Below are 42,746 nucleotides of genomic sequence, written 5' to 3'. Positions count from 1 at the left end.
CCGGGATGGCTCGGTTCGCTCAGACGCCAAACGATCGCGATGCTTCGGAGGCGGTATCTCGTTCAATTTCGTAATTAGCACGCTCCGATTTTTTAACTGACTGTTGCACTTGCTCCTTGAGGCCGCCCTTTGTGCCAGGACGAATACCAAAGCCAAAGCCGTACAAAGAGCTTTTCAATTTTCAAATATTTAAGTGGGATTTTTAAAATTATTTCCTATTGCACATCTGTAGGTGGGGATCCATATCGCATTTGAACTGTCGTTCATGTGATGGGTCGGCTAGGTAGAAAGTTCCGTTGCTGCAACTGGCTAGCGTAACGGTAAAGACTATAACTATGCACTTCATGCTTGGTTTCCTTGTACCGAGAGATACGAGATTATCTCTCGGTACAATCGCTCTGTGTGTATTTGGCGTCCGATAGTCTTGTAGGATAATTATGGTCTGTGCGTGAGGTGCGACGTTCAGTGATTAATAATGCGATGAAGTTGATCCGATCTTTCGTTTCGGCTTTCAAATATGTTTTTCCGAAACCGGTATCACCCGTTTCTCCTTGACTGCCTTGAACGAGAAACTCGAGTAGATCTCCTTCACTCCCGGCAGTGTCTGCAGCACCTCCCTGGCGAACTCGCCGAACGACTCCAGGTCCCGTGCAAGAATTTCCAGCAAGAAGTCATAGCGCCCGGAAATGTTGTGGCAGGCGACGATTTCTGGAATCTCCATCAGCCGCTGCTCGAAGGCGCGCGCCATCTCCTTGGAGTGCGAGTCCATCATGATGCTGACGAACGCCGTTACGCCAAAGCCCAATGCCTTGGGTGAAAGGATGGCTTGATAGCCGGTGATGTAGCCATTCTCTTCGAGCAGTTTGACCCGCCGCCAACAGGGCGATGTGGTCAGCGCGACCTTGTCGGCCAGTTCGGAAACAGTCAGTCGAGCGTTGTCTTGCAAGGCGGCGAGTAATGCGCGGTCGGTACGGTCAATGGCGGTAGGCATAATTTGCCCTCCGTAGCCTGAATTCATTGTTTTTTTGTTAATAACCCTGCCTGGCAGTGGTCATATTTGGAAAAAAATCAGTACCTCAGTGGCATAAGCTTATAACAAATCACAAGAGGCTGTTGTCATGAGCGGCTCCACCAAATTCTCAGGTTTTGCCACCCGCGCCATCCATCACGGCTACGATCCATTGGCCCATCAGGGGTCTTTGGTTCCGCCTGTCTACCACACCGCCACCTTCGCCTTTCCTACCGTCGAATACGGCGCGGCGTGTTTTGCCGGGGAGCAGGGCGGGCACTTTTATACGCGTATTTCCAACCCTACCCTGGCCCTGCTGGAAGAGCGCATGGCTTCTCTGGAAGGGGCAGAGGCCGGGCTGGCACTGGCGTCGGGCATGGGCGCGATCACGGCCACGCTATGGACGCTGTTGCGCCCCGGTGATGAGGTGTTGGTCGGGCGTACCTTGTATGGCTGCACCTTTGCTTTTTTACATCACGGCATCGGCGAGTTTGGGGTCAAGGTCCGACATGTCGACATGACGGACCTGCAGGCAGTCGAGGCGGCGATCAGTGCGCAGACTAAAGTGATCTATTTTGAAACCCCGGCCAACCCGAACATGCAGATGGCCGACATTGCTGCAGTGGCGCAGTTGGCTCACCAACGCGATATCACTGTCGTGGTCGATAACACCTATTGCACACCGTACCTGCAGCGTCCGCTGGAGCTGGGTGCCGACCTGGTGGTGCATTCGGCCACCAAGTACCTCAGCGGCCATGGCGACATCACGGCCGGCCTGGTGGTCGGGCGCAAGGCGCTGGTCGACCGGGTTCGACTCGAAGGTCTCAAGGACATGACCGGTGCGGTGATGTCACCCCAGGATGCAGCCTTGCTGATGCGCGGGATGAAAACCCTGACTTTACGCATGGAGCGCCATTGCAGTAACGCCCAGGCAGTCGCGCAGTATCTGCAGGCGCATTGCGCCGTGGAACTGATCAACTATCCCGGCCTGCCCAACTTCGCGCAATACGAGTTGGCCAAGCGGCAGATGCGTTTGCCCGGCGGCATGATCGCGTTTGAGCTCAAGGGGGGGATCGATGCCGGACGTCGGTTCATGAATGCCCTGCAGCTGTTCAGCCGCGCCGTGAGCCTTGGCGATGCCGAATCCCTCGCCCAGCACCCGGCAAGCATGACTCACTCCAGCTATACCGCCCAAGAGCGTGCCCAGTACGGCATCTCTGAAGGACTGGTACGGCTTTCGGTAGGTCTTGAGGATATCGACGACCTGCTGGCCGATATAGAGCAGGCCCTGAAGGCCTGTGCCTGAGCTGCCAAGGATGAGGTCAATGCAATGGTGGCAATGATGAGCCTTGTACCCGGTGAAGGCGTGCAACGCCGTGGCAGTGATGCGCAGGCCGACAGCGACCCCGGCGAGACTGCCGAGTGGCTTGATGCTCTGGATTCGACCCTGCAGCACTGTGGCCCTGAACGCGCACGATTTTTACTCGAACAGCTTGAAGCGCATGCTCGTGAACTGGGGTTGGAACGTGGTGGCCAACCTTTTTCTGCATATCGCAACACGATATCGGTAGAACACCAGGGCGCCTATCCGGGTGATCTTGAGATGGATGAGCGCATCACCAGCATCCTGCGCTGGAACGCCCTGGCAATGGTGGTCCGGGCCAACCATGCCTACGGCGATCTTGGCGGGCATATTGCCAGTTATGCGTCCGCGGCTGAAATCTTCGAGGTGGGTTTTCAGCATTTCTTCCAAGGTGAATCCGCTGCGCAGCGGCGCAGTGCCGACCTGGTGTTCTTCCAGCCACATTCGGCACCTGGAATTTACGCGCGAGCTTTTCTTGAAGGTCGCTTGAGTGAGGAGCAGTTGGCCAACTACCGTCAGGAAGTGGCCGGCAAGGGCTTGTGTTCGTATCCACATCCCTGGCTCATGCCGGACTTCTGGCAGTTTCCCACAGGGTCCATGGGTATCGGCCCGCTCAATGCGATCTACCAGGCGCGATTCATGCGCTATCTGCATAACCGCCAACTTCTCGATACCAGCACCCGGCATGTCTGGGGTGTATTCGGCGATGGTGAAATGGACGAGCCGGAATCCATCGCTGGCCTGACCCTGGCTGCCCGCGAGCAACTGGATAACCTCACATTTGTAGTCAACTGCAACCTGCAGCGGCTGGACGGCCCGGTGCGTGGCAACGGGCAGATCATTCAGGAACTCGAATCCTTGTTCGCCGGGGCTGGGTGGAATGTGATCAAGGTGCTTTGGGGTACCGAGTGGGATGCGCTGTTTGCTCGCGACTCCCAGCATGTATTGCTGCGCCAGCTGGCAGCCACCCCGGATGGACAGTTCCAGAACCTGGGGGCCAAGGATGGGGTTTACAACGTAGAGCACTTTTTCAATCAGCACCCGGCCTTGCAGAAACTGGTCGAGCACATGAGTTCGGATGAAATCAATGCGCTCAAGCGGGGAGGTCATGATTTTCGCAAGCTGTATGCAGCGTTTGCCGCGGCCAAGGCTTGCAAGGGACGGCCAACCGTCATTCTGGCCAAGACCAAGAAGGGCTATGGCATGAGCACTGCCGGCGAGTCGAGGATGACCGCGCACCAGGCCAAGAAGCTCGATATCCAGGCCTTGCTGGCGTTTCGTGATCGTTTCCACCTGCCGCTCAGTGATAGCCAGGTAGAGCAGTTGCAGTTTTATCGCCCCGCCGATGACAGTGCCGAAATGCGTTACTTGCGCGAGCGTCGCGCTGCCCTCGGCGGGCCATTGCCCGCGCGCCGCAGTGATGTGCCTGCGGTGCCGGTGCCTGCGCTGCAGGCCATGGGTGGTTTCGCCTTGCAGGCCCAAGGCAAGGAAATGTCTACCACCATGGCGGCTGTGCGCATGCTCAGTGCCTGGCTCAAGGCGCCCGAACTGGGGCCGCGGGTCGTGCCTATCGTTGCCGACGAAGCGCGAACCTTTGGTATGGCCAGCCTGTTTCGCCAGATCGGCATCTATTCACCTCAGGGGCAGTGTTATGAGCCTGAAGACGCAGGCTCTCTGCTGTCTTACAAGGAGTCCAGGGACGGACAACTGCTGGAGGAGGGCATCACCGAAGCGGGCGCGATTTCCTCCTGGGTTGCGGCGGCAACTTCCTATGCGGTGCATGGCGAGCCGATGCTGCCGGTGTACATCTACTACTCGATGTTCGGTTTCCAGCGTGTTGGCGACCTGATCTGGGCTGCCGCCGACCAACGTGCCCGCGGCCTGTTGCTAGGAGCTACGGCCGGTCGTACAACCCTGGGCGGCGAAGGGTTGCAGCATCAGGACGGTTCGAGCCTGGTCATGGCTTCAATGGTGCCTAACTGTCGGGCCTGGGAGCCGTGCTTTGCCGGCGAGTTGGCGGTGATTCTCGAGTACGCCTCACGGCGCATGCTCACCGAGCAGCACGACGAGTTCCATTACGTTGCGCTGATGAACGAAAACTATCCACAGCCGTCCCTGCCCGAGCAGGTGCATCAAGAGGTGTTGCGCGGCATGTACCGTTATGTAGAGCAGCGCGTGACCGATGCCAAAGGACAGGTTCGCCTGCTGGGTTCCGGTGCGATTCTGCGCGAAGTGATCGCTGCCAGTGAGTTGCTGGCTGCTGATTGGCAGATAGCAAGTGAGGTGTTCAGCGTTACCAGCTTCAGTGAGCTGGCGCGGGAGGCGCGGGGTATCGAGCGCAGCAGCCGACTGGGGCAGGATGCGGAAAATACCAGCCATCTGCAGCGTTGCCTGCAAGGTAATGTGCCAATCATTGCTGCCACTGACTATGTGCGTGCCTGGCCACAGTTGATTGCCGAGTATGTGCAGGCCCCGTACGTTACCCTGGGCACTGATGGTTTTGGGCGCAGCGACACTCGCCAGCAGTTACGGCGCTTTTTCGAGGTAGATCGCTTCAGTATTGTCCTGGCCAGCCTGCATAGCCTGGTGCGTCAGGGTGGGGTGGAGCGCGGGGTTCTTGATCAGGCGTTGGAGCGCTATGGTCATCGGGACGCAGATGCCCCCTGGCACAGCTGAGGGGTAAACAAGTGTGGGAGCGGATTCATCCGCTCCCACACATTGTCGGTGCTTGGGCTTAGTTGCGCTTTAGCCCGTAGTGCTCATCGAGCATGCCCGGCGAGTTGGGTGCTTTTGGCGCGTAGTCTCGCGGTACTTCGGTATCCTTTGGTGGGGTCAGGCGGTCACGAGGGGCCTGCACCGCTTCAGAGTGCAAAGAGGCCAGCAGACGCTGGCGGGTCAATTCGTCCAGGGCCAGGCGGTTGGCGCCATCGGCCAGATGGTCCTGAACTTCCTGGTAACTTTGGGTCAGTTTCTTGACCAATGCAGCCGTGCTGTTGAAGTGGGTAACCACCTCATTCTGGTAGCTATCGAAACGTTCCTGAATATCATCCAGCTGCCGCTGAGTGCTGCTTGGCGCAGCATTGGGCAGCAAGCGCGCGACCAGGAAACCAACGACAACGCCCACGACGAGGGCCAGGGTCGGCAACAACCAAACTAAGAGCGAGAGTTCCACGAGTCCTTCCTCTATAAACGGCTTTGCTTTACGTTAACGGCTCGGACCTGCGCTGTATACCGCGAACCATCGCAAATATCTCAGACAGAATCATTCAGCTAGACGAGTCGACCCTTTCCGAGGTCACGGAGTTTATCCTTGCTTATCCGCGAAACCCCCGTATTCATCGATGGCCCAGTCGGTCAATTGGAAGCTTTGTATCTGGACGTTGTCGACGCCCGAGGTGTGGTGCTGCTGTGTCACCCGAACCCCGTTCAGGGCGGGACCATGACCAACAAGGTTGTGTCGATGCTCCAGCGTACCGCTCGCGATGCCGGCTATATTACCCTGCGTTTCAACTACCGGGGCGTAGGTGCCAGTGCTGGCAGCCACGACATGGGCAGTGGTGAGGTGGATGATGCCGAGGCGGCAGCAGCCTGGCTGCGGGAAAAACATCCTGATTTACCGCTCACCCTGATGGGGTTTTCCTTCGGTGGTTTTGTTGCGGCCAGCCTGGGCGGCCGTCTCGAAGCGCAAGGCGCACCGCTCAAGCGCCTGTTCATGGTTGCCCCGGCCGTGATGCGTTTGAAAGACCACGACGCTTTACCGCAGGCCTGCGCCTTGAGTGTGATACAGCCAGAAACCGACGAAGTGATCGACCCACAGATCGTCTATGACTGGTCCGCTGCACTGCCACGCCCCCATGAGCTGCTGAAAGTGGCAGAATGCGGACACTTTTTCCACGGCAAGCTCACCGACCTCAAGGATCTGGTGTTGCCGCGCCTTTCGAACTGAAACAAGCCTGATAAGCGATTACCCATGACTACGCGCATCCTTACCGGTATCACCACCACGGGCACGCCTCACCTGGGCAACTACGCCGGTGCCATCCGCCCGGCGATCCTCGCCAGCCGTGAGCCGGGTGTCGACTCGTTCTACTTCCTGGCCGACTACCACGCCTTGATCAAGTGCGATGACCCGCAGCGCATCCAGCGCTCGCGTCTGGAAATCGCCGCGACCTGGCTGGCCGGTGGCCTGGACCCGGAACGTGTGACCTTCTATCGCCAATCCGATATTCCTGAAATCCCTGAACTGACCTGGTTGCTGACTTGCGTCGCGGCCAAAGGCCTGCTCAATCGTGCGCACGCCTACAAGGCTTCGGTGGACAAGAACCTGGAGAGCGGTGAAGACCCGGATGCCGGTATCAGCATGGGCCTGTACAGCTACCCGGTACTGATGGCTGCCGACATCCTCATGTTCAACGCCAACAAGGTGCCGGTCGGTCGCGACCAGATCCAGCACGTGGAAATGGCGCGTGATATCGGCCAGCGCTTCAATCACCTGTTTGGCCAGGGCAAGGAATTCTTCGCCATGCCCGAAGCGCTGATCGAAGAAAGCGTGGCGACGTTGCCGGGCCTGGACGGGCGCAAGATGTCCAAGAGCTACGACAACACCATCCCCTTGTTCACCAGCGCCAAGGACATGAAGGATGCCATCTCGCGCATCGTCACCGATTCCCGCGCGCCGGGCGAAGCCAAGGATCCAGACAACTCGCACCTGTTCACGCTGTTCCAGGCATTCGCAACGCCGACCCAAGCCGACGAGTTCCGCAGCGAGTTGTTGCAGGGGCTGGGTTGGGGGGAAGCCAAGCAGCGTCTGTTCCAGTTGCTCGACAACCAGTTGAGCGAGCCCCGCGAGCGTTATCATCAGCTGATCAGCCGTCCGACAGATCTGGAAGATATTCTGCTGGCCGGCGCTCAGAAAGCCCGCAAGGTTGCCACACCATTCCTTGAGCAACTGCGCGAGGCCGTGGGTTTGCGCTCGTTCCGCAGCATCGAGCAGGGCGTTGCCCAGACCAAGAAAAAAGCCGTCAAGGCAGCGCGCTTTGTCAGCTTCCGTGAAGACGACGGCAGTTTCCGTTTCCGTCTGCTGGCGGCCGATGGTGAGCAACTGCTGCTGTCGCGCAATTTCGCCGATGGCAAAACCGCTGGCGCAATCAGCAAGCAACTGCAGCAGGGCGGCGAGTTGGACGTGCGTAGCGAAGGCCTGGGCTTCAGCCTGTGGCTGGAAGGCGAGTGTGTTGCCGAGGGGCCGCAACTGGCCGACGAAGCCGCTCGCGATGCTGCAATTGAGGGCCTGCGCGCTGCCTTGCAACCTCAGCAGGACTGAACAGTCTGACGCAAGTCTGATTGCCATTCTCCAGGGCCGTCGCTACAGTGACGGCCCGTTTTTGTTACCTTGCTAACGAATTATGACGCCCCTAGAACGATACCAAGCAGATCTGAAACGTCCCGAATTCTTCCATGACGCGGCGCAGGAAACTGCCGTGCGTCATTTGCAGCGCCTGTACGACGATCTGATCGCGGCGCAAAACAACAAGCCGGGCGTGCTCGGCAAGTTGTTTGGCAAGAAAGAGCAGGCACCGGTCAAGGGCTTGTACTTCTGGGGTGGGGTAGGGCGCGGTAAAACCTACCTGGTCGATACGTTCTTCGAAGCGCTGCCGTTCCAGCAGAAAGTGCGCACGCACTTCCACCGCTTCATGAAGCGCGTGCACGAAGAAATGAAAACCCTCAAGGGTGAGAAGAACCCGCTCACCATTATTGCCAAGCGCTTTTCCGATGAGGCGCGGGTGATCTGCTTTGACGAGTTCTTCGTTTCTGACATTACCGACGCGATGATCCTTGGCACCCTGATGGAGGAACTGTTCAAGAACGGCGTAACCCTGGTGGCCACCTCCAACATCGTGCCGGATGGTTTGTACAAGGACGGCCTGCAACGTGCGCGTTTCCTGCCTGCGATCGCCTTGATCAAGCAGAACACCGAAATCGTCAACGTCGATAGCGGCGTCGACTATCGCTTGCGCCACCTGGAGCAGGCCGAGCTGTTCCACTTTCCACTGGACGAAGCTGCCCACGAAAGCCTGCGCAAAAGCTTCCGCGCGCTGACACCAGAGTGCACCCAGGCGGTAGAGAACGACGTACTGATTATCGAGAATCGCGAGATTCGCGCGCTGCGTACCTGTGACGACGTGGCCTGGTTCGACTTCCGCGAATTGTGCGATGGCCCGCGTAGCCAGAACGACTACATCGAGCTAGGCAAGATTTTCCATGCCGTGTTGCTCAGCGACGTCGAGCAGATGAGTGTTGCGACCGACGACATTGCTCGGCGCTTCATCAACATGGTCGATGAATTCTATGACCGCAACGTCAAGCTGATCATCTCGGCTGAAGTAGAACTCAAGGACCTGTACACCGGTGGTCGCCTGACCTTCGAGTTCCAGCGTACCCTCAGCCGTCTGCTGGAAATGCAGTCCCACGAATTCCTCTCCCGCGCACACAAGCCCTGACGCTGCCAGTTATTCGCGGCAAGCGGCAAGTAAAAACGTTTCGCGCCAGGCGCTTGCTCTTACTTGCCGCTTTTACTGTGAAGCGAGCAGCTTTTATCCAGCTTCCTGGACGAACTGTTGCCGATACTGGTTCGGTGACAGTTCGGTGTGTTGCCTGAACAGTCGTGCAAAAAAGCTTGCATCGTCGTAGCCCACTTCATAGCTGATGGTCTTGATGCTTTTGCGCGAGCCCGACAGCAAACCCTTGGCCGTTTCGATCCGTAGCCGTTGCAGGTAGTGCAACGGTTTGTCACCGGTTGCGGTCTGGAAGCGGCGCATGAAGTTACGGATGCTCATGCCATGATTGCGCGCGACGTCTTCGAAGCGGAATTTGTCGGCGAAGTGTTCTTCCAGCCATTGCTGGATCTGCAGGATGATCAGGTCCTGGTGCAGCTTTTGTCCGCCGAAGCCCATGCGCCCTGGGGTGTAGTTGCGCTGCACTTCATAGAGGGTGTCGCGGGCAACCGCCTGGGCCACATTGGCGCCGCAGAATCGTTCGATCAAATAAATGTACAGATCGCAGGCCGAGGTCGTACCGCCAGCACAATAGAGATTGTCGGCGTCGGTCAGGTGCTTGTCCTGGTTCAGGGTGACCTTGGGGAAGCGCTCGGCAAATTGATTGAAGAACCGCCAGTAGGTGGTCGCTTCCTTACCGTCGAGCAGGCCTGACTCGGCCAGCCAGAACACACCACTCGCTTCGCCGCAGAGCACAGCGCCACGGGCGTGTTGTTCGCGCAGCCATGGCAATACCTGGGGGTACCGCTGACAAAGGGTTTCGAAATCGTCCCAGAAGGCCGGGAGGATGATCACGTCGGCTTGCTCCAGCGGGCCGTCAACAGGAATCAGCACATCACTGAAACTACGTGCCGGCAGGCCGTCGGGGCTCACCAGGCGGGTTTCGAATATCGGCTTCAGGCCCAGGCCCAGTTGCTTGCTATAACGCAGGCTGGCCAGGTGGAAGAAATCCTTGGCTTGCATGAGTGTTGCCGCGAAGACGTTGTCGATGGCCAGGATGCTGACGCGCCGCAAGGGCGTTGTAGGTTGGGTAAACATCATTTTCGTTATTCTTATAGGGTAGAGTGGTCAATCACCGGCTGGATCGTCTTATTTTTTGGCCGTTGTGTCTACCCCGGTTCCCGCGCGCTGCACGGGAACCCCTGAAGCGGCTTATGGAGCGGGGTTAGGATGATCCTGGTGAATGGCTTCTATACCTGCCAAAAGCTCATCGCCAAGTGTCAGCGCGAAGCTGTCCAGGTTGCTTTCCAGTTGCTCCAGGGTGGTCGCACCAATGATGTTGCTGGTGACGAATGGCTGGCGGGTAACAAAGGCCAGGGCCATTTGCGCCGGATCCAGGCCGTGGTCACGGGCAAGCTTCACGTAGCGGCTGCAGGCCGCCACCGTCTGCGGGTTGGAGTAGCGCGAGAAGCGACTGAATAGGGTCAGGCGGCTGTTTGCAGGTCGGGCACCGTTCTCGTACTTGCCTGAAAGCATGCCGAAAGCCAGTGGCGAGTAGGCCAGCAAGCCGCATTGCTCGCGAATGGCAATTTCTGCCAGGCCTATTTCGAAACTGCGGTTGAGCAGGTTGTAGGGGTTTTGAATCGACACCGCACGGCTCCAGCCACGGCTCTCGGCCAGTTGCAGGAATTTCATCGTGCCCCATGGCGTTTCGTTGGACAGGCCAATGTGGCGAATCTTGCCGGCTTTTACCTGCTCGTCGAGCACTTCCAGGGTTTCTTCCAGCGGCGTGAAGTGATCCTGGGGCAAGTGCTGGTAACCCAGCTTGCCGAAGAAGTTGGTGCTGCGCTCTGGCCAGTGCAATTGATACAGATCGATCCAGTCGGTTTGCAGGCGCTTGAGGCTGTCGTCCAGGGCCGCAACGATGTGCTGGCGGTTGTGTTTGAGCTGGCCATCACGAATATGACTGATGCCATTGCCGGGGCCTGCAACCTTGCTCGCCAGGATCCAGTCGGCACGATCGCCGCGCGTCTTGAACCAGTTGCCGATGAACTGTTCGGTGGCGGCGCAGGTTTCCGGGCGCGGTGGCACCGGATACATCTCGGCAGTATCGATGAAATTGATGCCGGCCGCCTTGGCGCGCTCGATCTGCAGGAAGGCCTGGGCCTGATCATTCTGCTCGCCCCAGGTCATGGTGCCCAGGCACAAAGCGCTGACATTGAGGTCGGTGCGACCCAGTTGGCGGTAGTCCATTGGCTTCTCCCTGGTAAAAGAAGCATAAAAGCAGGTTGAAATTTTTTCCGCAATCTGGATAATTCAGCCCCTCTCTGCGTGTGGGAGTGATGCCCCGCTCACAGAAGAACCCTGCCGAATATTGGACGCGCTGACCCGAGCCCCCGATAGCGTCCGTGTGCGGCTGTGTCCTTGACTTGTCAAGGTGCGCACTATCCAGTAAGATCTGCCGTCTTATTTTCGCTGGGCGGCCCCTGAGGCTATAAAGAATGAAAACTTTTACTGCTAAACCGGAAACAGTAAAGCGCGACTGGTTCGTAGTTGACGCCGCTGGTCAGACCCTGGGTCGTCTGGCTACCGAAATCGCTAGCCGTCTGCGTGGCAAGCACAAACCAGAATACACTCCTCACGTTGACACCGGCGACTACATCGTCGTCATCAATGCCGAGCAGATCCGTGTTACTGGCGCCAAAGCTTCGGACAAAATGTACTACTCCCACTCCGGCTTCCCGGGCGGTATCAAGGAAATCAACTTCGAGAAGTTGATCGCCAAGGCCCCAGAGCGCGTGATCGAGACCGCGGTTAAAGGCATGCTGCCTAAAAACCCACTGGGTCGCGACATGTACCGTAAGCTGAAAGTCTATGCGGGCGCTGCTCACCCTCATACTGCTCAGCAGCCCCAAGAACTGAAGATTTAACGGAATAGTTCATTATGTCGGCGACTCAAAATTACGGCACTGGCCGTCGCAAGACCGCAACCGCTCGCGTTTTCCTGCGTCCAGGTACCGGTAACATCTCCATCAACAACCGTTCTCTGGACGTGTTCTTCGGTCGTGAAACCGCGCGCATGGTAGTACGCCAGCCGCTGGAACTGACCGAGACCACCGAAAAGTTCGACATCTACGTCACCGTTATCGGTGGTGGTGTCAGCGGCCAGGCCGGTGCAATCCGTCACGGTATCACCCGTGCACTGATGCAATACGACGAAACCCTGCGTAGCGCTCTGCGCAAAGCTGGCTTCGTAACCCGTGACGCTCGTGAAGTCGAGCGTAAGAAAGTGGGTCTGCGTAAAGCACGTAAGCGTCCTCAGTACTCCAAGCGTTAATTCGCTTCGGCGTTCAAAAAAAGCCCGGTTCCTGGTGGAACCGGGCTTTTTTTATGTCTTGAATAAGTATGTTGGTCTTTACTGTGACAACTTGCCGCATAGACGCAAGTCAAGAGCTACAAGGGATTGCGCCTCGGACCCAGGCTAATCACCTTGTCAGAGAAGGGTCTTTTCATTACCATGCGGCAAATTTTTAGCAGTTCAGAAATTACATAGTAGATGCCTGTTGTAACAGGCCATAAAGCTGATGGGAGAGGACTGAATGAGCAATGACGGCGTCAATGCAGGCCGGCGTCGCTTCCTCGTAGCAGCCACATCCGTGGTGGGTGCTGCAGGAGCGGTGGGGGCTGCGGTCCCGTTTGTGGGGTCATGGTTCCCCAGTGCCAAGGCGAAAGCCGCAGGTGCACCGGTGAAGGTCAATATCGCCAAGGTTGAGCCAGGCCAGCAGATGATTGCTGAGTGGCGCGGTCAGCCGGTCTTCATCGTCCGCCGCACCGAAGAGATCCTTGGCAACCTCAAGAAGATCGCTGGTGACCTCTCCGATCCTGAATCCAAGGCATCGGTTCAACCTACCTATGTAAACCCGGAAAACCGCGCCATCAAGCCGGAAATCCTGGTACTGGTCGGTCTGTGCACTCACCTGGGCTGCTCGCCAACCTTCCGTCCCGAGGTCGCTCCGGTCGATCTGGGGCCCAAGTGGGTCGGCGGTTACTTCTGCCCATGCCACGGTTCTCACTACGACCTGGCTGGCCGCGTCTACAAATCCCAGCCGGCGCCGCTCAATCTGCCAGTGCCGCCGCACTCGTATGAGTCGGACGACATCATCATTGTCGGCGTCGATCAGGAGAACGCGTGATGAGTAAGTTCATGGATTGGGTTGACGCCCGCTTCCCCGCGACCAAGATGTGGGAAGACCATCTCAGCAAGTATTACGCTCCGAAGAATTTCAACTTCTTCTATTTTTTCGGCTCCCTGGCACTGCTGGTGCTGGTTAACCAGATCGTCACTGGCGTCTGGCTGACCATGAGCTTTACGCCTTCGGCCGAAGAGGCATTTGCCTCGGTCGAATACATCATGCGTGACGTCGAGTACGGCTGGATCCTGCGCTACCTGCACTCCACCGGCGCCTCTGCGTTCTTCATCGTCGTTTATCTGCACATGTTCCGCGGTCTGCTGTACGGCTCGTACCAGAAGCCACGTGAGCTGGTTTGGGTATTCGGCATGCTGATCTACCTGGCGCTGATGGCCGAAGCCTTCATGGGTTACCTGCTGCCTTGGGGCCAGATGTCCTACTGGGGCGCCCAGGTGATCATCTCGCTGTTCGGTGCGATCCCGGTAATCGGCGATGACCTGACCCAGTGGATCCGTGGTGACTACCTGATTTCCGGTATTACCCTGAACCGCTTCTTCGCCTTGCACGTTGTAGCCCTGCCGATCGTCATTCTTGGCTTGGTGGTGCTGCACATCCTGGCACTGCACGAAGTGGGTTCGAACAACCCTGATGGCGTCGATATCAAGAAGCACAAGGACGAGAACGGTGTGCCACTCGATGGCATCCCATTCCATCCGTACTACACCGTGAAGGACATTGTCGGTGTGGTCGTGTTCCTGTTCGTGTTCTGTGCCGTAGTGTTCTTCTTCCCGGAAATGGGCGGTTACTTCCTGGAGAAGCCTAACTTCGAACAGGCCAACGCCTTCAAGACCCCTGAGCACATTGCCCCGGTCTGGTACTTCACACCTTACTACGCAATTCTGCGCGCGATTCCGGACAAGCTCCTCGGCGTAATCGCCATGGGCGCTGCGATTGCCGTGCTGTTCGTCCTGCCTTGGCTCGACCGCAGCCCGGTCAAGTCCATGCGCTACAAGGGTTGGATGAGCAAGGCCTGGCTGGTGGTGTTCTGCATTTCGTTCGTGATCCTCGGCGTGCTGGGCGTATTGGCGCCTACCCCGGGCCGTACGTTGTTGTCGCAGGTATGCACCTTCCTGTATTTCGCCTACTTCATTCTGATGCCGTTCTACACCAGGCTTGAGAAGACCAAACCGGTTCCGGAAAGGGTGACTGGCTGATGAAAAAGCTATTTGCAGTATTGATTCTGGCAGTGATGCCTTCGTTGACCTTCGCGGCCGAGCACGGCCTGGAACTGGACAAGGTTGATATCGATCTGACCGACAAGGCCGCCATGCAGGACGGTGCGCGCACCTTTGCAAACTATTGCATGGGTTGCCACAGCGCCAAGTTCCAGCGTTACGAGCGGGTCGCGGACGACTTGGGTATTCCTCACGAGCTGATGCTCGAGAAGCTGGTATTCACCGGCGCCAAAATTGGCGACCACATGAAGATCGGCATGAAGCCTGACGACGCCAAGACCTGGTTCGGTGCTGCGCCGCCCGACCTGACCCTGGTTGCCCGCGTACGTGGCACCGACTGGCTGTACACCTACCTGCGCAGCTTCTACGAGGACAAGTCGCGTCCGTACGGGGTGAACAACAAGGTGTTCCCGAACGTCGGTATGCCTAACGTCCTGGTAGGCCTGCAAGGCAATCAGGTAATCGGCTGCAAGCAGGTGCAAACTGTGGTCGATGGCAAGAAGCAGTTCGATCCGTTGACGGGCTCGCCATTGACCCATGAAGCGTGTGACCAGCTGACCGTGGAGCCGAAATCCGGTACCCTGACCGCAGAGCAGTTCGACGAGAAGGTCAAGAACCTGGTGACCTTCCTGGCCTACTCGGCCAACCCGGTCAAACTGGAAAGTCAGCGCATTGGTACCTACGTGCTTCTGTACCTGGCCTTCTTCTTCATATTCGCTTACTTGCTCAAGCGCGAATACTGGAAGGACGTGCACTGATCACGCAGTAATTTCTGCTAGTTGAGCGCGCCCTGGGGGGCCTCTGGATAACAGAGGTTCCCGCAGGGCGCGTTTGCATTTGTAGCTTCTATAATTTCATCTGCGAGGAGGACCACTATGGGCGTGACCAACCGGTTAGCCTGCTACTCCGACCCCGCTGACCATTATTCTCATCGGGTGCGCATCGTTCTCGCCGAGAAGGGTGTCAGCGTCGAGATCATCAATGTCGATCCCGGACGCTTGCCGCCCAAGCTGGTCGAAGTGAACCCCTATGGCGGTGTACCGACCCTGGTCGATCGTGACCTGGCGTTGTACGAATCAACCGTGGTCATGGAGTACCTCGATGAGCGTTACCCGCATCCGCCACTGTTGCCGGTGTATCCAGTCGCACGGGCCAACAGTCGCCTGTTGATCCATCGCATCCAGCGTGATTGGTGCGCGTTGGTTGATTTGATCCTCGATCCGCGCAGCAAGGAAGCCGCTCGCACTCAGGCGCGCAAGGAGCTACGCGAAAGCCTGACGGGTGTGTCACCATTGTTCGCTGACAAGCCTTGTTTCCTCAGTGAGGAGCAAAGTCTGGTTGATTGTTGTCTACTGCCCATACTCTGGCGTTTGCCGGTGTTGGGAATTGAACTGCCGCGGCCGGCCAAGCCGTTGCTCGATTATATGGAGCGACAGTTTGCCCGTGAGGCTTTCCAGGCAAGCCTGTCCGCTGCTGAACGTGAAATGCGCTAGGTTTTAAGGAGCTGTCGATGAACTCCAGTCGCCCCTATTTGGTACGTGCACTCTATGAGTGGATCGTGGACAACGACTGCACCCCACATATGCTTGTCAATGCCGAGTACCCGGCGGTACAAGTGCCCCAGAGCTTCGCCAGTGATGGTCAGATCGTTTTGAACATCTCACCCAGTGCCGTACGTCACCTGCACATGGATAACGACGCTGTGAGCTTCGAGGGGCGTTTTGGCGGCGTTGCCCATACGCTGTTCGTGCCTGCGGGTGCGATCCTCGGTATATACGCCCGTGAGAATGGTCAGGGCATGGTCTTCGAGCTCGAGCCGCCATTGCTTGATGAAGACGAAGACGATGACACTGTCGAGCCGGATGACGATGGCCCACCTGCAGGTGGTCAGCCGCCGCGGCCAACCGGGCGTCCTAGCCTGAAGGTTGTGAAGTAAAAAAAAGGCGATCCAACCGGATCGCCTTTTTTCTGTCTGTTGCCTGCTTACAGGTCAGAGATGGTGCGGACCTGGTCCTTGTTGACGCGGGTCACTTTGCCGTCCAGCTGCTCGAACTCGTAAAAGCCCGAGCTGCGCTCGTAGCGTGGAGCGTCGACAGCCTGGAACTCGCGGCCATCGTTGAGGGTGATGAGGCTAGGGCTGGAGCAACCGGCCAAGGTAGCGAAAGCGCCGATCAGTAGGGTCGACAGCAGGCCGTTTTTCATGGGTTCTTCCTAAGCTAGGTGTAGATAAAAATGGGATCGCCGCGCAATCCTTCGCGAATAAATCCGCAGTGGCCTGTGTGGGCAGGCCACGGTGGTTAGTCGATGTACTCGAACAGCTTGACGATTTTCTGCACGCCCGAAACGCCCTGCACCAGGTTGGTGGCGCGGGTGGCTTCCTGCTGGGTCAGCAGGCCGAGCATGTAGACGATGCCGTTTTCGGTAATGACCTTGATGCGTGAACCGGGAATGTTGCCGTCGGTAAGCATCTGGGTCTTGATTTTAGTGGTCAGCCAAGCATCGTTATTGCGCGCCAGCAACGAGGAGGGCGGCAGGACCTGCAGTTCGTTGTGAACCTTTTTTACTCGCTGGACCTGGCCTGCGGCCTGTTCAGCGAGGCTCTTGAGGTCGGCGCGCGGCGTTTGCCCGGCCAGCAGAACGATGCCGTTGAAGCTGCTGACAACGATGTGCGAGTTTTTGTCCAGGTCAGGGCTGGCCTTGGCCACGTTGACCGCCACCTTGGTTTCGATCAGCGAGTCGTCGATCTTACTGCCGAAGGTGCGGGTGCCGCGATCATCTTCGATCGGTGTATCGCGAGTGGCAGTGAGGACCGAGCTGCAGCCAGTCAGGCTCAGGCACAGGGTCAGGGCCATCAGGCCGAGGCGGTTAGGGGTCATTCTTCACTCCCGAACAATTGGCTGTCGATCAGATCGCAAAGGCAGTGGATCGCCAGCAGGTGGACTTCTTGGATGCGTGCGGTGACGTTGGCCGGTACGCGAATCTCGACGTCTTCAGGCAGCAGCAACGAGGCCATGCCGCCGCCATCGCGTCCGGTCAAAGCTACGACAATCATTTCGCGATCATGTGCGGCCTGGATCGCCTGAATAATGTTCGCCGAGTTACCGCTGGTCGAAATCGCCAGCAGAACGTCACCTGGCTGGCCGAGGGCGCGAATCTGCTTGGAGAAAATTTCGTTGTAGCTGTAGTCGTTGGCAATCGAGGTGATGGTCGAGCTGTCGGTGGTCAGCGCAATCGCCGGCAGGCTCGGGCGCTCACGCTCAAAGCGGTTGAGCAGTTCGGAGGAAAAGTGCTGTGCGTCGCCGGCCGAGCCGCCGTTACCGCAGGCGAGCATCTTGCCCTCGTTGAGCAGGGCGTTGACCATCACCTGACTGGCTTGCTCGATGTGTGGTGCAAGGACTTCCATCGCCTGTTGCTTGGTGTTGATACTGGCCTGGAAAAGCTGGCGAATTCGGGATTGCATGTCCATCAATAAGACCTTAAGTAGGGCGGCTGGTCGGGCGTGTCGGGACGCTGCAAAAGATCCCGGCACATGACTGTGCGGCCCGCGAAGCAAAGAGCAAAAAAGTTGTAGGGGTAAACGTGCAGGGTCAGGGCGGGCTCAGCATTCGAAGGCGTTTTTCAGCCATTGAAGCGCTTGGCCCGAGTGGCCTCTGCCTTGCACGGCGATCACATCGAAACGGCAGGGGGAGTTGGTCCACTGGGTTTCCTTGTGCAGAAAAGACTCGGCGGCTAGCACCAGTTTGTCCTGCTTGCGCCCGTCGATACTGCCGAGCGCACCGCCGAAGTCCGCGTGCATCCGATAGCGAACCTCGACGAATACTACTGTATCGCTGTCGAGCATGACCAGATCAAGCTCGCCACGTTTGCATCGCCAGTTCTGTGCCAGCAGGCTCAGGCCTTGCCCTCGAAGGTACTCGAGGGCGTGTTGCTCGGCGGCCTGGCCTGCTTGTTGGCGTGAACTGTGAGGCATTAGCGTGGGGTGTCGGGCAGGCGTTTGATTTGTCCGCCGGAAAATTCGGCCCACGGCAGCTGACGCTCGATGCGCTGGTTGGGGTTCATGCTCAGGCTGCCGGAAAGGCCCTCGATGCGGTTATCCGGCAGTGCCTTGAGTTGGCCCAGGCGTGGCGCCAGGCTGTAGGCGTCGATGCCCATGGCATACAGGCGACCGAGGCTGCCGGCAGCTTGAGGCCACTGCGTGACCACTTGCTGGCGCAGGCTGTTGTTGGTATCGAGCAGCCAAGGGGTTTCGCAGAAGCGGACCCCGTTCATGTCGTTGTACTGGTTTACGTCACCGCTGGCGCTGTACAAGTGCGAGGTGGCATAAACCGGAACGTCACCGGCGTACTGGAAGTTGAGGGTTGGCTTGATTTGCTGGCCTTGCTGTGGGGTAGCGGCGAGGAAGAGGAAATCGATGTCCTGGCGGCGCGAAGGCTGGGCCGAAACAGTGCCACCGACAGTGCTCTGCAGGCTTTTTGCGCGGCCTTCGCTCTGGCGCAGTTGGAACAGATCTGCAATTTGCTGGGCCAGCTCTACAGGTTGGCCAATGTGCTCGGCGGCCAGCAGGGTGCCGCCGTTGGCTTCCCAGTCTTGACGGAATGCCTTGAGCACGCGATCACCCCATTCGCCACGCGGTACCAGGGCGACGGCGCGAACCATGCCATCGGCGCGAGCGCGGCGCGATACTTCGCGGGCTTCGTCCTCGGCAGCCAAGCCGAACTGGAACAGCTGTGCCGGGCCGGTCTGTCCGGCTTCGCTGTAGTTCAAGGCAAGCGTGGTGATTGGCAACTGTGGTCGTGCCGCAAGTTGCTTGACCAGGTTTTTTTCCAGTGGGCCTACGACCAATTGTGCGCCGGCTGCCTGTGCCTGACGGTAGAAGTCATCCAGAGAAGTCAGGCGCGAGCTGTCGAATACTTCGATTGCTGGGGGCTTCTGTCCGGCTTGTTGAGCTTGGAAGTGCGCAGCCATGAAACCATCACGCAGGGCGCGGGCCACGCCGGCCAACTGGCCTTCCTGTGGCAGCAGCAAGGCGATCTTGGTCAGGGGTTGGCTGGCCAGTTCCTTGAGCTTGACCAGCGGCAGAGGCAATTGCACTGCGGCTGGGTGCTCTGGATTCTGTTTGCGCCAGTTGTCGATGGCTGCTTGCTGCTGCTCCAGCGTGCCGGCACTTTTTACTGCCAGGGCCAGGCTGGCCCAGCCGGCGAGCGTACCGGTGCCAGTGCTGGCAGCCTGCAATTGATCGCTGGGCAGGGCGGCGACCAGATTCCAGATGGCGTCGTTATTGGCGCTGGCTGCGTCACCGCTGAGCAGTGGTGCCAGGTCGACGCGTGTCTGGGCGGCGGCGAGAGTCTGGCCGTTGGCTTCCAGGACGCTGGCCTGCACGCTGCGTGTGCGGCGTTGTTGTTCGTCCGGTAGCTCACCCAGGCGCCCAAGGCTTGGATGGCTCAGGGCGGTCAGGGCGGCCTTGGGCTGGTTGCGGCTCATGGCCAGCTCAGCGCTCAGTGTGCTGGCGAATATCTGCTGCGCCGGTTTGAGTTGTTCAACCGGCACCTGCTCGAGGATTCGCGCGGCACGTACGTTGTCTTTTTGCCGGTAGGCCAGGTCGGCGGCGCTCAGGCGCAGCAAGGCGGCTTCGTCCGGATTCTTGCTGGTGGCGGCCTGTTCAAGCAGTTGCTCGATGCTGGCGTCCGGGGTGCGTGGCAGTTCGCCGAGGCTCGACGAGGGCGAGCTGGCGCAGGCTGCCAGCAGGGCGGCGAGGCAAAGGGCTGTGAGCAGCCGCAGGCAAGCGATCATGTAATGGTCCTGTTACTCGATCAAATTAACTGGCAATTGTACCCAAGCGTTGGCCGGGGCGCGATGTTGCTGGCGTTAATCCTTCAATATAGGTCGTCACGGACAATGTGTAGGCCGCGCAGGTTACGCATTGTTGCCGTCAGTCGGGCTACAATGGCGCTTTGTTCAAGACGACAGGTATGTGCTGTGACTGATGCTCCAGGGGCTTCCCATTCCACTGCTGGCACGCTTTACGTGGTGGCCACGCCCATCGGCAACCTGGATGACATGAGTGCGCGAGCGCTGAAAGTACTCGGTAGCGTCGCGTTGATTGCGGCCGAAGACACGCGTCATTCCATTCGTTTGCTGCAACACTTTGGTATCAACACGCCGCTGGCAGCCTGCCATGAGCACAACGAGCGCGACGAGGGCAATCGCTTTCTGACGCGTTTGCTGGCCGGGGACAGCGTGGCATTGATCTCCGATGCCGGCACGCCGCTGATTTCTGATCCCGGCTACCACCTCGTGCGCCAGGCGCGTGCAGCGGGTATCGCTGTGGTGCCGGTACCTGGCGCTTGCGCACTGATTGCCGCGCTTTCGGCGGCGGGGCTGCCATCGGATCGCTTCATTTTCGAAGGTTTTCTGCCTGCCAAGGCGGTGGGGCGCCGCGCGCGTCTGACCCAGGTCAAGGAAGAGCCGCGCACCCTGATCTTTTACGAGGCGCCGCATCGAATCCTCGAGTGTCTGCAGGATATGGAGGAGGTATTTGGCGCCGAGCGTCCAGCCTTGCTTGCGCGTGAGCTGACCAAGACGTTCGAAACCCTCAAGGGGCTGCCGCTGGGTGAGCTGCGAGCTTTTGTCGAGGCGGACAGCAACCAGCAGCGCGGCGAGTGCGTGGTGCTGGTCGCCGGCTGGACTGCCCCGGAAGATGAGCAGGCGGTGAGCAGTGAGGCGATGCGCGTGCTGGACCTGTTGCTGGCGGAGATGCCGCTCAAGCGGGCAGCGGCCCTGGCGGCGGAAATCACCGGTGTGCGCAAGAACGTGCTGTACCAGGTAGCCCTGGAAAAACAAAAAGACCGTTAATAGCTTTATGCTACTATTTGTTTTATCGCTTGTTCTTGAGCGTCTCAGCCGTTAACCTTTGCGGCGGAGAGTCGATCGGACAGTCGCTGCCTTCTTTTGTTCCGCAAAAGAGGGGGGAGGAAAGTCCGGGCTCCATAGGGCGGAGTGCCAGGTAATACCTGGGGGGCGTGAGCCTACGGAAAGTGCCACAGAAAATAACCGCCTAAGCACTTCGGTGCCGGTAAGGGTGAAAAGGTGCGGTAAGAGCGCACCGCACGACTGGCAACAGTTCGTGGCTAGGTAAACCCCACTCGGAGCAAGACCAAATAGGGTTCCATATGGCGCGGCCCGCGTTGGAACCGGGTAGGTTGCTAAAGACGTCCAGTGATGGCCGTCGTAGAGGAATGACTGTCCTCGACAGAACCCGGCTTACAGATCGACTCTCCACCTCTTCCTCCCCTGCTTGAATCGATAGCAGATGTGTCTCAGTAATACCAAAAAAATCTTACTCTTAATAAATCACTTTAACTTTGCACGCTATGTGCCTAAGTGACTTTGATTTTTTCTGTCAGAAATCTCTCCATTTTGTACCTCCTTCTTCTTATATCTCGCTAAATCTCCGATCTGTAAGGGATTTCCTTGTAGGCGCGCCTTGACGGTGTGGTAGGCGGATTCCTATAGTGTGCGCAAGTGGCAGAAAGTGGCATGAAGTGGGTTTTCTGATCACAATAAAGCTAACAAGTGGGGAATCGCAGCCGTGTTTCGCGGAGCCAACGCTATCAACCTCGACGCAAAGGGCCGTCTCGCAATGCCGAGCCGGTACCGTGACGAGCTCGATTCGCGTAGTTCCGGGCAATTGATCGTGACCATCGACGCTGTTGATCCTTGCTTGTGTGTGTATCCCCTCGATGAGTGGGAACTGATTGAAGCCAAGTTGCGCGCCTTGCCGTCATTGCGAGAAGAGAACCGTCGCCTGCAGCGTTTGCTGATTGGTAATGCGGTTGATCTGGAGCTTGATGGCAGTGGTCGTTTCCTGGTGCCTCCGCGTTTGCGCGAATACGCCAAGCTCGACAAGAAAGCGATGCTGGTGGGGCAACTGAACAAATTTCAACTGTGGGATGAGGATGCCTGGAACGCAGTTTCGGCAGCCGATCTTGCAGCTATTCAACAACCGGGCGCCATGCCTGAAGAACTGCGTGATTTGATCCTGTGACTATAGATAGCGGCTTTAACCACATCACCGTACTGCTTGACGAAGCCGTCGAGGCTCTCGCCGTACGCGCCGATGGCTGCTATCTGGATGGCACCTTCGGCCGTGGCGGGCATAGCCGCCTGATACTCAGTAAGCTGGGGCCGCAAGGAAAGTTGCTCGGTTTTGACAAAGATCCTCAAGCGATTGCCACCGGGCAAGCGCTGGCGGCCGAAGACGGCCGCTTTGTCATTGTGCAGCGTAGTTTTGCCGAGCTCGGTGATGAGGTTGCGCAGCGCGGCCTGGCCGGCAAGGTAAGCGGCGTGCTGATGGACCTGGGGGTGTCCTCCCCTCAGCTTGATGACCCGGAGCGCGGTTTCAGTTTTCTCAATGACGGTCCGCTGGACATGCGCATGGATCCGAGCCGCGGCATTAGCGCTGCCGAGTTCATCGCGACCGCGCCGGTCGAGGAAATCGCCCGTGTATTCAAGGAATACGGCGAAGAGCGCTTTTCCGGGCGCATGGCCCGTGCGGTAGTCGAGCGTCGTGAGCTGCAGCCATTCACGCGCACGGCAGACCTCGCCGAAGTGCTGAAAGTGGCCAACCCTGCCTGGGAAAAAGGCAAGAACCCTGCAACCCGTGCTTTCCAGGGCTTGCGCATCCATGTCAACAATGAACTGGGTGATCTTGAGGTAGGCCTTGAGGCCGCGCTCGATGCGCTGGAAGTGGGTGGTCGCCTGGTGGTGATCAGCTTCCACTCCCTGGAAGACCGTATCGTCAAGCTGTTCATGCGCAAGCTGGTCAAGGGCGAGGCCGACAATCTGCCACGTAACCTACCTGTGCAACACAAGCATTTCGAGCCTCGAATCAAAGTCCACGGTAAAGCGCAGTTTGCGTCCGAAGCCGAGCTCAAGGCCAATCCTCGTTCGCGCAGCGCTGTGATGCGCGTTGCCGAGAAGCTGCGGTGAGTCGCTTGTTCGCCAAGCCTTTGCCAGGCGGAAGCTTCCTGATGCTTCTGCTGTTTATTGCCGTGCTCGTTTCTTCGGTGGCGGTGTCGTACAGCGCGCATTGGAACCGTCAGTTACTCAACACGCTGTATGGCGAACTCAGCGAGCGCGACAAGGCGCAGGCCGAGTGGGGCCGTTTGATTCTTGAGCAAAGCACCTGGACAGCGCACAGCCGGATTGAAAATCTGGCTAGCGAACAGTTGCAAATGCGTATTCCGGCCGCCAACGAAGTACGGATGGTGGCACCATGATGAAACTTGAGGGGGCGCTCTACCCGTGGCGGTTCCGCGTGGTTATCGCATTGCTGGCAGTAATGGTCGGCGCGATTGCCTGGCGCATTATCGACCTGCAGGTCGTCGACCGTGCCTTCCTCAAGGGACAGGGCGATGCGCGCAGCCTGCGTCATATCCCGATCCCTGCGCACCGCGGGCTTATTACTGACCGCAACGGCGAACCGCTGGCGGTCAGTACCCCGGTCACCACCTTGTGGGCCAACCCCAAGGAGATGCAGGCGACCAAAGAGCGTTGGCCAGCCCTGGCGGAAGCGCTCAAGCAGAGCCCGCAACAGCTGACCCAGCGCCTGGAACAACAGGCCAATAAAGAGTTCATCTACCTGGTTCGAGGCCTGACGCCGGAACAGGGCCAAGTGGTACTCGATCTTAAAGTTCCTGGTGTCTATGGCATCGAGGAATTTCGTCGTTTCTACCCTGCAGGCGATGTTGCCGCACACATGGTTGGTTTTACCGACCTTGATGATCATGGTCGCGAAGGGGTCGAGTTGGCCTACGACGAGTGGCTGGCCGGCGTGCCCGGCAAACGGCAAGTGATCAAGGACCGGCGCGGTCGGCTGATCAAAGACATTCAAGTGACCAAAAACGCCAAGGCCGGAAAGACCTTGGCGTTGTCCATCGACCTGCGCCTGCAGTACCTGGCTACCCGCGAGTTGCGTAACGCAATTGCGGAGCAGGAAGCCAAGGCAGGCAGCCTGGTGATTCTGGATGTGAAGACGGGTGAAGTACTGGCGATGGTCAATCAGCCCACTTACAACCCGAACAACCGCCGCAGCATGTTCCCGGCCGCCATGCGCAATCGGGCGATCATCGACGTGTTCGAGCCCGGCTCCACGGTAAAGCCGTTGTCCATGAGTGCTGCGTTGCAGAGCGGACGCTGGAAGCCGACCGACAAGGTTGAAGTGTATCCAGGCACCTTGCAGCTCGGTCGCTACACCATTCGTGACGTATCGCGCAGTGAGGGCCCGATCCTTGACCTTACCGGCATTCTGATCAACTCCAGTAACGTCGGCATGAGCAAGATCGCCTTCGATATTGGTGGCGAATCGATTTACCGAGTGATGTCGCAGCTGGGCCTGGGTCAGTACACCGGCCTGGGTTTCCCAGGTGAGCGGGTCGGTAACCTGCCGAACCATCGTGAGTGGCGCAAAGCCGAAACCGCAACCCTGTCCTACGGCTACGGCCTGTCGGTGACGGCGCTGCAATTGGTCCACGCCTACGCCGCACTGGCCAACGACGGCAAAATGGTGCCCTTGAGTATCCTCAAGGTCGACAAGACCCCAGAGTCCACGCAAGTGGTGCCGGTGGAAGTCGCCAAGACCATCCAGGGCATGGTCCAGCAGGTAATCGAGGCGCCGCGTGGCGTGTTCCGTGCCCAGGTGCCGTTCTATCACGTAGGTGGCAAGAGTGGTACGGCGCGTAAGGCCACCATCGGTTCCAAAGGCTACACCGAGAATTCCTATCGTTCGTTGTTCGCCGGATTCGGGCCGATGAGCGATCCACGCTATGCGGTGGTCGTGGTCATCGACGAGCCCAGCAAGGGCGGCTACTTCGGTGGCCTGGTTTCGGCCCCGGTGTTCAGTAAAGTCATGTCCGGCACGTTGCGCCTGATGAACATTCCGCCGGACAACCTGCCGGCGGCAACACCACAGCAGCAGGTTGATGCTGCGCCCGCCAAGGGAGGGCGCGGTTGATGACGATGCCATTGAGCAAACTTTTTCCTCAGGCCAGTCGCGATCCATTGATTCGCGAGTTGACGCTGGACAGCCGTAATATTCGTCCAGGCGATCTGTTCCTGGCCGTGCCGGGCGCTCTGGTCGATGGTCGCGAGCATATTGCCGATGCGCTCAAGCGCGGTGCGGCAGCAGTGGCTTATGAAGCTGAAAACGCCACGGTGCTGCCGATCACGGATGCGCCGCTGATTCCGGTCAAGGGCCTGATTGCCCAGCTGTCGGATATCGCTGGACGCTTTTATGGCGAGCCAAGCCGTCAGCTCAATCTGGTAGGGGTCACCGGTACCAACGGTAAGACCAGCGTTACCCAACTGGTAGCCCAGGCACTGGACGCGTTGGGTCAACGTTGCGGCCTGATCGGCACACTGGGAACCGGGTTTTATGGCGAGCTGCAAAGCGGCCGTTTGACTACCCCGGACCCGATTGCCGTGCAGGCGACCCTTAACGACCTGAAGAAGGCTGGGGCGAAGGCCATTGCCATGGAGGTTTCCTCCCATGCCCTGGAGCAGGGACGGGTTGCGGCCTTGGCATTCGATATCGCGGTGATGACCAACCTGTCGCGCGACCACCTCGATTACCACGGCAGCATGCAGGCTTATGAAAATGCCAAGGCGCGTTTGTTTGCCTGGCCCGATCTGCGTTGCCGAGTGGTCAACCTGGATGACGAGTTTGGTCGTCGCCTGGCCCGTGAATACGCCGAATCGCGGCTGATCAGCTACAGCTTGAAAGATAGCGCCGCTTCGCTGTACTGCCGCGAAGCGCATTTCGACGATGATGGCGTACGTGCAGTTATTGTCACCGCCCAGGGTGAACGCACGCTGCGCAGCCGTCTGCTCGGTCGTTTCAATTTGAGCAACATGCTGGCAGCGGTCGGAACCTTGCTGGCGCTTGATTATCCATTGGATGAAATCCTGCAAGTCACCCCCAAGCTGGAAGGGCCGATTGGCCGCATGCAGCGCCTGGGTGGTGGTAGCAAGCCGCTGGTAGTGGTTGATTACGCCCATACCCCTGATGCCCTGGAGCAGGTCCTTCTGGCCCTGCGTCCGCACGCCAAAGGGCAATTGCTGTGCCTGTTCGGTTGCGGTGGCGATCGTGATCGCGGCAAGCGTCCATTGATGGCCGAGGTTGCCGAGCGTCTGGCCGATCGCGTGCTGGTGACCGACGACAACCCCCGCAGCGAAGACCCGCAGCAAATTTTCGCCGACATCCAACCTGGCTTTGCCAAGGCTGAAGCCGTCGAGTTCGTTGCCGGTCGTGGCGCCGCCATTGCTCAATTTATCGCCAGCGCCGGGGTTGACGACGTCATCGTCCTGGCCGGCAAAGGGCACGAGGACTATCAGGAAATCAACGGTCAGCGCCACGACTTTTCTGACCTGGTCGAGGCCGAGAAGGCGCTTGCCGCCTGGGGAGCCGCCAATGCTTAAGCCATTGACCCTCAGCCAGCTCACCCCCGCCCTGCAGGGGCGTCTGATCAGTGCCGATGCGACGTTTACCGGCGTCAGTATCGACAGTCGCGCAATCGTTGCCGGGCAACTGTTCATTGCCCTGGCAGGCCCGCGCTTTGACGGTCATGACTATCTGAATGAAGTGCAGGCCAAGGGCGCCGTTGCGGCCCTGGTCGAGCGTGAAGTGCCCGGCAGCAAGCTGCCGCAGTTGCTGGTTGCCGACTGTCGTTTGGCCCTGGGTCAACTGGGTGCGCTGAACCGCAGTGCATTCGACAAACCTGTCGCCGCCATTACCGGCTCCAGTGGCAAGACCACGGTCAAGGAAATGCTCGCCAGCATTTTGCGCACCCGCGGTTCGGTTCTGGCCACCCGTGGCAACCTCAACAACGACCTTGGCGCGCCGTTGACGCTGCTCGAAATTGCCCCGGAACATACGGCGGCAGTTATCGAGTTGGGCGCTTCGCGTATTGGTGAGATCGCCTATACCGTGGGGCTGACCAAGCCGCAGGTAGCCCTGATCAACAACGCCGGAACCGCACATGTCGGCGAGTTCGGTGGTCCTGAGAAAATTGTCGAAGCCAAGGGCGAGATCCTCGAAGGTTTGGGCCAGGATGGCGTGGCTGTATTGAACCTGGAAGACAAGGCGTTCGGTATCTGGAAACAACGCGCCGGTAATCGTCGCCTGCTGACTTTCGCCTTGAACAACGCCGGCGCGGATTTTCATGCCGCAAACCTCGCTCAGGATGAACGCGGTTGCCCGTCCTTCGATCTGCACAGTCCGCTAGGCGTGGCACGGGTTCAGCTCAATCTGCTGGGCACCCACAACGTTGCCAACGCTCTGGCCGCCGCCGCCGCCGCACATGCCTTTGGTCTGGCGCTGGACGGAATTGTCCAGGGCTTGAACTGCGTGCAGCCGGTCAAGGGCCGCACCGTGGTGCAGATGGCCGCCAACGGCGTACGCGTGATCGATGACACCTATAACGCAAACCCCACCTCTATGTGCGCTGCCGTTGATATACTCGCCGGCTTTTCCGGCCGCACCGTTCTGGTGCTCGGGGATATCGGCGAATTGGGCCAGTGGGCTGAGGAAGGGCATCGGCAGGTAGGCGAGTACGCCAAAGACAAGGTTTCGGCACTCTATGCGGTGGGCCAGAACATGGCTCATGCGGTAGCAGTGTTCGGCACCAATGCCCGACATTTCGCTAATCAAGCGGATCTGATCGACGCCGTTCGCGCCGAACAGGCCACTAATACCACTATTTTGATCAAGGGTTCGCGCAGCGCTGCGATGGAGAACGTCGTGGTGGCATTGTGCGGTTCCAGCGGGGAGAAACATTAATGCTGCTACTGCTGGCTGAGTATCTGCAACAGTTCTACAAAGGCTTCGCGGTCTTCCAGTACCTGTCCCTGCGCGGGATCCTGGGTGTGCTGACCGCGTTGTCTCTGGCCCTATGGTTGGGCCCTTGGATGATTCGTACCCTGCAGATTCGCCAGATTGGTCAATCGGTTCGTAACGACGGCCCGCAATCGCACCTGTCCAAGTCCGGTACCCCTACCATGGGCGGTGCTTTGATTCTTTCGGCTATCGGCATCAGCACCTTGCTGTGGGCCGACCTGACCAACCGTTATGTCTGGGTCGTACTGATTGTCACCCTGTTGTTCGGTGCTATCGGCTGGGTCGACGATTACCGCAAGGTGATCGAGAAGAACTCGCGCGGCCTGCCAAGTCGCTGGAAGTATTTCTGGCAATCGGTGTTCGGCCTGGGTGCAGCGATCTTTCTTTATACGACGGCGCCAAGCAGCGTCGAAACCACGCTGATCGTGCCGATGCTCAAGGATGTCACCATCCCGCTGGGTATTGGCTTCGTGGTGCTGACGTATTTCGTAATCGTAGGTTCGAGCAACGCGGTGAATCTTACCGATGGCCTCGATGGCCTGGCGATCATGCCCACGGTCATGGTTGGCGGCGCCCTGGGCATCTTCTGCTACCTGTCGGGTAACGTGAAATTCGCTGAATACCTGCTGATTCCTTATGTGCCGGGTGCGGGTGAGCTGATTGTCTTCTGTGGCGCGCTGATCGGTGCCGGCCTGGGCTTTCTGTGGTTCAACACCTACCCCGCGCAGGTGTTCATGGGCGACGTAGGCGCTCTGGCGCTCGGCGCGGCGCTGGGCACTATCGCCGTCATCGTGCGTCAGGAAATCGTGCTGTTCATCATGGGCGGTGTGTTCGTCATGGAAACCCTTTCGGTGGTGATCCAGGTGGCCTCCTTCAAGTTGACCGGCAAGCGTGTGTTTCGCATGGCCCCGATCCATCACCACTTTGAACTCAAGGGTTGGCCCGAGCCTCGGGTGATCGTCCGTTTCTGGATTATCACCGTGATACTGGTGCTGATCGGCCTTGCCACCCTGAAACTGAGGTAGAGCGCGTGTCACTGATCGCTTCTGACCACTTCCGCATCGTTGTCGGCCTCGGCAAGAGCGGCATGTCCCTGGTTCGCTTCCTGGCGAACCGGGGCATTGCCTTTGCGGTCGCCGACACCCGTGAGCAACCGCCGGAACTGGAAACCCTGCGCCGGGATTACCCGCAGGTGGAAGTACGCTGCGGTGAACTGGACGTAGAATTTCTCTGCCGTGCCGACGAGCTCTATGTCAGCCCAGGCCTGGCCCTGGCTACCCCGGCGCTGCAGCAAGCGGCTGCCCGTGGCGTGAAGTTGTCGGGCGACATTGAACTGTTTGCGCGTAACGCCAAGGCGCCGATCATCGCGATCAGCGGTTCCAATGCGAAAAGCACGGTGACGACCCTGGTTGGCGAAATGGCTGTTGCCGCAGGCAAGCGTGTGGCGGTCGGTGGCAACCTGGGCACCCCAGCGCTGGACCTGCTCAGCGACGACGTCGAGTTGTACGTGATGGAACTGTCGAGTTTCCAACTGGAAACCACCGACCAGCTCAACGCTGAAGTCGCCACGGTGCTCAATGTCAGCGAAGACCACATGGACCGCTACAGCGGTCTGCCGGCCTACCATCTGGCCAAGCACCGGATCTTCCGTGGTGCACGGCAAGTCGTGGTCAACCGCCAGGATGCCCTGAGTCGTCCGTTGCTGACTGAAGGCCAGCCTTGCTGGACCTTTGGTTTGAATGCACCTGACTTCAAGGCGTTCGGCCTGCGTGAAGAAAACGGCGAAAAATACCTGGCATTCGAGTTCCAGAACCTGATGCCGGTGCGCGAGCTGAAGATTCGCGGTGCGCACAACCAGTCCAATGCCCTGGCAGCATTGGCGCTGGGTCATGCCGTGGGGCTGCCGTTCGATGCCATGTTGGCGAGCCTGCGCAGCTTCGCCGGCCTCGCTCATCGCTGCCAGTGGCTGCGTGAGCGCCAGGGCGTGAGCTGGTACGACGACTCCAAAGCCACCAACGTCGGTGCTGCACTGGCAGCCATCGAAGGTTTGGGCGCAGATATTGACGGCAAATTGGTGCTGGTTGCTGGTGGCGACGGCAAAGGTGCCGACTTCAGTGCCCTGCGAGCGCCGGTTACGGCTCACTGCCGTGCCGTGGTACTGCTCGGGCGTGACGCCGAACTACTGGCCCAGGCGCTGGGTGACGAGGTGCCGCTGATCCGGGTCAAGACCCTGGATGAAGCTGTACAACGATCGGCCGAACTGGCTCAACCAGGCGATGCCGTGCTGCTTTCGCCGGCCTGCGCCAGCCTCGACATGTTCAAGAACTTTGAAGAGCGTGGGCGCCTGTTCGCCCAGGCCGTAGGAGGGCTGGCATGATCTTCGGCATGATCAAGCCCTATCCGTCACCGCTGATCAGCGGTCGCGGCATCGATCTCGATTTCGCCATGCTCGCCGGTTGCCTGGCGCTGCTTGGCCTTGGCCTGGTGATGATCACCTCGGCTTCTTCGGAAGTGGCTGCTGCGCAGACAGGCAATCCGCTTTATCACATGTTCCGCCACCTTGTTTACGTGGCCATTGGCGTTTTCGCCTGCATCGTTACCATGATGGTACCGATTGCCACCTGGCAGAAGATGGGCTTCACCATGCTGGTCGGTGCCTTCGCACTGCTGGTGCTGGTATTGGTGCCAGGCATCGGCCGAGAAGTGAACGGTTCGATGCGCTGGATCGGTTTCAGCTTCTTCAACGTACAGCCATCGGAAATCGCCAAGGTCTTTGTGGTGATCTACCTGGCCGGTTACCTGGTGCGCCGTCAGACCGAGGTGCGCGAAAGTTGGATGGGCTTCTTTAAACCGTTCATCGTGTTGCTGCCAATGGCTGGCCTGCTGCTGATGGAGCCAGACTTCGGCGCCACCGTGGTGATGATGGGCGCGGCTGCGGCGATGCTGTTTCTCGGCGGTGTCGGGTTGTTCCGGTTCAGTTTGATGGTGGTGCTGGCGGTGGGGGCAGTGTTTGTCCTGGTCCAGGCCCAACCTTACCGAATGGCGCGTTTGATCACCTTTACCGACCCTTGGTCCGACCAGTTCGGTTCGGGCTATCAGTTGACCCAGGCGTTGATCGCTTTTGGTCGTGGCGAATGGCTTGGCGTTGGCCTTGGCAACAGCGTGCAGAAGCAGTTCTACCTGCCTGAAGCGCACACTGACTTCGTGTTTTCTGTTTTGGCTGAAGAGCTGGGTGTCGTCGGTTCGCTGGTTACCGTGGCGCTGTTTGTGTTTGTAACCGTGCGCGCTTTGTACATCGGGCTGTGGGCTGAAAAAGCCAAACAGTACTTCGCTGCCTATATGGCCTTTGGCCTGGCGTTTCTGTGGATTGGTCAATTCTTGATCAACATCGGCGTGAACGTTGGTTTGCTGCCGACCAAGGGCTTGACGTTGCCGTTCCTCAGTTATGGCGGTAGCTCGTTGGTGATCTGTTGCGCCTGTGTCGGGCTGTTGCTGCGGATCGAGTGGGAGAGTCGAACCCACCTGGGCAGTGAAGAACACGAATTTGATGAAAGTGACTTTGCCGAGGAGCCCAATCATGGCCGCTGACGGCAAAAATATCCTGATCATGGCGGGAGGCACTGGGGGGCATGTGTTTCCGGCCCTTGCCTGTGCCCGCGAATTTCAGGCGCGCGGTTATACCGTGCATTGGCTCGGTACTCCCCGTGGTATCGAGAACGAGTTGGTGCCTCAGGCAGGGTTGCAACTGCACCTGATCCAGGTCACCGGTCTGCGCGGCAAGGGCAAGTTGTCCCTGCTCAAGGCACCCTTCACCCTGGTAAAGGCTGTGCTGCAGGCCCGGCGCATCATTCGTCAGCTCAAGCCGGTGTGCGTGATCGGCTTTGGTGGTTATGTGACCGGCCCTGGCGGCGTCGCCGCCCGTCTGTGCGGCGTGCCTGTCGTGGTTCACGAGCAGAATGCCCGTGCCGGTACCGCCAATCGGTTGCTGGTGCCGTTGGCCGGCCGAGTCTGCGAAGCTTTCCCTGGAACCTTTGCTGCTTCGGAAAAATTGCGTACCACCGGCAATCCGGTGCGTAGCGAACTGTTCATGGAAACCGCACGCGAACCTTTGGGTGCGCGGCGGCCACGCTTGCTGGTGCTGGGTGGAAGCCTTGGCGCCGAACCGCTGAACAAACTGTTGCCCCAAGCCCTGGCCCAGGTGCCCGCGGACATTCGTCCCGAGGTGTTCCACCAGGCTGGCAAGCAACACGACCAGATTACCGCCGAGCGTTATCGCGAGGCCGGAGTCGAGGCTCAAGTAGAGCCGTTTATCAAGGACATGGCCAAGGCTTACGCCTGGGCCGATCTGGTGGTCTGCCGCGCAGGCGCGCTGACCGTCAGTGAGCTGGCTGCGGCCGGCTTGCCCTCGATGCTGGTGCCATTGCCCCACGCCATCGACGATCACCAGACCCACAACGCCCATTATCTGGCCCGTGAAGGCGCTGCCTTCCTGATGCCACAAGCGACAACTGGCGCAGCGCAACTCGCTGAACGCCTGAACGAGGTGCTGATGCAACCGGAAAAACTCTCCACCATGGCCGCCACTGCTCGGCGCCTGGCAAAACCTGCGGCCACCCGCACCGTGGTCGATATCTGTCTGGAGGTGGCCCATGGTTGAAGCTCAAAAAGCCATGCCTCACCCGGAAATGCGCCGTATTCGTCGTATCCACTTCGTCGGTATCGGCGGCGTGGGTATGTGCGGTATCGCTGAAGTACTGCTGAACCTGGGCTATCAGGTATCGGGTTCGGACCTCAAGACTTCGGCAGTCACCGAGCGCCTGGAGTCCTTTGGTGCCCAGATTTTCATCGGCCACCGTGCCGAGAACGCCGCCAGTGCCGATGTACTGGTCGTTTCCAGTGCCATCAATCCGGCCAACCCGGAAGTCGCCACTGCGCTTGAACGGCGTATCCCGGTCGTACCGCGTGCCGAAATGCTGGCCGAGCTGATGCGCTACCGTCACGGCATCGCCGTCGCCGGTACCCACGGCAAGACCACCACTACCAGCCTGCTGGCTTCGGTGTTTGCCGCTGGGGGCCTGGACCCGACATTCGTTATCGGTGGTCGCCTGAATGCAGCGGGCACCAATGCCCAGCTCGGCACCAGCCGCTATCTGATTGCCGAAGCCGACGAGAGCGATGCCAGTTTCCTGCACCTGCAGCCGCTGGTGGCCGTGGTTACCAACATCGACGCCGACCACATGGCGACCTATGAAGGTGACTTCAATAAGCTCAAGAAAACATTTGTCGAGTTTCTCCACAACCTGCCGTTCTACGGCCTGGCAGTGATGTGCCTGGACGATCCGGTAGTGCGTGAAATTCTGCCGCTGGTCAAGCGTCCGGCGGTTACCTACGGCTTCAGCGAAGAAGCCGACGTGCGTGCCATCAATGTGCGCCAGTCGGGCATGCAGACCCACTTCACTGTGCTGCGTCGTGACCGCGAGCCGTTGGATGTGTCGGTCAACATGCCGGGCAACCACAATGTGCTCAATGCCCTGGCGACCATCGCCATTGCCAGCGACGAAGGCATCAGTGATGAGGCCATTGTTCAAGGGCTCTCCGGCTTCCAAGGGGTAGGGCGACGCTTCCAGGTCTACGGCGATCTGCCGGTGGACGGTGGCAGCGTAATGCTGGTTGACGATTACGGTCACCACCCGACCGAAGTCGCCGCCGTGATCAAGGCTGTACGCGGTGGTTGGCCGGAGCGGCGCCTGGTGATGGTTTACCAGCCGCACCGTTTCAGCCGTACCCGTGACCTGTATGACGATTTCGTCCAGGTCCTGGCTGACGCCAACGTGTTGCTGTTGATGGAAGTCTATCCGGCCGGCGAAGAGCCAATTCCAGGTGCTGACAGTCGTCAGCTGTGCCACAGCATCCGTCAGCGCGGCCAGCTCGACCCTATCTACATCGAGCGTGGCGTTGAGCTGGCACCGCTAGTCAAGCCGCTGTTGCGTGCGGGCGACATCCTGCTGTGCCAAGGCGCCGGTGATATCGGTGGCCTGGCTCCGCAGCTTCTTAAAAGTCCGTTGTTCGCTGGTGCTGTTACCAGTCAGGGGAAGTCGAAATGACTGCTAATGCATACGACAAACTGCATTCGACCATCGCGGTGAAAGACTTCGGTCGCGTGGCTGTTCTCTATGGCGGCAAGAGCGCCGAGCGTGAGGTTTCGCTCAAGTCCGGCGCTGCCGTGATCGAGGCGTTGACCAGCGCAGGCGTCGATGTGGTTGCCATTGACGTGGGTGGCGACCTGCTCAACCGTCTGCAAAACGAAAAGATCGATCGCGCCTTCATCATTCTTCACGGCCGCGGCGGTGAAGACGGCAGCATGCAGGGCTTGCTCGAGTGCCTGGGCATCCCCTACACCGGTAGTGGAATCCTCGCTTCGGCACTGGCGATGGACAAACTGCGCACCAAGCAGGTTTGGCAGAGCCTGGGTATTCCCACCCCACGCCATGCAGTACTGAGCAGCGAAGCTGACTGTATTTCTGCAGGCACGGAACTGGGCTTCCCTTTGATCGTCAAACCGGCCCATGAAGGTTCCAGTATCGGTATGGCGAAAGTGACCAGCGTCGAGGCATTGATCGCCGCTTGGAAAGACGCCGCCACCTACGACTCGCAAGTGTTGGTTGAACAATGGATTCAAGGTCCGGAGTTCACTATCGCGACCCTGCGTGGGCAGGTATTGCCACCCATCGCACTGGGTACGCCACACACCTTTTACGACTACGACGCCAAGTACCTGGCTTCCGATACCCAGTACCGGATTCCTTGTGGCCTGAGCGCGGAAAAGGAACAAGAACTGATCGACCTGACCGCCCGCGCCTGTGATGCCGTTGGTATCGCTGGCTGGGGTCGGCTGGACGTCATGCAGGACGAGCAGGGACGTTTCTGGCTGCTCGAAGTGAACACCGCACCAGGCATGACAGATCACAGCCTGGTCCCCATGGCGGCACGTGCGGCCGGTCTGGACTTCCAGCAGTTGGTGCTGGCGATCCTGGCGGCCAGCGTAGAGGCGCGAGGTTAAGCCCATGCAAGGCGCGATGTTACGTCATCAGCAACCCGCCACCGGCCGCAGCAAGCCGGTGCCGCGTGGTGCCAGCCGGATGGTGGCCAAGGAGCCACTGTCGGCGCGCCTGCCAAAGGCCAATTTCAGCATCTTCAAGCGGCTGCTCTGGCCGGTATTGCTGGTCGCCGCAGGTTTCGGTGCGTATGAGGGTGCGCAGCGCCTGATGCCGTATGCCGACCGGCCGATCACCAAGATCGCCGTACAGGGGGACCTCAGCTACATCAGTCAGCAGGCTGTGCAACAGCGAATCGCCCCGTATGTGGCGGCCAGCTTTTTCACTGTCGACCTGACTAGCATGCGTGCAGAGCTGGAAAAGATGCCCTGGATCGCCCATGCCGAGGTACGCCGGGTGTGGCCCGACGAGGTGGTGATTCGCCTGGAAGAACAGTTGCCAGTAGCGCGTTGGGGTGAAGAAGCCTTGCTCAATAACCAGGGCCAGGCCTTCACACCTCGCGAACTGGCCAACTACGAGCACCTGCCGCAGCTGGTCGGGCCGCAGCGGGCGCAGCAACAAGTGATGCAGCAATATCAGGTACTGAGCCAGATGTTGCGGCCAATGGGCTTTTCGATTGCCCGGCTGGAAGTGCGCGAGCGCGGCAGCTGGTTCCTGACCACTGGCGCCGGTAGTGCCGGGCCTGGAGTCGAGCTGCTGTTGGGGCGCGATCATCTGGTAGAAAAAATGCGCCGTTTCATTGCCATTTACGACAAGACACTAAAAGAACAGATCACGAACATCGCCCGCATCGATCTGCGTTATGCCAATGGCCTTGCTGTTGGCTGGCGGGAACCGATTGCACCGACGACGGCCCAACCCGCCGTTGCGAAGAATTAGAGAGAGGCAGGACCATGGCAAATGCGCATAGCGGCAAAATGATCGTCGGGCTGGATATCGGCACCTCCAAGGTAGTGGCGCTGGTAGGCGAAGTCGCGGCTGACGGCACCCTGGAAATCGTTGGTATCGGTACCCATCCTTCTCGTGGTCTGAAGAAGGGCGTGGTCGTCAATATCGAGTCGACCGTGCAGTCGATCCAGCGGGCAGTGGAGGAAGCCCAACTGATGGCGGGCTGCCGGATCCACTCGGCGTTCGTTGGCGTTGCCGGTAACCACATCCGCAGCCTGAACTCCCACGGCATCGTCGCAATCCGCGACCGTGAAGTCAGTTCGGCCGACCTTGAGCGTGTTCTTGACGCCGCCCAGGCCGTTGCCATTCCTGCCGATCAGCGGGTTCTGCACACCCTGCCGCAGGACTATGTGATCGACAACCAGGAAGGTGTGCGCGAGCCGCTGGGTATGTCGGGTGTGCGCCTGGAAGCCAAAGTCCACGTCGTTACCTGTGCCGTCAATGCCGCGCAGAACATTGAAAAGTGCGTGCGTCGCTGTGGCCTGGAAATCGACGACATCATTCTCGAACAATTGGCCTCGGCCTATTCGGTGCTGACCGATGACGAGAAAGAACTGGGCGTGTGCCTGGTGGACATCGGTGGCGGTACCACTGACATCGCCATCTTCACCGAAGGCGCCATCCGTCACACTGCCGTGATCCCGATTGCTGGCGACCAGGTGACCAACGACATCGCCATGGCGCTGCGTACTCCAACCCAGTATGCCGAAGAGATCAAAATTCGTTATGCCTGCGCCCTGGCCAAATTGGCCGGTGCCGGTGAAACCATCAAGGTGCCAAGCGTCGGTGACCGTCCACCGCGCGAGCTTTCGCGCCAGGCGCTGGCCGAAGTGGTCGAGCCGCGTTACGACGAGCTTTTCACCCTGATCCAGGCCGAACTGCGTCGCAGCGGCTACGAAGACCTGGTGCCTGCGGGCATCGTTCTGACCGGCGGTACCGCGAAGATGGAAGGTGCGGTGGAGCTGGCCGAAGAGATTTTCCACATGCCGGTGCGCCTGGGCGTGCCGCATAGCGTTCGGGGTCTTAGCGACGTAGTACGCAACCCGATCTATTCCACTGGTGTGGGCCTTCTGACCTACGGCCTGCAAAAGCAGTCCGACGGCGTGAGCCTTACCGGTACCAGCAGCAACAACTATGGCGATGAACCAAAGGCACCGGCGCTGGAGCGTTTTACGCGCTGGGTCAAAGGCAACTTTTAAAGTTTCAAAGCAGTAGTAGTAGGCGCAAAAACTAGAGAACTGTAAGGAGAGGGAAAATGTTCGAGCTCGTAGACAACGTCCCGCAAAGCCCGGTCATCAAAGTGATCGGTGTCGGTGGCGGCGGTGGCAACGCCGTCAATCACATGGTCAAGAGCAGCATCGAAGGCGTTGAGTTCATCTGCGCCAACACTGATGCTCAAGCGCTGAAAAACATCGGCGCGCGCACCATTTTGCAACTGGGTACTGGTGTCACCAAGGGACTTGGTGCTGGTGCTAATCCGGAAGTCGGTCGTCAGGCCGCGCTGGAAGACCGTGAGCGCATAGCCGAAGTACTGCAGGGCACCAACATGGTGTTCATCACCACTGGCATGGGTGGCGGTACCGGTACCGGTGCTGCACCGATCATTGCCGAAGTGGCCAAGGAACTGGGTATTCTCACCGTTGCGGTGGTGACCCGTCCGTTCCCGTTCGAAGGCCGCAAGCGCATGCAGATTGCCGATGAGGGCATTCGTGCACTGGCAGACAGCGTTGACTCGCTGATCACCATTCCCAACGAGAAGCTGCTGACCATCCTGGGCAAGGACGCAAGCTTGCTGTCCGCTTTTGCCAAGGCTGACGACGTACTGGCGGGTGCCGTTCGCGGTATCTCCGACATCATCAAGCGCCCGGGCATGATCAACGTCGACTTCGCCGACGTCCGTACCGTAATGAGCGAAATGGGCATGGCGATGATGGGCACTGGCTGCGCCAGCGGTCCTAACCGTGCACGTGAAGCGACGGAAGCGGCTATCCGCAACCCGCTGCTCGAAGACGTCAACCTGCAGGGCGCTCGTGGCATCCTGGTAAACATCACTGCAGGTCCTGACCTGTCGTTGGGTGAATACTCGGACGTTGGTAGCATCATCGAAGCCTTTGCGTCCGATCACGCTATGGTCAAGGTCGGTACTGTTATCGATCCGGACATGCGCGATGAGCTGCACGTAACCGTAGTTGCTACTGGCCTGGGTGCAAAAATCGAGAAGCCGGTCAAGGTCATCGACAATACCCTGCAAACCGCTGCCATGCAGACTGCTGCTCCGGCGCCGGTTCGTCAGGAACAATCGTCGGTCAACTACCGTGACCTGGAGCGCCCGACTGTAATGCGCAACCAGGCGCATGCCGGGGCTGCCGCTGCTGCCAAGCTCAATCCGCAAGACGATCTGGATTACCTGGATATTCCAGCTTTCCTGCGTCGTCAGGCTGATTAATGAAATTTATCAGGGGTATAAGGGTGATTGGTATTCAGCAAAGGCCGGGTCTGGTATTATCCTCAGCCTTTGTTGATACCAGTTCGCAATTTGCGCTGAAGCGGCCAATGCCATGATTAAACAACGCACCCTGAAGAATATTATCCGTGCCACAGGTGTCGGCCTGCACTCTGGGGAAAAGGTTTACCTGACCCTCAAACCTGCTCCTGTGGATACCGGCATCGTATTTCGCCGTGCCGATCTCGACCCCGTGGTGGAAATTCCTGCCCGCGCGGCGAATGTCGGCGAGACCACCATGTCTACGACATTGGTAAACGGTGATACCAAGGTAGACACGGTTGAGCACTTGCTCTCGGCCATGGCTGGCCTGGGCATCGATAACGCCTACGTCGAGCTCTCCGCGTCCGAAGTGCCGATTATGGACGGTAGCGCTGGACCCTTTGTATTCCTGATTCAATCTGCCGGCCTGGAAGAACAGGACGCAGCCAAGAAATTCATTCGTATCCTGCGCGAAGTAACAGTGGAAGACGGCGACAAGCGCGCTACTTTCCTGCCATTCGACGGATTCAAAGTGAGTTTCGAGATCGATTTCGATCACCCGGTGTTCCGTAACCGGACTCAAAGCGCCAGCGTGGACTTTTCCAGCACCTCATTCGTGAAGGAAGTCAGTCGCGCCCGGACCTTCGGGTTCATGAGCGATATCGAGTACCTGCGCAAGCACAACCTCGCGCTCGGCGGCAGTGTGGAAAACGCCATCGTGGTGGACAAGGACGGCGTGCTCAATGAAGACGGCCTTCGTTATGAAGACGAATTCGTCAAGCACAAGATCCTCGACGCCATCGGCGACCTCTACCTGCTGGGCAACAGCCTGATCGGCGAGTTCAAGGGCTACAAGTCCGGACACGCGCTGAACAACCAGCTGCTGCGTAAGCTGATCGAGGAAACAGATGCCTGGGAAGTGGTGACTTTCGAAGATGCCAGTACGGCACCGATCTCTTACATGCGTCCAGTTGCGGCAGTGTAAGTTCGAACACTCTCTCTAGTGAATCAGGCCACCTTCGGGTGGCCTTTTTTATTTATCTTCATGGCATTCCGGGAACTCCACCTGCTGGTTAGGTTGGTAGGGGTTCGAGGCTGCGTGCTTATCCATTCAATGCGCACCGCGGGTGATTACCAAATGGGGCTCGAGTGTCGATGGGCATATCCATTTGATGCAGTGGCACCACTGGCTGGTTTCGCCTTTACGGCGACCCACTTTTGTCGGGGCAAAAGTGGGCAAAACCCCTTGTCCCTGCATTCGGCCCTACGCTGCGCTCCGGGTTCCCTCATTCCACCCTTGCTCCCGCGGGGACCGCGCCGAAGGGCCGTCCTGGCCCTGCGGCGCTCGCCGGCCATCCATGGCCGTCGCCCCACTACGCAAGGGTTCCATTCGGCCTACTGAAGGGACAATTTGTGGCGCCTGCACGATCTGTGTAGGGAGAAGCACAGCAACGGCACCGGCAACAGTGCGGCGCTGGTGTGCAGCTTTTGCTTTTGATCTGGCTCTTCGTACATCGTCAGCCCAGACACCCTGGATCGTCCCTTCAGTAGGCTGAGTGTAGGTATTGCGTAGTCGGGCGCAGGCCATGGATGGCCTGCGAGCACCGTAGGGCCAGGACGGCCCTTCGGTGCGGTCCCGACGGGAGCAATGCCGGAGCGAAGGGACCCGGAGCGCAGCGCAGGGCCGAATGCAGGGACACACGGTTTTGGTTCCTTTTGCCAAGACAAAAGGGACCCGCCGTAAGGGCGGAAGGGGCCAACAGCGGCGCCGCATTGAATGGATAAGCTCACAGACTCAAATCCCAGCCCAGCCCAGCCCAGCCCCAAGATCATACTCCCGGGATTCCGTGAAGAACCTTTTTATTACTGCGGGTAATCCTGCTCCTACGCCTTGCCTCAGGCGTCCTTGTCCCGCGCATGGCTGGCCAGGCGCTCAAGGGCTGCACGCAGCTTTGGATCACTGATGCCGTCAGCGGTGGCTTGAATGCTTTCTGCAGCGCGCGTGGAAAGGTCGGCAGTGTGTGTGGCCGCTCGGCTCTGGGTCGTCGGTGGCTGAACCTTGAACAATATCCGCGTCAGGCTGACGAATACATCGAGCGTCTGTAACTGGCGTTGCAAGCGCTTTTGCTGGTAGCGCAAGCGCGTGGCCCAATGGCCATCGGTAACGATCAGCAGCAGCGTACCCTCGCGCCATGAAGCGATATGGCAATGCTCGCGCGCTGCCGGTTGCAGTTGGCTGTCGAGCAGTTGCTGCAATTGCGCCAGGCGCTGGGCTTGGTTGAACAAGGCTTTGAGTGGCCGGGCTTCGCGGAGCAAAACGGCGGGCGCGCGGGCCGGCAGGGGACGAAAAGCCATGAAGGGACACCTGAAGTTACAGTACCGGCATCTTATCAGATCCCCCGTCTTGCGCCTCGACCGGGTGCCTGCGACAAAACTTCATGTGGCTGATGGGTTGAAGTTGTGAAAAAAGGCCTTATTGTAAAAAAGCCCCGTCAAAGCGCTGTGCCAGCATTGTGGAAATCCGCCACTTTCCTCACCGTCGTTTCCGGGTAGAATGCTCGTTCGCATGCGGCCATAAGGGCTGCACGGGCGACTCACGGGGCCGCCCTCCATCCCTATGTGTGGAAGATCCTGTCGATATGTTTGCGCCTTTGTTAAAAAAACTTTTTGGAAGCAAGAACGAGCGTGAGGTCAAGCGCCTGCTCAAGGCGGTGCAGTCCGTCAATGCCTTCGAAGAGAAGATGGTGGCCCTCTCCGACGAACAACTGCGCGGAAAAACCGCAGAGTTCAAAGAGCGCCTGGCCAAAGGCGAGACCCTGGACCAATTGCTCCCAGAGGCCTTCGCTGTCGCGCGTGAGGCCGGCAAGCGGGTCATGGGCATGCGCCACTTCGATGTCCAGCTGATCGGCGGCATGGCCTTGCACGAAGGCACTATCGCAGAAATGCGTACTGGTGAAGGCAAGACCTTGGTCGCAACCCTTGGCGTATACCTCAATGCACTGTCCGGCAAGGGCGTGCACGTGGTTACGGTCAACGACTACCTGGCTCGTCGTGACGCCAACTGGATGCGTCCGCTGTATGAGTTCCTCGGTCTGACTGTCGGCGTCGTTACCCCGTTCCAGCCGCCGGAAGAAAAGCGCGCTGCCTATGCTGCCGATATCACCTACGGCACCAACAACGAATTCGGTTTCGACTACCTGCGCGACAACATGGCGTTCAGCATGGAAGAGAAATTCCAGCGCGAGCTGAATTTCGCTGTGATCGACGAAGTCGACTCCATCCTGATCGACGAAGCGCGAACCCCGCTGATCATCTCCGGCCAGGCCGAAGACAGCTCCAAGATGTACGTCGAAATCAACAAGCTGATCCCACGCCTCAAGCAGCACATCGAGGAAGTCGAGGGTGAAGTCACCCAGGAAGGCCATTACAAGATCGATGAGAAGAGCCGTCAGGTTGAACTCAACGAAGCTGGCCACCAGTTCATCGAAGAGATGCTCGCCCAGGTCGGTCTGCTGGCCGAAGGCGAGAGCCTCTACTCGGCGCACAACCTAGGCCTGTTGACGCATGTCTATGCCGGTCTGCGCGCGCACAAGTTGTTCCATCGTAACGTCGAGTACATCGTCCAGGACGGCCAGGTCCTGCTGATCGACGAGCATACCGGTCGTACCATGCCGGGTCGTCGCTTGTCCGAAGGCCTGCACCAGGCTATCGAAGCGAAGGAAAACCTGAACATTCAGGCCGAAAGTCAGACCCTGGCTTCGACCACCTTCCAGAACTACTTCCGTCTCTACAACAAGTTGTCCGGCATGACCGGTACTGCTGATACCGAGGCCTTCGAGTTCGCCCAGATCTACAACCTCAACGTTATGGTCATTCCGCCGAACAAGCCGTTGGCGCGTAAGGACTACAACGACCTGGTGTACCTGACTGCGGAAGAGAAATACGCCGCAATCATTGCCGACATCAAGGAAAGCATGGCCCAGGGGCGTCCGGTGCTGGTAGGTACTGCCACCATCGAGACTTCCGAGCACATGTCCAACCTGCTCCAGAAGGAAGGCATCGATCACAAGGTACTGAAC

The 42,746-nt window shown here is 58.9% G+C and carries 40 protein-coding genes and 1 other RNA gene (1 of these 41 cut by a window edge); 31 read left to right on the top strand and 10 right to left on the bottom strand.

What is annotated here, in order from left to right; genetic code table 11:
- Positions 1-511: 511 nt before the first annotated feature.
- Positions 512-991, bottom strand: coding sequence for an Lrp/AsnC family transcriptional regulator (locus H8F21_RS21790; RefSeq protein WP_136474662.1), 480 nt, complete (start codon positions 989-991; stop codon positions 512-514).
- Positions 992-1,118: 127 nt separating this feature from the next.
- On the opposite strand from H8F21_RS21790, the gene H8F21_RS21785 reads away from it, so the two are divergent.
- Both H8F21_RS21785 and mdeB read left to right on the top strand, forming a co-directional pair.
- Positions 1,119-2,315 carry a methionine gamma-lyase gene (locus H8F21_RS21785; protein WP_203585291.1) on the top strand — a complete coding sequence of 399 codons (1,197 nt, stop codon included), beginning with the start codon at positions 1,119-1,121 and terminating at the stop codon, positions 2,313-2,315.
- A gap of 36 nt (positions 2,316-2,351) precedes the next feature.
- Positions 2,352-5,048, top strand: coding sequence for an alpha-ketoglutarate dehydrogenase (gene mdeB / locus H8F21_RS21780; RefSeq protein WP_236043154.1), 2,697 nt, complete (start codon positions 2,352-2,354; stop codon positions 5,046-5,048).
- A 58-nt stretch (positions 5,049-5,106) separates the two neighbouring features.
- Here the strand turns inward: mdeB and H8F21_RS21775 are convergent, their stop codons facing one another.
- Entirely contained in the window at positions 5,107-5,544 is a 438-nt protein-coding gene (locus tag H8F21_RS21775; RefSeq protein WP_136474665.1) for a Z-ring associated ZapG family protein, read from the bottom strand.
- Between the two features lie 138 nt (positions 5,545-5,682).
- Between H8F21_RS21775 and H8F21_RS21770 the strand changes: the two genes are divergently transcribed.
- The 3 genes from H8F21_RS21770 (at position 5,683) to zapE (ending at position 8,869) form a co-directional block, all read left to right on the top strand.
- Positions 5,683-6,318, top strand: a complete 636-nt coding sequence (locus tag H8F21_RS21770) for an alpha/beta hydrolase (protein ID WP_203479499.1) — start codon at positions 5,683-5,685, stop codon at positions 6,316-6,318.
- 24 nt (positions 6,319-6,342) lie between these two features.
- Positions 6,343-7,692 carry a tryptophan--tRNA ligase gene (locus tag H8F21_RS21765; RefSeq protein ID WP_203585290.1) on the top strand — a complete coding sequence of 450 codons (1,350 nt, stop codon included), beginning with the start codon at positions 6,343-6,345 and terminating at the stop codon, positions 7,690-7,692.
- Between the two features lie 82 nt (positions 7,693-7,774).
- Positions 7,775-8,869: a cell division protein ZapE gene (zapE, locus tag H8F21_RS21760; protein ID WP_203479501.1), complete on the top strand. Its 1,095-nt coding sequence runs from the start codon at positions 7,775-7,777 to the stop codon at positions 8,867-8,869.
- 93 nt (positions 8,870-8,962) lie between these two features.
- Here zapE and H8F21_RS21755 read toward each other — a convergent pair whose 3' ends face one another.
- Complete coding sequence (locus H8F21_RS21755; protein ID WP_203479540.1) at positions 8,963-9,862, bottom strand: GlxA family transcriptional regulator; 900 nt, start codon at positions 9,860-9,862, stop codon at positions 8,963-8,965.
- A gap of 213 nt (positions 9,863-10,075) precedes the next feature.
- Entirely contained in the window at positions 10,076-11,116 is a 1,041-nt protein-coding gene (locus H8F21_RS21750) for an NADP(H)-dependent aldo-keto reductase (protein WP_203479502.1), read from the bottom strand.
- A 248-nt stretch (positions 11,117-11,364) separates the two neighbouring features.
- Between H8F21_RS21750 and rplM the strand changes: the two genes are divergently transcribed.
- The 7 genes from rplM to H8F21_RS21715 all read left to right on the top strand — a co-directional run bounded on the left by rplM (position 11,365) and on the right by H8F21_RS21715 (position 16,224).
- The gene (gene rplM / locus H8F21_RS21745) at positions 11,365-11,793 is read left to right on the top strand and encodes a 50S ribosomal protein L13 (RefSeq protein WP_203479503.1); all 429 of its coding nucleotides are present in this window, start codon (positions 11,365-11,367) and stop codon (positions 11,791-11,793) included.
- A gap of 14 nt (positions 11,794-11,807) precedes the next feature.
- Positions 11,808-12,200, top strand: coding sequence for a 30S ribosomal protein S9 (rpsI, locus tag H8F21_RS21740; RefSeq protein WP_203479504.1), 393 nt, complete (start codon positions 11,808-11,810; stop codon positions 12,198-12,200).
- A gap of 262 nt (positions 12,201-12,462) precedes the next feature.
- Positions 12,463-13,056, top strand: coding sequence for a ubiquinol-cytochrome c reductase iron-sulfur subunit (gene petA, locus H8F21_RS21735; protein WP_203479505.1), 594 nt, complete (start codon positions 12,463-12,465; stop codon positions 13,054-13,056).
- Positions 13,056-14,267 (top strand): cytochrome b, encoded by a 1,212-nt coding sequence (locus H8F21_RS21730; protein ID WP_203479506.1) that lies wholly within the window; start codon positions 13,056-13,058, stop codon positions 14,265-14,267. The genes petA and H8F21_RS21730 overlap by 1 nt, the downstream gene beginning before the upstream one ends.
- Positions 14,267-15,046, top strand: coding sequence for a cytochrome c1 (locus H8F21_RS21725; RefSeq protein WP_203479507.1), 780 nt, complete (start codon positions 14,267-14,269; stop codon positions 15,044-15,046). Before H8F21_RS21730 ends, H8F21_RS21725 begins: the two co-directional genes overlap by 1 nt.
- Before the next feature lie 117 nt (positions 15,047-15,163).
- Positions 15,164-15,781 (top strand): glutathione S-transferase N-terminal domain-containing protein, encoded by a 618-nt coding sequence (locus H8F21_RS21720; RefSeq protein WP_136474673.1) that lies wholly within the window; start codon positions 15,164-15,166, stop codon positions 15,779-15,781.
- Positions 15,782-15,798: 17 nt separating this feature from the next.
- Positions 15,799-16,224, top strand: coding sequence for a ClpXP protease specificity-enhancing factor (locus H8F21_RS21715; RefSeq protein ID WP_203543572.1), 426 nt, complete (start codon positions 15,799-15,801; stop codon positions 16,222-16,224).
- A 47-nt stretch (positions 16,225-16,271) separates the two neighbouring features.
- On the opposite strand, the gene H8F21_RS21710 is transcribed toward H8F21_RS21715, so the two are convergent.
- The 5 genes from H8F21_RS21710 to H8F21_RS21690 all read right to left on the bottom strand — a co-directional run bounded on the left by H8F21_RS21710 (position 16,272) and on the right by H8F21_RS21690 (position 20,078).
- Positions 16,272-16,490 (bottom strand): YgdI/YgdR family lipoprotein, encoded by a 219-nt coding sequence (locus H8F21_RS21710; protein WP_136474675.1) that lies wholly within the window; start codon positions 16,488-16,490, stop codon positions 16,272-16,274.
- 95 nt (positions 16,491-16,585) lie between these two features.
- Entirely contained in the window at positions 16,586-17,164 is a 579-nt protein-coding gene (locus tag H8F21_RS21705; protein WP_203479509.1) for a BON domain-containing protein, read from the bottom strand.
- Complete coding sequence (locus tag H8F21_RS21700; RefSeq protein ID WP_026001179.1) at positions 17,161-17,754, bottom strand: phosphoheptose isomerase; 594 nt, start codon at positions 17,752-17,754, stop codon at positions 17,161-17,163. Before H8F21_RS21700 ends, H8F21_RS21705 begins: the two co-directional genes overlap by 4 nt.
- Positions 17,755-17,886: 132 nt before the next feature.
- Positions 17,887-18,258 (bottom strand): YraN family protein, encoded by a 372-nt coding sequence (locus tag H8F21_RS21695; RefSeq protein WP_203585289.1) that lies wholly within the window; start codon positions 18,256-18,258, stop codon positions 17,887-17,889.
- Entirely contained in the window at positions 18,258-20,078 is a 1,821-nt protein-coding gene (locus H8F21_RS21690) for a penicillin-binding protein activator (protein ID WP_203585288.1), read from the bottom strand. Before H8F21_RS21690 ends, H8F21_RS21695 begins: the two co-directional genes overlap by 1 nt.
- A 153-nt stretch (positions 20,079-20,231) precedes the next feature.
- Here H8F21_RS21690 and rsmI point away from each other — a divergent pair, with 153 nt between their 5' ends.
- From rsmI to lpxC, 18 genes are all read left to right on the top strand, one after another.
- A complete protein-coding gene (gene rsmI / locus H8F21_RS21685) occupies positions 20,232-21,140 on the top strand; it encodes a 16S rRNA (cytidine(1402)-2'-O)-methyltransferase (RefSeq protein ID WP_203479512.1) in 909 nt (302 codons plus the stop codon).
- A gap of 67 nt (positions 21,141-21,207) precedes the next feature.
- Positions 21,208-21,567: RNase P RNA component class A (gene rnpB, locus H8F21_RS21680), an RNA gene on the top strand.
- 309 nt (positions 21,568-21,876) lie between these two features.
- On the top strand, positions 21,877-22,332 hold the full coding sequence (gene mraZ, locus H8F21_RS21675; RefSeq protein ID WP_136474680.1) for a division/cell wall cluster transcriptional repressor MraZ: 456 nt from the start codon (positions 21,877-21,879) through the stop codon (positions 22,330-22,332).
- On the top strand, positions 22,329-23,276 hold the full coding sequence (gene rsmH, locus H8F21_RS21670; protein ID WP_408004481.1) for a 16S rRNA (cytosine(1402)-N(4))-methyltransferase RsmH: 948 nt from the start codon (positions 22,329-22,331) through the stop codon (positions 23,274-23,276). The genes mraZ and rsmH overlap by 4 nt, the downstream gene beginning before the upstream one ends.
- On the top strand, positions 23,273-23,566 hold the full coding sequence (gene ftsL / locus H8F21_RS21665; protein ID WP_136474682.1) for a cell division protein FtsL: 294 nt from the start codon (positions 23,273-23,275) through the stop codon (positions 23,564-23,566). Before rsmH ends, ftsL begins: the two co-directional genes overlap by 4 nt.
- Positions 23,566-25,299 carry a peptidoglycan D,D-transpeptidase FtsI family protein gene (locus tag H8F21_RS21660; RefSeq protein ID WP_203543649.1) on the top strand — a complete coding sequence of 578 codons (1,734 nt, stop codon included), beginning with the start codon at positions 23,566-23,568 and terminating at the stop codon, positions 25,297-25,299. Before ftsL ends, H8F21_RS21660 begins: the two co-directional genes overlap by 1 nt.
- Entirely contained in the window at positions 25,299-26,762 is a 1,464-nt protein-coding gene (locus H8F21_RS21655) for a UDP-N-acetylmuramoyl-L-alanyl-D-glutamate--2,6-diaminopimelate ligase (protein ID WP_203585287.1), read from the top strand. The genes H8F21_RS21660 and H8F21_RS21655 overlap by 1 nt, the downstream gene beginning before the upstream one ends.
- Positions 26,755-28,122 (top strand): UDP-N-acetylmuramoyl-tripeptide--D-alanyl-D-alanine ligase, encoded by a 1,368-nt coding sequence (locus H8F21_RS21650; protein ID WP_203585286.1) that lies wholly within the window; start codon positions 26,755-26,757, stop codon positions 28,120-28,122. The genes H8F21_RS21655 and H8F21_RS21650 overlap by 8 nt, the downstream gene beginning before the upstream one ends.
- Entirely contained in the window at positions 28,122-29,204 is a 1,083-nt protein-coding gene (mraY, locus tag H8F21_RS21645) for a phospho-N-acetylmuramoyl-pentapeptide-transferase (protein ID WP_203479515.1), read from the top strand. The genes H8F21_RS21650 and mraY overlap by 1 nt, the downstream gene beginning before the upstream one ends.
- A 5-nt stretch (positions 29,205-29,209) precedes the next feature.
- Positions 29,210-30,556 (top strand): UDP-N-acetylmuramoyl-L-alanine--D-glutamate ligase, encoded by a 1,347-nt coding sequence (gene murD / locus H8F21_RS21640; protein WP_203585285.1) that lies wholly within the window; start codon positions 29,210-29,212, stop codon positions 30,554-30,556.
- On the top strand, positions 30,553-31,767 hold the full coding sequence (gene ftsW / locus H8F21_RS21635) for a putative lipid II flippase FtsW (RefSeq protein ID WP_211202021.1): 1,215 nt from the start codon (positions 30,553-30,555) through the stop codon (positions 31,765-31,767). The genes murD and ftsW overlap by 4 nt, the downstream gene beginning before the upstream one ends.
- Positions 31,757-32,836, top strand: coding sequence for an undecaprenyldiphospho-muramoylpentapeptide beta-N-acetylglucosaminyltransferase (gene murG / locus H8F21_RS21630; RefSeq protein ID WP_203479517.1), 1,080 nt, complete (start codon positions 31,757-31,759; stop codon positions 32,834-32,836). The genes ftsW and murG overlap by 11 nt, the downstream gene beginning before the upstream one ends.
- On the top strand, positions 32,829-34,283 hold the full coding sequence (gene murC / locus H8F21_RS21625; protein ID WP_203479518.1) for a UDP-N-acetylmuramate--L-alanine ligase: 1,455 nt from the start codon (positions 32,829-32,831) through the stop codon (positions 34,281-34,283). The genes murG and murC overlap by 8 nt, the downstream gene beginning before the upstream one ends.
- The gene (locus H8F21_RS21620) at positions 34,280-35,239 is read left to right on the top strand and encodes a D-alanine--D-alanine ligase (RefSeq protein ID WP_203479519.1); all 960 of its coding nucleotides are present in this window, start codon (positions 34,280-34,282) and stop codon (positions 35,237-35,239) included. The genes murC and H8F21_RS21620 overlap by 4 nt, the downstream gene beginning before the upstream one ends.
- Positions 35,240-35,243: 4 nt before the next feature.
- Positions 35,244-36,113, top strand: a complete 870-nt coding sequence (locus H8F21_RS21615; protein WP_136474692.1) for a cell division protein FtsQ/DivIB — start codon at positions 35,244-35,246, stop codon at positions 36,111-36,113.
- A gap of 14 nt (positions 36,114-36,127) precedes the next feature.
- Entirely contained in the window at positions 36,128-37,381 is a 1,254-nt protein-coding gene (ftsA, locus tag H8F21_RS21610; protein WP_136474693.1) for a cell division protein FtsA, read from the top strand.
- A gap of 56 nt (positions 37,382-37,437) precedes the next feature.
- Entirely contained in the window at positions 37,438-38,628 is a 1,191-nt protein-coding gene (gene ftsZ, locus H8F21_RS21605; protein ID WP_136474694.1) for a cell division protein FtsZ, read from the top strand.
- A gap of 112 nt (positions 38,629-38,740) precedes the next feature.
- The gene (gene lpxC / locus H8F21_RS21600) at positions 38,741-39,652 is read left to right on the top strand and encodes a UDP-3-O-acyl-N-acetylglucosamine deacetylase (RefSeq protein ID WP_028943297.1); all 912 of its coding nucleotides are present in this window, start codon (positions 38,741-38,743) and stop codon (positions 39,650-39,652) included.
- Positions 39,653-40,563: 911 nt separating this feature from the next.
- On the opposite strand, the gene H8F21_RS21595 is transcribed toward lpxC, so the two are convergent.
- Positions 40,564-41,022 carry a DciA family protein gene (locus H8F21_RS21595; RefSeq protein WP_203585284.1) on the bottom strand — a complete coding sequence of 153 codons (459 nt, stop codon included), beginning with the start codon at positions 41,020-41,022 and terminating at the stop codon, positions 40,564-40,566.
- A gap of 284 nt (positions 41,023-41,306) precedes the next feature.
- Between H8F21_RS21595 and secA the strand changes: the two genes are divergently transcribed.
- Positions 41,307-42,746, top strand: the 5' portion of a protein-coding gene (gene secA / locus H8F21_RS21590) for a preprotein translocase subunit SecA (RefSeq protein ID WP_203479521.1). 1,296 nt of this gene lie beyond the right edge of the window; only the first 1,440 of its 2,736 coding nucleotides appear in the window; the start codon lies at positions 41,307-41,309; the stop codon falls past the right edge of the window.

It is taken from the genome of Pseudomonas arcuscaelestis (assembly GCF_016881005.1).
GTDB lineage: Bacteria > Pseudomonadota > Gammaproteobacteria > Pseudomonadales > Pseudomonadaceae > Aquipseudomonas > Aquipseudomonas arcuscaelestis.
The sequence above is the reverse complement of the archived record's forward strand: the minus strand, read 5'-3'. Positions and strand labels throughout refer to the sequence as shown.

Coding starts and splice junctions, on each gene's coding strand:
- ftsZ (WP_136474694.1), top strand. CDS start 37,438: ATGTTCGAGCTCGTAGACAACGTCCCGCAAAGCCCGGTCATCAAAGTG.
- H8F21_RS21595 (WP_203585284.1), bottom strand. CDS start 41,022: ATGGCTTTTCGTCCCCTGCCGGCCCGCGCGCCCGCCGTTTTGCTCCGC.
- H8F21_RS21705 (WP_203479509.1), bottom strand. CDS start 17,164: ATGACCCCTAACCGCCTCGGCCTGATGGCCCTGACCCTGTGCCTGAGC.
- ftsW (WP_211202021.1), top strand. CDS start 30,553: ATGATCTTCGGCATGATCAAGCCCTATCCGTCACCGCTGATCAGCGGT.
- rplM (WP_203479503.1), top strand. CDS start 11,365: ATGAAAACTTTTACTGCTAAACCGGAAACAGTAAAGCGCGACTGGTTC.
- H8F21_RS21650 (WP_203585286.1), top strand. CDS start 26,755: ATGCTTAAGCCATTGACCCTCAGCCAGCTCACCCCCGCCCTGCAGGGG.
- H8F21_RS21720 (WP_136474673.1), top strand. CDS start 15,164: ATGGGCGTGACCAACCGGTTAGCCTGCTACTCCGACCCCGCTGACCAT.
- murC (WP_203479518.1), top strand. CDS start 32,829: ATGGTTGAAGCTCAAAAAGCCATGCCTCACCCGGAAATGCGCCGTATT.
- H8F21_RS21790 (WP_136474662.1), bottom strand. CDS start 991: ATGCCTACCGCCATTGACCGTACCGACCGCGCATTACTCGCCGCCTTG.
- H8F21_RS21690 (WP_203585288.1), bottom strand. CDS start 20,078: ATGATCGCTTGCCTGCGGCTGCTCACAGCCCTTTGCCTCGCCGCCCTG.
- H8F21_RS21655 (WP_203585287.1), top strand. CDS start 25,299: ATGACGATGCCATTGAGCAAACTTTTTCCTCAGGCCAGTCGCGATCCA.
- murG (WP_203479517.1), top strand. CDS start 31,757: ATGGCCGCTGACGGCAAAAATATCCTGATCATGGCGGGAGGCACTGGG.
- zapE (WP_203479501.1), top strand. CDS start 7,775: ATGACGCCCCTAGAACGATACCAAGCAGATCTGAAACGTCCCGAATTC.
- H8F21_RS21700 (WP_026001179.1), bottom strand. CDS start 17,754: ATGGACATGCAATCCCGAATTCGCCAGCTTTTCCAGGCCAGTATCAAC.
- H8F21_RS21615 (WP_136474692.1), top strand. CDS start 35,244: ATGCAAGGCGCGATGTTACGTCATCAGCAACCCGCCACCGGCCGCAGC.
- ftsA (WP_136474693.1), top strand. CDS start 36,128: ATGGCAAATGCGCATAGCGGCAAAATGATCGTCGGGCTGGATATCGGC.
- H8F21_RS21660 (WP_203543649.1), top strand. CDS start 23,566: ATGAAACTTGAGGGGGCGCTCTACCCGTGGCGGTTCCGCGTGGTTATC.
- H8F21_RS21730 (WP_203479506.1), top strand. CDS start 13,056: ATGAGTAAGTTCATGGATTGGGTTGACGCCCGCTTCCCCGCGACCAAG.
- lpxC (WP_028943297.1), top strand. CDS start 38,741: ATGATTAAACAACGCACCCTGAAGAATATTATCCGTGCCACAGGTGTC.
- mdeB (WP_236043154.1), top strand. CDS start 2,352: ATGAGCCTTGTACCCGGTGAAGGCGTGCAACGCCGTGGCAGTGATGCG.
- H8F21_RS21750 (WP_203479502.1), bottom strand. CDS start 11,116: ATGGACTACCGCCAACTGGGTCGCACCGACCTCAATGTCAGCGCTTTG.
- rpsI (WP_203479504.1), top strand. CDS start 11,808: ATGTCGGCGACTCAAAATTACGGCACTGGCCGTCGCAAGACCGCAACC.
- H8F21_RS21725 (WP_203479507.1), top strand. CDS start 14,267: ATGAAAAAGCTATTTGCAGTATTGATTCTGGCAGTGATGCCTTCGTTG.
- H8F21_RS21710 (WP_136474675.1), bottom strand. CDS start 16,490: ATGAAAAACGGCCTGCTGTCGACCCTACTGATCGGCGCTTTCGCTACC.
- petA (WP_203479505.1), top strand. CDS start 12,463: ATGAGCAATGACGGCGTCAATGCAGGCCGGCGTCGCTTCCTCGTAGCA.
- rsmI (WP_203479512.1), top strand. CDS start 20,232: ATGGCGCTTTGTTCAAGACGACAGGTATGTGCTGTGACTGATGCTCCA.
- H8F21_RS21765 (WP_203585290.1), top strand. CDS start 6,343: ATGACTACGCGCATCCTTACCGGTATCACCACCACGGGCACGCCTCAC.
- H8F21_RS21695 (WP_203585289.1), bottom strand. CDS start 18,258: ATGCCTCACAGTTCACGCCAACAAGCAGGCCAGGCCGCCGAGCAACAC.
- mraY (WP_203479515.1), top strand. CDS start 28,122: ATGCTGCTACTGCTGGCTGAGTATCTGCAACAGTTCTACAAAGGCTTC.
- H8F21_RS21785 (WP_203585291.1), top strand. CDS start 1,119: ATGAGCGGCTCCACCAAATTCTCAGGTTTTGCCACCCGCGCCATCCAT.
- H8F21_RS21620 (WP_203479519.1), top strand. CDS start 34,280: ATGACTGCTAATGCATACGACAAACTGCATTCGACCATCGCGGTGAAA.
- H8F21_RS21715 (WP_203543572.1), top strand. CDS start 15,799: ATGAACTCCAGTCGCCCCTATTTGGTACGTGCACTCTATGAGTGGATC.